Annotated in this window: 48 protein-coding genes, 1 tRNA gene and 1 pseudogene (1 of these 50 running past the window's edge); 27 read left to right on the top strand and 23 right to left on the bottom strand. The window is 62.8% G+C overall.

Annotation, left to right across the window (positions count from 1 at the left end):
* The 5 genes from ftsY to QZY03_RS04525 all read left to right on the top strand — a co-directional run.
* A protein-coding gene (ftsY, locus tag QZY03_RS04545; RefSeq protein ID WP_295578583.1) for a signal recognition particle-docking protein FtsY crosses the window boundary here: on the top strand, nucleotides 1–428 show its final stretch. The gene continues 541 nt to the left of window position 1, outside the view; 428 of the gene's 969 nt are visible here — the last part of the coding sequence; the start codon falls outside the window, past its left edge; it ends in the stop codon at nucleotides 426–428.
* Nucleotides 429–470: 42 nt separating this feature from the next.
* The gene (ftsE, locus tag QZY03_RS04540) at nucleotides 471–1,139 is read left to right on the top strand and encodes a cell division ATP-binding protein FtsE (RefSeq protein WP_295578582.1); all 669 of its coding nucleotides are present in this window, start codon (nucleotides 471–473) and stop codon (nucleotides 1,137–1,139) included.
* Between the two features lie 5 nt (nucleotides 1,140–1,144).
* Nucleotides 1,145–2,110: a permease-like cell division protein FtsX gene (ftsX, locus tag QZY03_RS04535; protein ID WP_295578581.1), complete on the top strand. Its 966-nt coding sequence runs from the start codon at nucleotides 1,145–1,147 to the stop codon at nucleotides 2,108–2,110.
* A 390-nt stretch (nucleotides 2,111–2,500) separates the two neighbouring features.
* The gene (gene rpoH, locus QZY03_RS04530; RefSeq protein ID WP_020506547.1) at nucleotides 2,501–3,340 is read left to right on the top strand and encodes an RNA polymerase sigma factor RpoH; all 840 of its coding nucleotides are present in this window, start codon (nucleotides 2,501–2,503) and stop codon (nucleotides 3,338–3,340) included.
* A gap of 979 nt (nucleotides 3,341–4,319) precedes the next feature.
* A complete protein-coding gene (locus QZY03_RS04525; protein WP_295578580.1) occupies nucleotides 4,320–4,655 on the top strand; it encodes an SET domain-containing protein-lysine N-methyltransferase in 336 nt (111 codons plus the stop codon).
* Here the strand turns inward: QZY03_RS04525 and QZY03_RS04520 are convergent.
* A complete protein-coding gene (locus tag QZY03_RS04520; protein ID WP_295578578.1) occupies nucleotides 4,650–4,913 on the bottom strand; it encodes a hypothetical protein in 264 nt (87 codons plus the stop codon). The two genes, QZY03_RS04525 and QZY03_RS04520, sit on opposite strands and share 6 nt — an antisense overlap.
* Before the next feature lie 148 nt (nucleotides 4,914–5,061).
* Here QZY03_RS04520 and QZY03_RS04515 point away from each other — a divergent pair, with 148 nt between their 5' ends.
* From QZY03_RS04515 to QZY03_RS04490, 6 genes and pseudogenes are all read left to right on the top strand, one after another.
* Nucleotides 5,062–5,418 carry a hypothetical protein gene (locus tag QZY03_RS04515; protein ID WP_295578577.1) on the top strand — a complete coding sequence of 119 codons (357 nt, stop codon included), beginning with the start codon at nucleotides 5,062–5,064 and terminating at the stop codon, nucleotides 5,416–5,418.
* Nucleotides 5,419–5,497: 79 nt separating this feature from the next.
* Nucleotides 5,498–5,572: transfer RNA gene (locus QZY03_RS04510), tRNA-Val, on the top strand.
* A 160-nt stretch (nucleotides 5,573–5,732) separates the two neighbouring features.
* On the top strand, nucleotides 5,733–6,020 hold the full coding sequence (locus QZY03_RS04505; RefSeq protein ID WP_295578576.1) for a putative quinol monooxygenase: 288 nt from the start codon (nucleotides 5,733–5,735) through the stop codon (nucleotides 6,018–6,020).
* A gap of 345 nt (nucleotides 6,021–6,365) precedes the next feature.
* A pseudogene (locus tag QZY03_RS31980) lies at nucleotides 6,366–6,692 on the top strand (DEAD/DEAH box helicase); the annotation flags it as partial.
* Nucleotides 6,693–6,843: 151 nt separating this feature from the next.
* The gene (locus QZY03_RS04495) at nucleotides 6,844–7,749 is read left to right on the top strand and encodes a hypothetical protein (protein WP_295578574.1); all 906 of its coding nucleotides are present in this window, start codon (nucleotides 6,844–6,846) and stop codon (nucleotides 7,747–7,749) included.
* Nucleotides 7,746–9,059 (top strand): DNA-processing protein DprA, encoded by a 1,314-nt coding sequence (locus tag QZY03_RS04490; protein WP_295578573.1) that lies wholly within the window; start codon nucleotides 7,746–7,748, stop codon nucleotides 9,057–9,059. Before QZY03_RS04495 ends, QZY03_RS04490 begins: the two co-directional genes overlap by 4 nt.
* A gap of 45 nt (nucleotides 9,060–9,104) precedes the next feature.
* On the opposite strand, the gene QZY03_RS04485 is transcribed toward QZY03_RS04490, so the two are convergent.
* Nucleotides 9,105–10,598, bottom strand: coding sequence for a type VI secretion system contractile sheath large subunit (locus QZY03_RS04485; protein WP_295578571.1), 1,494 nt, complete (start codon nucleotides 10,596–10,598; stop codon nucleotides 9,105–9,107).
* A gap of 221 nt (nucleotides 10,599–10,819) precedes the next feature.
* On the opposite strand from QZY03_RS04485, the gene QZY03_RS04480 reads away from it, so the two are divergent.
* Nucleotides 10,820–11,635, top strand: coding sequence for a transglutaminase family protein (locus QZY03_RS04480; protein ID WP_295578570.1), 816 nt, complete (start codon nucleotides 10,820–10,822; stop codon nucleotides 11,633–11,635).
* 50 nt (nucleotides 11,636–11,685) lie between these two features.
* Here QZY03_RS04480 and QZY03_RS04475 read toward each other — a convergent pair whose 3' ends face one another.
* Nucleotides 11,686–13,446 (bottom strand): SulP family inorganic anion transporter, encoded by a 1,761-nt coding sequence (locus QZY03_RS04475; protein WP_295578569.1) that lies wholly within the window; start codon nucleotides 13,444–13,446, stop codon nucleotides 11,686–11,688.
* Between the two features lie 246 nt (nucleotides 13,447–13,692).
* Between QZY03_RS04475 and QZY03_RS04470 the strand changes: the two genes are divergently transcribed.
* Together QZY03_RS04470 and paaI are read left to right on the top strand one after the other, a co-directional pair.
* Entirely contained in the window at nucleotides 13,693–14,253 is a 561-nt protein-coding gene (locus QZY03_RS04470) for a cytochrome b/b6 domain-containing protein (RefSeq protein WP_295578568.1), read from the top strand.
* A gap of 110 nt (nucleotides 14,254–14,363) precedes the next feature.
* On the top strand, nucleotides 14,364–14,729 hold the full coding sequence (gene paaI, locus QZY03_RS04465; protein ID WP_295578567.1) for a hydroxyphenylacetyl-CoA thioesterase PaaI: 366 nt from the start codon (nucleotides 14,364–14,366) through the stop codon (nucleotides 14,727–14,729).
* A 3-nt stretch (nucleotides 14,730–14,732) separates the two neighbouring features.
* Here paaI and QZY03_RS04460 read toward each other — a convergent pair whose 3' ends face one another.
* Nucleotides 14,733–15,092: an acyl-CoA thioesterase gene (locus tag QZY03_RS04460; protein WP_295578566.1), complete on the bottom strand. Its 360-nt coding sequence runs from the start codon at nucleotides 15,090–15,092 to the stop codon at nucleotides 14,733–14,735.
* A 376-nt stretch (nucleotides 15,093–15,468) separates the two neighbouring features.
* Here QZY03_RS04460 and QZY03_RS04455 point away from each other — a divergent pair, with 376 nt between their 5' ends.
* The 6 genes from QZY03_RS04455 (at nucleotide 15,469) to QZY03_RS04430 (ending at nucleotide 23,244) form a co-directional block, all read left to right on the top strand.
* Nucleotides 15,469–17,307: a sodium:solute symporter gene (locus QZY03_RS04455; RefSeq protein ID WP_295578565.1), complete on the top strand. Its 1,839-nt coding sequence runs from the start codon at nucleotides 15,469–15,471 to the stop codon at nucleotides 17,305–17,307.
* A gap of 322 nt (nucleotides 17,308–17,629) precedes the next feature.
* Nucleotides 17,630–19,522 (top strand): sodium:solute symporter, encoded by a 1,893-nt coding sequence (locus QZY03_RS04450; RefSeq protein ID WP_295578564.1) that lies wholly within the window; start codon nucleotides 17,630–17,632, stop codon nucleotides 19,520–19,522.
* Nucleotides 19,506–19,676 carry a symporter small accessory protein gene (locus tag QZY03_RS04445; RefSeq protein WP_295578563.1) on the top strand — a complete coding sequence of 57 codons (171 nt, stop codon included), beginning with the start codon at nucleotides 19,506–19,508 and terminating at the stop codon, nucleotides 19,674–19,676. Before QZY03_RS04450 ends, QZY03_RS04445 begins: the two co-directional genes overlap by 17 nt.
* Entirely contained in the window at nucleotides 19,666–21,114 is a 1,449-nt protein-coding gene (locus QZY03_RS04440; RefSeq protein WP_295578562.1) for a hypothetical protein, read from the top strand. Before QZY03_RS04445 ends, QZY03_RS04440 begins: the two co-directional genes overlap by 11 nt.
* 31 nt (nucleotides 21,115–21,145) lie before the next feature.
* A complete protein-coding gene (locus QZY03_RS04435) occupies nucleotides 21,146–22,537 on the top strand; it encodes an AAA family ATPase (protein ID WP_295578561.1) in 1,392 nt (463 codons plus the stop codon).
* Complete coding sequence (locus tag QZY03_RS04430) at nucleotides 22,534–23,244, top strand: retron system putative HNH endonuclease (RefSeq protein WP_295578560.1); 711 nt, start codon at nucleotides 22,534–22,536, stop codon at nucleotides 23,242–23,244. The genes QZY03_RS04435 and QZY03_RS04430 overlap by 4 nt, the downstream gene beginning before the upstream one ends.
* Nucleotides 23,245–23,289: 45 nt before the next feature.
* Here QZY03_RS04430 and QZY03_RS04425 read toward each other — a convergent pair whose 3' ends face one another.
* The 11 genes from QZY03_RS04425 to QZY03_RS04375 form a co-directional block, all read right to left on the bottom strand.
* On the bottom strand, nucleotides 23,290–26,370 hold the full coding sequence (locus QZY03_RS04425; RefSeq protein WP_295578559.1) for an EAL domain-containing protein: 3,081 nt from the start codon (nucleotides 26,368–26,370) through the stop codon (nucleotides 23,290–23,292).
* Nucleotides 26,367–27,629, bottom strand: a complete 1,263-nt coding sequence (locus tag QZY03_RS04420; protein ID WP_295578558.1) for an urea ABC transporter substrate-binding protein — start codon at nucleotides 27,627–27,629, stop codon at nucleotides 26,367–26,369. The genes QZY03_RS04425 and QZY03_RS04420 overlap by 4 nt, the downstream gene beginning before the upstream one ends.
* Nucleotides 27,630–27,933: 304 nt before the next feature.
* Complete coding sequence (locus QZY03_RS04415; RefSeq protein WP_295578556.1) at nucleotides 27,934–29,088, bottom strand: iron-containing alcohol dehydrogenase; 1,155 nt, start codon at nucleotides 29,086–29,088, stop codon at nucleotides 27,934–27,936.
* 328 nt (nucleotides 29,089–29,416) lie between these two features.
* A complete protein-coding gene (locus tag QZY03_RS04410; RefSeq protein ID WP_295578555.1) occupies nucleotides 29,417–30,037 on the bottom strand; it encodes a nucleotidyltransferase family protein in 621 nt (206 codons plus the stop codon).
* Nucleotides 30,038–30,088: 51 nt separating this feature from the next.
* Nucleotides 30,089–31,105 carry an XdhC family protein gene (locus tag QZY03_RS04405; RefSeq protein WP_295578554.1) on the bottom strand — a complete coding sequence of 339 codons (1,017 nt, stop codon included), beginning with the start codon at nucleotides 31,103–31,105 and terminating at the stop codon, nucleotides 30,089–30,091.
* 27 nt (nucleotides 31,106–31,132) lie between these two features.
* The gene (locus tag QZY03_RS04400; RefSeq protein WP_295578553.1) at nucleotides 31,133–33,349 is read right to left on the bottom strand and encodes a xanthine dehydrogenase family protein molybdopterin-binding subunit; all 2,217 of its coding nucleotides are present in this window, start codon (nucleotides 33,347–33,349) and stop codon (nucleotides 31,133–31,135) included.
* 14 nt (nucleotides 33,350–33,363) lie between these two features.
* Nucleotides 33,364–33,843, bottom strand: a complete 480-nt coding sequence (locus QZY03_RS04395; RefSeq protein WP_295578552.1) for a (2Fe-2S)-binding protein — start codon at nucleotides 33,841–33,843, stop codon at nucleotides 33,364–33,366.
* A 117-nt stretch (nucleotides 33,844–33,960) separates the two neighbouring features.
* Complete coding sequence (locus QZY03_RS04390) at nucleotides 33,961–36,015, bottom strand: FG-GAP-like repeat-containing protein (protein ID WP_295578551.1); 2,055 nt, start codon at nucleotides 36,013–36,015, stop codon at nucleotides 33,961–33,963.
* Between the two features lie 36 nt (nucleotides 36,016–36,051).
* Nucleotides 36,052–36,819, bottom strand: a complete 768-nt coding sequence (locus QZY03_RS04385) for a hypothetical protein (RefSeq protein WP_295578550.1) — start codon at nucleotides 36,817–36,819, stop codon at nucleotides 36,052–36,054.
* A 114-nt stretch (nucleotides 36,820–36,933) separates the two neighbouring features.
* Nucleotides 36,934–37,587, bottom strand: coding sequence for a CpsD/CapB family tyrosine-protein kinase (locus QZY03_RS04380; protein ID WP_295578549.1), 654 nt, complete (start codon nucleotides 37,585–37,587; stop codon nucleotides 36,934–36,936).
* Nucleotides 37,588–37,636: 49 nt separating this feature from the next.
* Nucleotides 37,637–38,485 carry a class I SAM-dependent methyltransferase gene (locus tag QZY03_RS04375; RefSeq protein WP_295578548.1) on the bottom strand — a complete coding sequence of 283 codons (849 nt, stop codon included), beginning with the start codon at nucleotides 38,483–38,485 and terminating at the stop codon, nucleotides 37,637–37,639.
* A gap of 270 nt (nucleotides 38,486–38,755) precedes the next feature.
* Between QZY03_RS04375 and QZY03_RS04370 the strand changes: the two genes are divergently transcribed.
* Nucleotides 38,756–39,814: an alginate lyase family protein gene (locus QZY03_RS04370; protein WP_295578547.1), complete on the top strand. Its 1,059-nt coding sequence runs from the start codon at nucleotides 38,756–38,758 to the stop codon at nucleotides 39,812–39,814.
* Here the strand turns inward: QZY03_RS04370 and QZY03_RS04365 are convergent.
* On the bottom strand, nucleotides 39,776–41,452 hold the full coding sequence (locus tag QZY03_RS04365) for a phosphoethanolamine transferase (protein ID WP_295578546.1): 1,677 nt from the start codon (nucleotides 41,450–41,452) through the stop codon (nucleotides 39,776–39,778). The two genes, QZY03_RS04370 and QZY03_RS04365, sit on opposite strands and share 39 nt — an antisense overlap.
* Before the next feature lie 354 nt (nucleotides 41,453–41,806).
* Between QZY03_RS04365 and QZY03_RS04360 the strand changes: the two genes are divergently transcribed.
* On the top strand, nucleotides 41,807–42,559 hold the full coding sequence (locus tag QZY03_RS04360) for a polysaccharide deacetylase family protein (protein ID WP_295578545.1): 753 nt from the start codon (nucleotides 41,807–41,809) through the stop codon (nucleotides 42,557–42,559).
* Between the two features lie 75 nt (nucleotides 42,560–42,634).
* Here QZY03_RS04360 and QZY03_RS04355 read toward each other — a convergent pair whose 3' ends face one another.
* Nucleotides 42,635–43,588, bottom strand: a complete 954-nt coding sequence (locus QZY03_RS04355; RefSeq protein WP_295578544.1) for a glycosyltransferase family 2 protein — start codon at nucleotides 43,586–43,588, stop codon at nucleotides 42,635–42,637.
* A 163-nt stretch (nucleotides 43,589–43,751) separates the two neighbouring features.
* On the opposite strand from QZY03_RS04355, the gene QZY03_RS04350 reads away from it, so the two are divergent.
* Genes QZY03_RS04350 through QZY03_RS04340 form a run of 3 tightly spaced genes read left to right on the top strand, consistent with a single transcriptional unit; the run spans nucleotide 43,752 to nucleotide 47,607 of the window.
* Complete coding sequence (locus QZY03_RS04350) at nucleotides 43,752–45,203, top strand: O-antigen ligase (protein ID WP_295578543.1); 1,452 nt, start codon at nucleotides 43,752–43,754, stop codon at nucleotides 45,201–45,203.
* Nucleotides 45,200–46,357 carry a glycosyltransferase gene (locus QZY03_RS04345; protein WP_295578542.1) on the top strand — a complete coding sequence of 386 codons (1,158 nt, stop codon included), beginning with the start codon at nucleotides 45,200–45,202 and terminating at the stop codon, nucleotides 46,355–46,357. The genes QZY03_RS04350 and QZY03_RS04345 overlap by 4 nt, the downstream gene beginning before the upstream one ends.
* 47 nt (nucleotides 46,358–46,404) lie before the next feature.
* The gene (locus QZY03_RS04340) at nucleotides 46,405–47,607 is read left to right on the top strand and encodes a glycosyltransferase (RefSeq protein ID WP_295578541.1); all 1,203 of its coding nucleotides are present in this window, start codon (nucleotides 46,405–46,407) and stop codon (nucleotides 47,605–47,607) included.
* Here the strand turns inward: QZY03_RS04340 and QZY03_RS04335 are convergent.
* The 6 genes from QZY03_RS04335 to QZY03_RS04310 form a co-directional block, all read right to left on the bottom strand.
* Nucleotides 47,546–49,048 (bottom strand): lipopolysaccharide biosynthesis protein, encoded by a 1,503-nt coding sequence (locus QZY03_RS04335; RefSeq protein WP_295578540.1) that lies wholly within the window; start codon nucleotides 49,046–49,048, stop codon nucleotides 47,546–47,548. The two genes, QZY03_RS04340 and QZY03_RS04335, sit on opposite strands and share 62 nt — an antisense overlap.
* Entirely contained in the window at nucleotides 49,041–50,540 is a 1,500-nt protein-coding gene (locus QZY03_RS04330) for a Wzz/FepE/Etk N-terminal domain-containing protein (RefSeq protein WP_295578538.1), read from the bottom strand. Before QZY03_RS04330 ends, QZY03_RS04335 begins: the two co-directional genes overlap by 8 nt.
* A 14-nt stretch (nucleotides 50,541–50,554) precedes the next feature.
* Nucleotides 50,555–51,643 (bottom strand): polysaccharide biosynthesis/export family protein, encoded by a 1,089-nt coding sequence (locus QZY03_RS04325; protein WP_295578537.1) that lies wholly within the window; start codon nucleotides 51,641–51,643, stop codon nucleotides 50,555–50,557.
* On the bottom strand, nucleotides 51,636–52,271 hold the full coding sequence (locus QZY03_RS04320) for a CpsD/CapB family tyrosine-protein kinase (RefSeq protein WP_295578536.1): 636 nt from the start codon (nucleotides 52,269–52,271) through the stop codon (nucleotides 51,636–51,638). The genes QZY03_RS04325 and QZY03_RS04320 overlap by 8 nt, the downstream gene beginning before the upstream one ends.
* Before the next feature lie 396 nt (nucleotides 52,272–52,667).
* Nucleotides 52,668–53,720: a sugar transferase gene (locus tag QZY03_RS04315; protein ID WP_295578535.1), complete on the bottom strand. Its 1,053-nt coding sequence runs from the start codon at nucleotides 53,718–53,720 to the stop codon at nucleotides 52,668–52,670.
* Between the two features lie 455 nt (nucleotides 53,721–54,175).
* Nucleotides 54,176–55,231: a cytochrome-c peroxidase gene (locus QZY03_RS04310; protein ID WP_295578534.1), complete on the bottom strand. Its 1,056-nt coding sequence runs from the start codon at nucleotides 55,229–55,231 to the stop codon at nucleotides 54,176–54,178.
* Nucleotides 55,232–55,382: 151 nt separating this feature from the next.
* Here QZY03_RS04310 and QZY03_RS04305 point away from each other — a divergent pair, with 151 nt between their 5' ends.
* Both QZY03_RS04305 and QZY03_RS04300 read left to right on the top strand, forming a co-directional pair.
* A complete protein-coding gene (locus QZY03_RS04305; RefSeq protein ID WP_295578532.1) occupies nucleotides 55,383–56,840 on the top strand; it encodes an ATP-binding protein in 1,458 nt (485 codons plus the stop codon).
* An 8-nt stretch (nucleotides 56,841–56,848) separates the two neighbouring features.
* Nucleotides 56,849–57,583: a response regulator gene (locus QZY03_RS04300; RefSeq protein ID WP_295578531.1), complete on the top strand. Its 735-nt coding sequence runs from the start codon at nucleotides 56,849–56,851 to the stop codon at nucleotides 57,581–57,583.
* Nucleotides 57,584–57,671 lie beyond the last annotated feature (88 nt).

Here is a 57,671-nt window from a genome sequence, read left to right as displayed (position 1 = left end):
CGCAGAAGGGCGGGGCGGACTCGGCCTCGGTGATTTTCGACGCCTTGCAGGCGGCCACGGCACGCGGGATCGATGTGCTGATCGCGGACACCGCCGGTCGGCTCCACACCAAGACCAATCTGATGGACGAGTTGTCCAAGATTGCGCGGGTGATGCGCAAGATCGATCCGGATGCGCCCCATGAGGTGATGTTGGTGGTCGATGCGACGACCGGTCAGAATGCCCTGACCCAGGCGATCCAGTTCCACCAGACAGTGGGTTTGACCGGCATCGCCCTGACCAAACTCGATGGGACCGCCAAGGGCGGCATCGTTTTCGCCATCGCCGAGCGGCTCAAGGTGCCGATTCGTTTTATCGGTGTGGGTGAGTCGATCGAGGATCTGCGGCCCTTCGATGCGGATGAGTTTCTGGATGCGTTGCTCAGTTGACGGAAATCGCCTGACGGGCGACGCGTTGGCAGGTCGCGCCCGATGATCCGCTTCGATCATGTCTGGAAGCGCTACCCGGAGCGGGGCGACGCCCTGAGCGATGTCAGTTTCGAGTTGCAGGCCGGCGAAATGGTGTTCCTGACCGGACACTCGGGGGCCGGCAAGAGCACGCTGCTGCGTCTGATCGGGCTCTTGGAGCGGCCCAGTCGGGGGCAGGTGATCGTCAACGGGCGCAACCTCGCGACCTTGGCACGCGGCCGGATTCCCTACCATCGTCGGCAGGTCGGCATGATCTTTCAGGATCATCGTCTGCTGCCTGATCGCAGTGTGTTCGAGAATGTCGCGCTGCCGCTGGTGGTGACCGGGCTCGGTCCTAAGGAAGTGGGCCGCCGCGTGCGTGCCGCGCTGGACCAGGTTGGCCTCCTGAAACGTGAGCGCGCCCTGCCGGTGGCCCTCTCCGGGGGGGAGCAGCAGCGGGTCGGCATTGCCCGTGCGGTGGTCGCCCGGCCCCCGCTGGTGTTGGCCGATGAGCCGACCGGCAACCTCGACCCCGACCTGTCGCGCGAGATCTTCGAACTGTTCGAGCGTTTCCATCAGGTGGGCGTCACGCTGATGATCGCCACCCACGATCTGGCGCTGATCCACGCGCTGCACCACCGGACCTTTACCCTGAGCGAAGGCCGGCTGGTCAATGACTCGGGGGATGACTAGCCGCCATGGCCCGCCGACCCCCGCGCCGCAGCCGCGCCCCCGACCTCCTGCAACTGCCCCAGGCGTGGCTGTCGCATCATGTCCAGAGTGCCGTCGCCACGCTCGGACGCCTGCTCGGTGCGCCCCTGGCCACGGTGATGACGGTGGCCGTGATCGGGATCGCCCTGGCCCTGCCGGCCGCGCTCTATGTGTTGACCGAGAACCTGCGCAATCTCGTCGGCAGTTGGGATCAGGCCGCCGCCATCTCGCTGTTTCTCCATCGGGATATCAGCGACGAGGAGGCGGCGGTGGTGGCTGGCCGGCTGCGGGAGTGGCCGGAGTTCCAGCGTGTCCAGTTGATCGGTGCCGAACAGGCGCTGGCGGAGTTTCGCGAACAGGCCGGTTTCGCCGAGGCGCTGGCTCAGTTGACGACCAACCCCTTGCCGGCGGTGCTGGCGCTTTTCCCGCAGCCGGCCTACGCGGTACCGGCGGAGATTCTCAATCTACAAGAGCGGTTGGGTCAGTTATCGGAGGTCGACTTCGTGCGGGTGGATACCCAGTGGCTGTTGCGCTTCCAGGCCATCCTGGATCTGTCTCAGACCCTGGTCCTGTTGCTTGCCGGTCTGCTGGCCTCGGGTGTGCTGCTGATCGTGGGCAACACCATCCGGCTGGAGATTCAGAACCGTAGCGGGGAGATCGAGATCATGGAGCTGGTCGGTGCCACGGCCTCCTTCATCCGGCGGCCGTTTCTTTACGCGGGGGCTTGGTACGGGCTGCTCGGCGGTCTGAGCGCCTGGTTCCTGGTCACACTCGCGGTGCTCGGGCTCCAGGGGCCGGTGGCGCGGCTCGCCAGTCTCTACCGCAGCGAGTTCCCGCTCGCCGGGCTTGGCCCGCTGGAACTCCTGACGATCCTGGGCGGCAGCATGCTGCTTGGGTTGGTGGGCAGTTGGATCGCGGTCAACCGGCATCTGCGCGGGGTCGAGCCTGGTTGACTTGAGCAACGGACACGGCTTGCCATGACCTGTTCAGAGTCCGCCCGAGGTGTCAGTGCGGCAACCAACTGAACAGATCCTGCCTGTTCATATCCAGACGGCCTGGCGAGGGATGACCAAAAATTAATGCCCTGGTAACGTCTTCGGTTAAGCAATATAAGAGTATGATAAATAAAATAATTATTTTTATATCGTCAGAGTGTATCGGAAAGATCGGAATATTCGATGTCTGATTGGTCCGGATTGCCCTTGTACAAACCCGTGACTTTGCCTAAAGTCTACTTAACCTCTGAAGCAGCGCGGACGACAAGCCCGACGATCTGGCGCTGGCTAATTACAGAGTAAACTGCTAGGATTTGTTTCAAGTCCAAATTTTAAGGTGATCAGCACATGGCTAAAGATTTCGCCCTCATGCCGACCGGCAACATTGATGCGTACATCAGCGCCTCCTACCAGATCCCGGTGCTGACTCCCGAAGAAGAGCGCGATCTGGCCGAGCGTCTGCGCGACCATGGCGATATGGATGCCGCGCGCCGGATGGTGATGTCGCACTTGCGCTTCGTGATCCGCATCGCCCGCGGCTATCTCGGCTACGGCTTGCCCCTCCCCGACCTGATCCAGGAGGGGACGGTTGGCCTGATGAAGGCGGTCCGGCGGTTCGAGCCCGACATGGGTGTGCGTCTGGTGTCCTTCGCCGTGCACTGGATCCGCGCCGAAATTCACGAATACATCCTGCGTAACTGGCGCATCGTCAAGGTGGCGACCACCAAGGCGCAACGGAAACTCTTCTTCAACCTGCGTAGCGCCAAGAAGCGTCTGGGCTGGTTCACCCGCGAAGAAGTGGAGTCCGTGGCCGCCGACCTGGGGGTCAAGCCGGCGACAGTGCTGGAAATGGAGTCCCGGTTGTCCAACCAGGATCTGGCATTCGACGGCTATGACGACGACGAGGACGATGCCCCGTCCGCACCTTCGACCTACCTGCCGGATATGCGCATGGAGCCGTCGAAGATGCTCGAGATCGAAGACACCGAGCGCGACGATAAGGAGCGCCTCTACGCCGCCATCCAGGGTCTGGATGAACGCAGCAAGGTGATTCTGCGCGAGCGCTGGCTGAACGAGAAAAAGCAGACGCTGCATGACCTGGCGCAGCAGTTCAATGTGTCCGCGGAGCGCATTCGCCAGATCGAAAAGAATGCGATGAAAAAGCTGCGTCTCCAACTGGAGCTGTAGTCGATGGACCGGCGATGTCGCGCCGGCACTTGTCCCAAGACCTGGCCCGCCCTGTGCGGGCTTTGGTGTATCTGGGCGGTGCCCAGGCGACGCTCTGGCGTTTCGTCAGGGAGGTTCAGGTGGCCCGGATTTCTTTCAAGGTCTTCTTGCGCTTGCTCGTCCCGGTCGTTGGCTTGACCGGATGCGCGGCGTTCGGGACCTATCCCGCCCGGGTGCCGCCGAGAACGGTTTGTGGTGCTGGGGATGCGGCAAACTGCTGGCCGGAATCGTCCACCGGTGCGGTTTATGATGACGCGCCCGGCTATCGGTGGTATTCGGGTTACCCTGTGTATGGCGGGTATGGCGGGTACGATGGATACGACGGGAATTACGGTCATCCGGGGCGAAGTCGTCCGCGCGACCAGGATCGGCGACCGGTCCCGCCGCCCGAGTCTTCGGTTGCCGTCTCGACGGCTCCGTCGGGCCGGCGTCCGACCCCGCTCGTCGGCTTTGGGCACGGTCGTGCGGGCAGTACGCCTTGGGACTCGGGCACTGAGGGTGCTCGCCGTTACCCGGATCGGGGCCGGTCGATGGGCCATCCGCGCGGGTCGGTGCCGCGAGGCCAGCGGTCAGCCGAAGCACCAACAGAGGGGCCTGGTCCGGTGCAAGACGGGCGCTCGGCGACGCGATCCACTGGCGACCCTCCACCGATGACGCGTGAGCGGGGTTGGTCACCGGCGAGGCCGGGGTTGCCGACGCGTGGGGGTGATGTTGAACGCGGTCGGGACACGCCATCCCGGCCGGGATCGCTCCCGCGCACCACCGGCCCGAACGCGTCGTCCAGACCTGCTCAGGGGATGCCGGCAAACCGATCGGCGCCGCCGTCGGGGGCATCGTCCGGTGGAGGTCAAATACCATCGTTGCCGTCCGCGCGCCCGGCAGGGGCACTGCCGCGCCAGCCGGATCCGGGCCAGTCCGCGCGGGGCGCGCGCGATGGGGCATGACCAGCACGCGACTGTCCGGGCGTCTCGTGGACCGGGTGAGCAAGGCACGCTCCGCGATTCACGGTTTCGGGTGTTTCGCCCGCGTCGGTTTCGACGCGGGTGATTTCATCGGCACCTACGAAGGATCCGAGGTCGAGGAGGACGGAACCTATGTACTGTGGATTTACGATGCCGCGGGCGGCGTACTCAGTGCGCGCCGTGGGAGCAATCTGCTGCGCTGGCTGAACCATAGCGATGACCCCAATGCGGAGTTTGACCGGTTCGATCTTTACGCGTCGCGCGCCATCGCGCCCGGCGAAGAGATTACCATCGACTACGCAGGGGTTTCATAAGGTTCTGTTTGTTGAGATTTTCCTAACGAAGCAGAAACAATCGTTGTCGTTGTCGTTGTCGTTGTCGTTGTCGTAATCGAAGAAGCGATTCATTTTTCGCACGAGCAGCCCGACGCCTGTCGGGTTTCGATTCGCGATGTCGCTTGGGCATACCAGGCCGCCAAGCGGTTGAAAAGCTATGATCGTGACGCGCGGGATCAACGAAGCGTTGCGGTTCTTGCAGCGCTCGGACAGCGAAAGGACGCTGTGCGAGACCATTTTCGCGGGTATCGTAAACTCGATTACGACAACGACAACGACAACGACTAAGACGCCCAAGGCGCTCCCACTGGGACTTGATTGGCTTTTTTTGAGAACGATTTCTTACCGCAGAATCAGATCCCCCGAATGCTGCCGGAGCCCAGCGATGCAAGACCGCCCCCAGATCACCACCGCCATTCCCAAACACCGATATGAAATCGGCGGCTATGCCGCCACCCTGCTGGGCGAGATTGTCGCGGGCGACGCCCGGACCTATCGCTATATTCTCGCCTTTGTGCGTCAGGGCCAGCGCGAGCCGGTGTTTTATGTCTGTGCCGAGCCGGCCGCACCGCCGGATCGGGCGGACGGTGCCTACCAGTTGCGTGTCGTTAGCGAGGCTCTCACTGAGGTGGTGGATCGCGACGATCGGTGGGGCGAGCTGGAGACCTTTGCCGATCAGGCCCTCAAACTCGGCGCCCAGGCGCTGGGGCTGCAGCGCGACCCGATCGTGAAGCGCCTGTAGCCGAGGCGGTGAAGGTCGAAAAAGTCGGCCGCTGATTTGACCGTCCAGCAGGTCGCGGCTACAATAATGGGTCTGATTCGGGCGCGTAGCTCAGCGGGAGAGCATCCCCTTCACACGGGGAGGGTCGCAGGTTCGATCCCTGCCGCGCCCACCAATTCCGCGTCTCAAGTAAACCAGCTTCGGCTGGTTTTTTCTTGAGCGGCTACACCGGGTCATGATGGATCGCTGCGACACGGACTGGCAAGGCGAGGTCGTCACCGAAGCCCGCGGCCCCGTTCTCCAGCCTTAAACCATCACCCTTCCGAGACGCCTGTATGACCGTTCACATTGTCGCCCGTTTCGTCGCCCGTCCGGAGTGCGTGGACGAACTGCGTACCCTCTTGCTGGGCATGCTGGCGCCGACCCGCCAGGAGTCCGGCTGTCTGCGTTATGAATTGCTTCAGAATGCAGCGGACCCGACCGACTTCACCTTTGTCGAGGAATGGACAGACGCTGCGGCGATCAACGCCCACCTTGAAACCCCGCACCTCAACGCCTTGGTGGCGCAGTCCCAACCCCTGCTGGCGGCCGCCTTGGACGTGCGGCGCTATGCCGTGTGCTGAGACTTTGCTCAGGTCTTCCACGAACTCCGGCTGGAATACCGCGACGCGTTTGCTTTCAGGCTTCAACGCCAACGCCAACCTGCTCCGCGAAGGCCAAGACGGACCGCGGCGGCAGGTTCTCAACGCGCCCTGGACAGCGCTACCAGCAGACGCTCGGCGTTCATGGGCTACCGCAGCAGGTGGGCGGTTTCCAACAGGCGGATACCCGCAGGGCGATCCGCCGGTACGCGGGCACTGAAGCGGCGGAACCGCCCGCGTCGTTCTGCCCGACGTGGGTCGCTCGGGTATGATCGTACGCCGTCGGTCGATCAGGTTTCGTGATTACAACGAGTATGGATCGCCACTATGGTGTACAACCCGCAGCGCGCTCTCGAACTGCTTCGCTTCGGTTCCGGTATCCCCAATGCCCAGTTTCGTGAGGGGCAGGAGGACGCGATTCGTGCGGTCGTCGCCGGGGCGGGGCGCCTGCTCGTAGTTCAGAAGACAGGCTGGGGCAAGAGTTTCGTCTACTTCATCGCTGTCAAGCTGTTGCGTGAAGCTGGGCAGGGCCCGGCCTTGCTCATTTCGCCGCTGTTGTCGCTCATGCGGAACCAGATTGCCGCCGCAGCGCGCATGGGTGTGCGGGCCGAAACCATCAACTCGGACAATGAGGATGACAGGCCGCAGATCGTCGCCCGCCTCCTCGCTGACGCGTTCGATATCCTGCTCATCCACCCAAAGCAACTGGCGAGCCCACGTTTTATCCGCGAGGTGTTGGCACACATAGCCTCACGGGTTGGAGCAGCATCCAAGCGGCCTGTCGGTCCCGGAACTGGAGGCATTGGTGAACCTGAGTCGCGGACGCATCCAGAAGACCATGGACTTACTGTCCCTGGAGTCCCCCGCGCCCATCGTAAAGCACGGTTCCAAATGGCAATTGATCGCTGCACGACTGGGGCAAGGGTTCTGGGAACGTGCGAAACGCCTGACTGCGTTACGTCGGGCCGAGCAGCAGCAGATGCAGGACTACGTCAGCCTGGAGTCCGGCCACATGGCGTTTCTGATCCGTGCCCTGGACGGCGAGCCCGGTCTGGTCCAAGCCCCAAGGCTGCCGCCGCTGCCCACGACGGCATCGGCCGGCCTTGTGCGCGAGGCAGTCGCCTTCCTGCGCCGCACCAGCCTCCGCTTTGAGCCGCGCAAGAAGTGGCCTGCGGGCGGCCTGCCGCAATTCCTGGTCCGAGGCGACATCGATTCCAACCGCCGCGCTCAGGAGGGCCGCTCCCTGTGCGCCTGGGGCGACGCCGGCTGGGGTGATCTGGTGCGTCAGGGAAAGTACCAGGACCGCCACTTCTCCGATGACCTGGTCACCGCTTGTGTCGGGTTGCTTCAGACTTGGCATCCGCAACCCGCCCCCGCCTGGGTCACCTGCATTCCATCGCTGCGACACCCCGATCTGGTGCCGGACCTCGCCCGGCGGCTTGCAAAGGCGCTCGGACTCCCGTTTCATGCGGTCCTTGAGAAAACCGCCGAGCGGCCGGCACAGAAGACCATGGCCAACAGCGCTCAGCAGGCACTCAACCTTGACGGCTCGCTCGCGATCCGAGAGACCCTCCCCGGCGGCCCGGTCCTGCTCGTCGATGACATGGTGGACTCTCGCTGGACCGTCACGGTGGCGGCCTGGCTGCTGCGCCGACACGGCAGCGGCCCGGTGTGGCCGCTGGCCTTGGCGCTAACCGGACACGACGAATGAACGATGCACTCTCACCCAACACCCAAGCCATCCTGCTCCTGACCGCGCCGCTCATCATCGGGCGGGGCAAGACCGCCGCCGATCTCCTGACCCCAGGCCAGTACAAACGGGTCGCCCAGTCCCTGCGCGAGCAAGAGCGCCAGCCGTCGGACCTGCTCGGGCCGAACGCCGCGACCCTCTGCGCAGCCCTGGGCGAGGCGTGTGCCCCTCAGATCGATTGCGAGCGACTGCGTACTTTGCTCGATCGCGGCTTTCAGTTGAGTCAGGCGCTCGAACGCTGGCACGCCCGCGCCATCTGGGTTGTCAGTCGTGCCGATGCCGCCTATCCCCGACGACTCAAGTCGCGGCTCAGGGACGACGCGCCGGCGATTCTCTATGGCTGCGGGAACTCGCTGCGGCTCGAAACCGGCGGGCTCGCCGTCGTCGGCTCGCGCCATGTGGATCAGGCCCTGATCGAGTACACCGAAGGCGTCGGCCGACTCGCCGCCAAGGCCCGCCGGACGCTGGTCTCCGGCGCCGCTCGCGGCATCGACCAAGCCGCCATGCGCGGGGCACTTCAGGCGGAAGGACAGGCCATCGGCGTTCTCGCGGACAGTCTGGAGAGCACCGCCCTCAATCGCGAGCATCGCAACCTCCTGCTGGAGGAGCGATTGGTGCTGATCTCACCCTATGATCCCTCGGCCGGCTTCAACGTCGGCAACGCCATGCAGCGTAACAAGCTCATCTACGCCCTGGCCGACGCCGCCTTGGTCGTCAGTTCGGATTACAAGAAGGGCGGCACCTGGGCTGGGGCCAGTGAGCAATTGCAGAAGTATCGACTGGTTCCCGTCTATGTCCGCGCCACCGGGGAGATGAGCCAAGGGCTCCAAGCTTTGCTACAGGCAGGGGCCTTGCCCTGGCCTGAGCCCAAGCTGGCCGAGGACCTGATCGAAGTGCTAAGCGCCGACGCCGAATGGGTGCGACCGTCGCGGGATCCAGGCGTCGTGGCACCCGGCGCACCGAATCTCCCGCTTCAGGCGACAAACACCAGCACTGAATTGGGGGCAGTCAGTCCGAGCGATGGAGTAAAGGTATCGGGAACCCGTCTGACCCCCGCAGAGGAACTGTTTGCAACCGTGCGGTCACTGATCGAACGGATGCCTGAGCCAAAGACCGAGGCCGAGATCGCTGATGAGTTGAACGTACCGGCGGCACAGGCAAAGAAATGGCTGGCGCGGTTGATGGAGGAGGGGGTGGTGGAGAAGATGGTGCGGCCGGTGCGGTATCGAGCGGCGGCGGACCGGCCGGTGCAAGGCAGTTTGTTTCGCTAGAACGGTTTCGTCCTGATGGTGACTGTCGCGTCCCTGCGGTCGCGATCAAGGTCGAGCGATGCCCACCCAGGCCCCACGCAGCGGCTGCGCCGGGTCGGCGATCGACTGCCAGCGCAGGAGGCGCACGGCGTTGCGGTTGCGATAGCTCAGCAGTGGGATGAGTCCCTGCCCGAGTAAGGCCGTGCCGGCCGATTCGCCCATCGCGACTTCGGCGCAGGGTTGCTGATGGGGCTCGCCGTCTTCGCGGTAAATGTGGCTGGGCAGGTCGCCGATGTCCAGGCCGGCGTCCAGATCCATGTCCCAGCCGGATTCGGTAAAGGCTTGCGCCGCCAGGAGCGCGAGTCCGAATGCCGGGTTACCCCACAGGTAGCCCGCGTGCTCGCGTACCGGCAGTTCCTCGAAGGCGAAGGCGGTGATCGGGTCACTGTGCGTGCCGTAGGGCTGGCGCAACAGGATGCGCGGCAGCGCGAGGCCGATCCACGGCGCCATCGGACTCTGGCGCAGGGCTTGCCAGAAGGCCGCGGTGTCGGTATCGAGCGGCTGCCAGGTCCGCGAATCGATCATTTGGTCGACCGCCGTTGCGCCGAGCAAGGACGGCGTTGCCGCGGCGAGCAGAGGTGCGCCAGCCCGTCCGGCCAGTGCGCCGAGCGCGGCGAGCAGTTGCAATTCGTCGAGGTCGGCGCCAAAACTTAGATCGGCGGCCAGTAGTGACCAGCGCTTGCCGTCAGGTGCTTCGGTCTGAGGCCCGCACAGGTGGCCATGCAGCGCTGACCGCGACAGATCGGCCGCATGGGTCTGGAGGTCGTACGCCAGTTCGTCGCGCGCGGCGTCGAGTAGGAACAGATGCAGCGACTCGCCGAGTTCCAGGTCGCGCACCAGCCGTTCGACGCCGCGCCACCGGGCTTCGAGCGACTGGAAGGCCGGGTCGTGCAGGACGCGGCGCATCAGTTCGCCGAGGGCCGCGTCGACCATGGCGAGCAGTGCCTGTTGTTCGTCGGCAATGTCGGGAACGCTCTGTTGTCCCACCAGCTCGCGCAGCCAACCGCTGAGATCGACCGTCCCCGCGGTGGTGGTCGCGGCGGTCGGTTGGCGTCCGAGCAGACGTTCGAGGTCGGCGCCGGTGTCCTCGCGTGCGGTCTCGGTGGTGGCCGCCGCGGCGCTCTTGGGCGCGGCACCGAGTGCCGCCGCGGCGCGGCGAAACTGCGTGGGGTCCAGGATCTCCGCGCGCAGTTGACGCAGTGCACCAAAGGGGGCGAACCGCGCGAACAGGCGGTCGGGATGGAAGTCGTCGAGCGAATGCAACTCGATGGTCAGGGGCTCGCCTCCAAGTGTGAGCGCGATCCGGGGCGCGAGCCGGGCAAAAACCTGTTCGAGGGTGTCGATGTCGACGCCGATGGGCCGGCGCTGCGCGAGCGGTACCTCGGCCTTGCCGCTGAATCCGCCAAGGATCAAAATCCGAAACGGATCAGTGTCGTCGCGCGGATGCGTGCCCCGCGGCACGGCAAAGCTCAAGTCAAACCGCAAGCCTGATTTGTTCATTGCACTCTCCTGCTCGAGTCGGGGTGATGCCTGGAGGAATGATGACACAGCCGGCCGCCGGAGATCCGCTTCACGGTCGCAACGCGATGTCACCAGCACGGCGGGGGTGTTACTCTGGGTTTGACTACTGTGCCCCGCGGGGCCTTAACGGTGATCACGCGCGTGAATCCGGTTCGCCGGACCAACTGTGGCACCAATCACCTGTCTGATAGAGGCTCATCATGCACATCCGGGTCGGTTATGAATTGATCTATGACTGCCCGCAGCCGACACCGATGCTGTTGTCGCTGCACATCCATTTCACGCGCGCCTCCGATCTTGTGGTGCCCGATCATCTGATCACCCGTCCGTCCGTCCCGATCACCGCCTATCGCGATAGCTTCGGCAACTGGTGCAGCCGCATCGTCGCGCCCAAGGGCGAGCTGCGGCTGTCGACCGATGCGGTGGTGAACGATCGGGGTGAGCGTGATCCGGTCGTTCCCTCAGCCCACCAGCACCTGGTGCCGGAACTGCCCGAAGAAACCCTGCTGTTCCTCCTGGGCAGCCGGTATTGCGAAACCGATCTGCTGTCCGAGGCGGCCTGGGCGCTGTTCCACACGGCACCCCTGGGTTGGGGGCGCGTTCAGGCGATTTGCGACTTTGTTCATCAGCACATCACCTTCGGTTACGCGCACGCGCGGGCCACCCGAACGGCCTGGGAAGCCTTTAACGAGCGGGTCGGCGTCTGCCGCGACTTTACGCATCTGGCGGTCGCCTTCTGCCGCTGCATGAATATCCCGGCCCGCTACTGCACCGGCTATCTGAGCGACATCGGGCAGCCGCCGCCCTATAGCCCGATGGATTTCGCCGCCTGGTTCGAAGTCTACCTGGGCGGCCAGTGGCATACCTTCGACGCCCGCAACAACTCACCACGGATCGGCCGGGTGTTGATCGCGCGCGGACGCGATGCGGCGGATGTCGCACTCACCAACACCTTCGGCCCCAATACGCTGAAGAGCTTCCAGGTGTGGACCCACGAGGTCAGCGGCGCGTTGTGAGCAGCCGGCAGTCACAGCCAGCGCGAGTTCGAGGCGGCTGGCTGCTTGGCTCAGCGACTGCACTCGCTGAAGATGTGCGCCTCGCAGGTGGCGCACACCGATTTGTCCAGTTTCTGGTAGATTCCGCGGATGGCTGCTTCCTTGGACTGGAAGACGTTGCGATCGTCGCGGTCCTCCATACAACCGCACTGACCCAGCATGTCCCACACGCGCTGTTTGACCTTGATCAGATACATGTCGCCTCCGTTCGCGCGGCGCTGCTGGGCTTCATCCGTCAGGGCTTCCGCGCCCTGGAGGTCGACGAAATTGATCCCGCTGGCGATCAGGGCAAGGTGCTTCTGTTCGGGATGCTCGGCGCGCAGACGATCGAAGGCGTCCTGGACATGGGGAACCGAGCCGAAGAACAGCGATCCATCAAGCCGCAGGAAGCGCAGTTGGGGGCATTGCGTGAGCTCGGGATCGCTGGAGAAGGCGCGCCCCGGCGAACGCGGGTCCGGTGTACGGGTCACGATGCGCGGGCGCGAGGTGCGCTCCAGATAGAGGACCAGCGACAGCAGCACTCCGGCAAAGATGGCGAAGGTGAGTTCCAGGAAGAGCGCGGCGGCGAAGGTGACCAGAAAGACTGAGGTTTCGCGCATCGACGAATGCAGGATGTGACGGATCTCCTTGAAGTCGATCAGCCCCCAGGCGACCAGGAAGAGCACGCCGGCCATGGCCGCTTTGGGCAGGTAGCTCGCCAGCGGCGCGACCAGGAGCACAATGGCCATCAGGAACACACCGCCCAGGATCGCCGCCAACGGGGTCCGGGCGCCGGCCTCGTAATTGACGCCGCTGCGGTTGAAGGAGCCGGTCGCCACATAGCCGGAGAAGAAAGAGCCGGCGATGTTCGACAGACCCTGGCCGATGAACTCCTGATTGCCGTCGATGCGGTAACCGCCGCGAGCGGCCAGGGAGCGGCCGATCGAGACCGCCTCGGTGAGTGCAAAGAGGGTGACCGCCAGCGCCGTGGGTGCCAGGTCGCGGATATTCTCCAGCGTCAGGGTGGGCGCCGAGAGCGGCGGCAGCGTACTCGGCAGCGCGCCTACGGTGGCGATGGCGTCCCCGAAGAAGTCACCGAACCACCGGTTCATGGCGGTCGCGAGCAGGCTCCCCACCAGCATGGCCACGATCATGTAGGGGATGCGCGGGACCCAGCGTTTGACCGCGATGCCGGTTAGCAGGGTCACCGCGGCGACCAGGGTCTCCGCCGGGCTGATCTCAATCACATGGCGGCCGAACTCGATGAGGATCTCATGGAGGTGTCCGGCACTGTTCATGTCGACGCCAAAAAAGTATTTGAGCTGCTTCGCCGCAATCAGCACGGCGGCGGCGGCGGTAAAACCGACCACGACCGAGTGTGAGATGAAATTGACCAGGGCGCCCATCCGCGCCAAGCCGAGGGAGAGCTCGATGACCCCGACCATGAAGGTGAGTGTCAGGGCCAACATCACGTAGTCAGCCGAACCCGGTGTCGCGAATCCGGACAGGGCGGAGAACAGGACCACCGAGGCGGCGGTGGTTGGCCCCGAGACCAGGTGCCGCGACGAGCCGAAGAGCGCGGCGATGATGGCCGGGATCATGCCGGCGTAGAGTCCGTACTGGGGCGGCATGCCGGCGATGACGGCGAAGGCGACGCCTTGCGGCAGCACGACGATGGCGCCGGTCAGAGCGGCAATGAGGTCGGCCTTGGCATCGCGGCGGGTCAGGCCCGGCGCCCATTTCATGAAGGGCGTCAGCCAGCTCAGGGCGGGGTTGAGTACGAACCGGGTCATGTCGTGAGTCCTGCGAAGGCGGTCGGCTGCACGGGCGGGCGGGGTGGCGCCGGGCGGGTATGGCAGCGTCGAACAGTAGTAGAAAACGCTAATGTTCTCAAGTGTGGCGTATGGGAGGCCGGCGGCCGTCATGATGCGCGCCATGGTTCGTGGGCATCATGGGTCGATCGGGCAACGGTCCGGCATCTTACCGATAACTATGCGATCATTGTGGACTTCACCACCCATCGAAGATCGGATGAATCCATGAACCAAACCACCGCCCCATTACGCTACAACACCCTTTCACAACTTTTCCACTGGTCTGTCGTGCTGATGCTGGTTGGACTCGTCGTGACCGACAGTCTGCGCGACGGTGCGCCTAAGGAGTCGGCCTTGCGCACCGAGTGGCTCCATTTACACGAGTCGATTGGTATCTTGCTGTTCCTGGTCGTGATCGCGCGCATTCTCTGGAGCCGCCTCAGTCCCCAGCCGGCGCCGTTACCCGCCCCCCAATGGAGCCTGATCGCGGCCAAGCTGACCCACCTGTTGCTCAACCTCGCCACCCTGTTGATCCCGGTCTTCGGATACTTGCGGGTGGTTTCCAAGGAAGGCCGCTTTGCCGATTTCTTCGGTACCCAACTGCCATCACTGGTCGCTCCCTCCGCGCAGCTGAATGAGGCCATGCACATCTTCCACGGCGAGCCCATGGAGTTCTTCCTGTACTCGCTGGTCGGGCTGCACGTTGCCGCTGCACTGTGGCATCAGTACGCCCGCCGCGACGGCACCCTGGAGCGCATGCTGCCCTGGGGGCGGCCGGCGGCTTAGGCTCGGGCAGTAAGAATTCAAAAGTTGCTTGCCAACGTCCACATCGGGAACCCCACTGTCGGGTCTCCGGTGTGGGCACGGCTGTCCACTCGTCTATGAGGAGATCGACGATGCACTTAGACCCCTTTATGACCGCCCTCGGATTCGAGGGCGAGATCACTGGCCCCGGTCAGGCGCGGATGCGGGTTCAGCTCAAGCCCGAGCATCTGAACAACTGGGGCTCAGCCCACGGCGGCTTGCTGTTCACCTTGGCCGACTCGGCCTTCGCCCTGGCCTCCAACTCACACGGACCGCTGGCCGTGTCCTTGAGCGCCCACATGGAGTATTTCAAGGCGACCGCGGTCGGCGACACCATCGAGGCGGTCGCCCGCGAAGTCAGCCTGACCCGCCGGACCGGGGTCTATCAGGTGGAGGTGCATCGCGGCGTTGAACTGATCGCGCTCTTCACCGGAACTGTCCACCGCAAAAAAGCCTGAGCTTCACCGCCGCGGCAGCAAGGTCTTCTTACCCATGGCGTCGAGGCAGACGAAGCGGATGTGGGTCTGGAAGATGGCCTCCTCGGTGCCGGTCTCCAGGTCATCGGCGTAGACCTGCACCTCGTATTCCACCGAGGTATTGCCCGCGTGACGCTTGCGCACGTCGAAGCGCAGCACCGCGCCCTGATGCACCCCGCGGCGGAACTCAACCTTGTCCATGCTCACCGTGACGAAACTGCACCCTGGATAGTCGCGGCTGGCCGCGATCCAGGAGATCTCGTCCACCCACATGAGCGTAAAGCCCCCGAACAGATACCCGAAGTGATTGAGATGCTCGGGCCGCACGACCTTGTAACTTTCCACGTTGCTATCCTCGGTGTTCGGTAGCGAAAACGCTGGGGTTCTATCCTCAAATAGAGCGGTTAGCGCTCAGCCGCCAGCCTCGTAGGGCCAGTATGTTACCGCGAAAGCGCGCCGCGACCGCGCGGAAGCGGCCTTCGGCGCACAGGCTTCGATCAAGATTCCGGCCACTTGGGCTCGCCGGGTGCGTAGTCAGGCCATCCTGGCCTGACACCGTCAGGGCTGGAAGCCCTGACTACGCACGCTGCTGGCCGGGATTACGATCAAGGCCGGCGCAAAATTCAAGTCACGATAGCCAACCAGGTGTATTCTGCCGCGCGCGCCCCGCCGTGCCAATGTCGGGGGGCAACACGCATGGCAAAGGCTAAGGGGGACGATCGTGGTCGGACATTCTGCGGTTGATTGGGTGGATATCGTCGTCGTGATCGGCTATCTGTTGATCACCGGCTATTTGGGTTGGCTCGGGTACCGGCGCACCCGGACGGCGGCGGACTATCTGGTTGGCGGGCGCTCGGTCCATCCGGTCATCATGGCGGTGTCCTATGGGGCGACCTTCATCTCCACCGCGGCCATCGTGGGTTTCGGCGGGGTCGCCGGACTCTTCGGCATGAGCCTGATGTGGCTCACCTTCGTCAACATCGCCATCGGCATCCTGCTGGCCTTTACCGTGCTGGGGGAGCCGACCCGGCGCCTGGGCCATCGGTTGGGCGTGCATACCTTCCCGGAGTTGCTCGGTGCGCGCTATCAGAGCAAGGGCGTCCAGGTGTTCGCCGGGTTGGTGATCGTCCTCTTTATGCCGCTCTATTCGGCGGCCGTGATGACCGGCGGTGCGGTCTTTGCCGCCACCCAGTTCGGGGTGGATTTCGAGGTGGCGCTGCTGGTGTTCGCACTGATCACCGCGGCCTATGTGATCCCCGGCGGGCTCAAGGCGGTGATGTATACCGATACCTTTCAGGGTCTGATCATGATCCTCGCCATGGCCTACTTGCTGTGGTTTACCTACACGAGCCTGGGCGGGGTCGAGCCGGCGCACCGTTACCTGACCGACATGGCCGATCTGGTGCCCGCGCCGCTGCAGGCCATGGGTCACCAGGGCTGGACCGCCATGCCCAAGTTCGGGTGGGGGGCGCCCGGCTACGACCTGTGGTGGACCGTGGTCACGGCGATCATTCTGGGGGTCGGTATCGGCGTGCTGGCCCAGCCTCAGTTGGTGGTGCGTTTCATGACTGTGCGCAGTCGCCGCGAACTGGATCGGGCGGTGCCGATCGGCGCCATTTTCATCCTGCTGATGGTGGGGACGCCCTACCTGGTCGGCAGCCTGTCCAACGCCTGGTTCGCCCAGCATGGGCCGCTGCTCAAGGGTCAGGTGGTCAAGGTAATCGACGCCGAGCGCAGTCATGCGCTGGTGGGCCTGATGAAAGAAACGGCGCCCGGCCGTTGGGGGCCGGTCATCAACCCCAAGACCAATCAGCCGGCGACGGCGCCCATGGTCGTTGCCGCGCATGAACCCGCCCAGGACGTTCACGGCGCGACCCTGGATCTGGTCAGCGGGCGCGCGCCATCGGTGGTCTATGCCAAGGGCGATGCCGACCAGATCATCCCGACCTTCATCAGCACGGCGCTGCCGCGCTGGTTCGGACTGGTGTTCTTCCTGGCCCTGCTGGCGGCGGCCATGAGCACCATGTCGAGCCAGTTTCATACCATCGGAACCGCCGCCGGGCGCGATCTGTATGAGCGACTCACCGGCCGGCACGGCAGGGAACCCAGCGTGCTGGTGATGCGCATCGCGATCATGCTGGGCCTGCTGGCGGCCGTGAGCATCAGCTATAACGTGCGCGAGGAGTACGTGATCGCCCGGTTTACCGCGATCTTCTTCGGCCTGTGCGCCGCGAGCTTCCTGCCGGCCTATCTTGGCGGCCTCTTCTGGCGGCGCGCGACCCGTGCCGGGGCCCTGGCCTCAATGACGGTCGGGATGTTGGTCTCGCTGTGCTGGCTGCTGCTGGTCAAGGCCAAGGAGGCGAGCGCCATCGGGTTGGTGCAACTGGTCACCGGCGGCAAGACCAGCATCCTGGCGGACTCTCCCAACTGGCCGTCGGTGGACCCGATCATCATCGCGTTGCCGCTGTCGATCCTGACCCTGGTGTTGGTCAGCGCTTTGACCAAGGCATCCGATCCGCAGCATTTGCGTCGGTGTTTCCCTCAGGAGCAAGGCCGGTAGTCCGGATCCAGCAGGTTCCGGGTGTGATCAAAACTGATGTGGTGATCGAGATTCCGAGTACGCTGTCCTGGTCGTTGTCGTTGTCGTTGTCGCGATCGGATTGTTCGATTACGACAACGACGCCCGCCCGTGAGAAGGTCCGGTGGCTGCAGGGTACGCATCGCGGACCGGGCTCCGGAGCAGGTTCCAGGCACTTTGTCTGTTCGCCGCGTCATCAATCTGCAATCTAACTGCGCTGGATCTAGAAAAATAGGGGTGAACCTGGGGTATTCTTGCGCCGCCCCGTTGGGGCAGTCATCACGATAAGCAAACGGGGGCATCCATGACGGGGCATTCTGCGGTGGGTTGGGTCGATATTGTCGTCATCCTGGGGTATCTGCTGACCACGGTCTATCTGGGTTGGCTCGGCTACCGGCGGACGCGGACCGGGGCGGACTATCTGGTGGGCGGGCGCTCAGTCCACCCGGTCATCATGGCGGTGTCCTATGGGGCCACCTTCATCTCCACCGCGGCCATCGTGGGTTTCGGCGGAGTCGCCGGCCTGTTCGGCATGAGCCTGCTGTGGTTGACCTTCCTGAACATCGGCGTGGGCATCCTGCTCGCATTCACTGTGCTCGGCGAGCCGACCCGGCGTCTGGGTCACCACCTTGGTGCTCACACCTTCCCGGAGCTGCTGGGCGCACGCTACCAGAGTAAAGCGATTCAGATTTTCGCCGGGCTGCTGATCTTCCTCTTCATGCCGCTTTACTCGGCGGCGGTGATGACCGGCGGCGCCGTCTTTGCAGCCACCCAGTTCGGAGTGGATTTCGAGGTGGCCCTGCTGGTGTTCGCCCTGATCACCGCGGCCTATGTGATTCCCGGCGGGCTCAAGGCGGTGATGTACACCGACACCTTCCAAGGGTTGATTATGATCCTGGCTATGGCATATCTGCTGTTCTTCGCCTACACGAGCCTGGGCGGAGTCAGCGCGGCGCACCAGTACCTGACCGGGATGGCCGATCTGGTGCCGGCGCCTCTCCAGGCCATGGGTCACCAGGGCTGGACCGCCATGCCCAAGTTCGGCTGGGGAGCGACCGGCTATGACCTGTGGTGGACCGTGATCACGGCCATTATCCTGGGGGTCGGCATCGGCGTCGTGGCCCAACCCCAGTTGGTGGTGCGTTTCATGACGGTGCGCAGCCGCCGCGAACTGGACCGGGCCGTGCCGATCGGGGCGGTCTTCATCCTCTTCATGACCGGTACCCCCTTCGCCGTGGGCAGCCTTTCCAATGCGTGGTTCGCCCAGCACGGGCCCCTGCTCAAGGGGCAGGTGGTCAAGGAGATCGACGCGGAACGCAACCACGCCCTGGTTGGGCTGATGAAGGAAACATCACCCGGGCGCTGGGAGCCGGTCATTAACCCCAAGACCAATCAGCCGGCGACTGCGCCCATGGTCGTTTCCGCGCATCAGCCTGCTCAGGACGCCCAGGGCGCCCCTCTGGACCTGGTCAGCGGGCGCGCGCCGTCGGTGGTCTACGCCAAGGGTGACGCCGACCAGATCATTCCGACCTTCATCAACACGGCCCTGCCGCGCTGGTTCGGACTGGTGTTCTTCCTGGCCCTGCTGGCGGCGGCCATGAGCACGATGTCGAGTCAGTTCCACACCATCGGCACCGCCGCCGGGCGTGATCTCTATGAACGCATCACCGGCCAGCACGGCACTGAGCCGAGCGTATTGGCCATGCGCATCGCGATCGTCATCGGCCTGTTGGTGTCCGTGAGCATCAGCTACAACGTGCGCGAGGATTACGTGATCGCCCGCTTTACCGCGATCTTCTTCGGTCTCTGTGCCGCGACCTTCCTGCCGGCCTATATCGGCGGTCTCTTCTGGCGGCGGGCAACCCGTGCCGGTGCCCTGGCGTCCATGACGGTTGGGATGCTGGTCTCGCTGTTCTGGCTCCTGCTGGTCAAGGCCAAGGAGGCGAGCGCCATCGGGCTGGTACAACTGGTCACCGGCGGTAAGACCAGCCTCCTGGCGGACTATCCCAATTGGCCGTCGGTGGACCCGATCATCATCGCGTTGCCGCTGGCGATTCTGACCCTGATCCTGGTCAGCGCTATTACCAAGGCATCCGATCCGCAGCATCTGCGTCGGTGTTTCCCCCAGTACGCGGCTCCCCAAGCCACAACCCGTAAGTCTGAACCGACCGGAGACACCCATGCTCGGTATCGCTGATCCCCTGGTCCTGGCTGCCTTCCTGGGCTGCATCGCGGTTGCCGCGGTGAGCGTCCTCTACGGCATCCTGCGGCGTAACGCCGCTGTCGATGAAGTGACGGCGGAGGACCGTGCCTGGGCCATTGAAGAACAAAAGGTGGAAGATGAACTCTAATACAACCCGAGCCGCCGCCGCGGCCATCGCATTGGGTGCATTCGGCGTCGTTGCGACCGCGCCGGCTACCGCCGACCAAACCTGGGGTGCATTCAGTGCGGGGGCCGATATGCGCCTGCGCGAAGAGTACATCGAGAATATCGGGCTCAACGACCAGCGCCTGACGCCCACGGGGAATGTCACGGGTCAACAAAACCCCACCGCTAACCGAGTCTTTCAGCGCTACCGTTTTCGCGGCTGGGGTCAATATGCCCCCAGCGAGCATTTCGCCCTGGCCGCCCGGTTGATGTGGGAAGGCCGTCATTACACGCTGCCCCCGGAGAGCGCCTTTGCGCCCGGATATGGATTCGAGAAGTGGTACAGCGGTGGTATCCTGTTCGATTCGCTGACCTTGGACTTCAAGAAGATCTTCGACAGTGGATTCTCACTCAAGGCCGGGCGTCAGGACCTTATCCTCGGCAACGGCTGGCTGGTGTTGGACGGTACGCCGATCGACGGATCGCGCACCATTTACATGGATGCCGCGCGGGCGACCTACGCGGCGGACGCGATCAAGACCACCTTCGACCTGATCTACATCAATAATTACCCCAACACGGACCGCTTCCCCACGCCATTGAACGGCACCATCGAAGACCAGACCGAACAGTATGAGGAAGGCGGGATTCTCTACGCCCGCAACAAGTCATTGATCAAGGATACCGACCTGGATGGCTATTTCATCTACAAGGGCAATGACCCGAACTACACCTTGAACAACATGCGGGTGAACAACGGCTACCCTTTCCCCTCGCCGTCGGACGACGGTCAGGTGTATGCCGTGGGTGCCCGCATCGACTCCAAGCTCACGCCGAACTGGAACCTGAGGGCCGAGGCGGCGGGTGAGTGGGGCGCGAACCGCGTCACCCTGGGCGCCCCGCGTCAGAATATCTCAGCGTTCGGTTTCAACGGGCGTCTCACCTATGCCTTCAATGATCCATTGGCCAACCGCGTGCATGCGGATTTGGAATACCTCACGGGTGACGATCCGGACAGCAAGACCAATGAGTCATTCGATCCGCTCTGGGGCCGCTGGCCCCAGTGGAGCGAGTTGATGATCTATCAATGGCCGCTGGACAGCCGGGTCGGCCAGGCAACCAACTTGGTCCGCCTGAACGTCGGCTGGCTGGCCAAGGTCCATCCGACCACCGAAGTGCTGCTCGACTACCACGCCCTGTGGGCCGACCAGCAAAGTGTGCGCACCGCGAGCCAATACTACAACATCAGCCACGACGGCAGCTTCCGTGGCCATTTGTTCACCGGCTGGGTCAAGACCAAGTTCAACAAGTATCTCTCCGGCCATCTGGTCGCGGAGTATCTGGCCCCTGGGGACTTTTACGCCCGTAACCGTCGGGATGAGTCCTATTTCCTGCGTGCGGAAGTGGTGGTGGCTTTTTGATGCACAAGCGATCGGATCAAGAGCAGCCCCTATGAAGCTGGCCCGGATAAGGTTACAGAATTTCCGGTGTTTCGATGACCTCACGGTTACACTGGATGAACAACTGACCGTGCTTGTGGCGCCCAACGGTCAGGGCAAGACTGCTGTTCTCGATGCGATTCGCATCGCCTTGTGGCCCTATGTGAGTGCTTTCGATGTTGTAACCGGCACGATGACGGGTTCCGGCATTGACATCAATGATGTAATGACCTCTCCGACGGGGGATGCACCTCGTCGGAGTATGGAGCCAAGGCTACCTTCAGTGATATCCGCTAGCGCCATCATTGATGGCAGCGAAGTTGCTTGGTCCCGTTCCCGCGAGAAAGTCAGTGCAGGCTCGAAGACGACAATTAGAGACGCTAGGCCCTTGATCGAGATAGGGTCCGCCTATCAGTCTAGAATCAGACTGAATGACGAAAGCGACAGTGAGGATAGCAAGGAGTTGAGACTTCCAATTCTTGCGTATTACGGCACTGGTCGACTTTGGAAGCGGCGCAAACTGACGCTCAACCGCGAGTCTAAGAGCTCTATTTTCTCCCGCACCTACGCTTATCTAGGGTGTCTGGACTCCGCGTCCGATTATGGTCCGTTCTTGGACTGGTTCTTCTCGAATTATGCCGCCGACTTCGAGCAAAAGACGAAGACCCTGGAGCGCCTGAATTTTCAGGGTTTGTTTGAAGCCAGCACTCCATACAGCGAGATCCTCACGGCTGTTTCCGGCTCGGTTGATAGTATCATGGCAAGATCTGGTTGGACGGGGTTGCGGTACAGCCCAACGAATCAGACACTGGTCATGTCGCATCCGGAGCTGGGCGAGCTGAAGGTCGATCAGCTCAGCGACGGCCAGCGTAACCTGATCGCTATGGCCGGCGATATCGCTTATCGCTGCGTTCGCCTGAACCCCCATCTGGTTGCCGATGCGCCGCTTAAGACTGAAGGCATTGTGCTGATCGACGAGATCGATATGCATCTCCATCCGCAATGGCAGCAAGTGGTTGTTGGCAACTTCCAGGAGGCGTTTCCGAAAATTCAGTTTATTGTCACCACCCACAGCCCACAGGTCCTGACATCGATCCATAAAGAGCGCATTCGCACCTTGGGGAAAAACAGGAAGGGAGACTATGTTGCAAGCATTCCACTTGCAGCCTCGTATGGTGAAATCAGCAGTGACGTACTGGAAAGCATCATGATGGTCGATCCCCAGCCGCCGATCAAGGAGCGACCGGACCTCCAGCGCCTGGTGGAACTGGTGGATCAAGGTCAATACGCAACAGTCGAGGCGCACAGGTTGCTTCATCGCTTGCAGGATCAACTGCGCCGGGATCATCCACAGCTCCAACGCATCGAGCGGAGTATCAAGCGTCAAGAGGCACTCAAGCGATGAAGCCGATTAAGAAGCTGGGTCAGGGAACCTACGATCTTAATAAGGCAAACGAAAAACCGCCAGTAACACCACATGACGCCGAGACCCGCTGGTCGAGCTTCGGACACAAACCCAAGCTCAAAAACTGGCTCTTGTCCGAACAGTATATGCTATGTGCCTATTCCGAGATTCGTTCCGATCGAGAGGGAATGGATTATCACATCGAGCATGTAAGGCCCAAGTGCCAATTTCCTGCCGACACATTTTTATACGCCAATCTTGTTGTCAGCGCCTTGTCTAATGTTGACCTTCAGGCATTGCGTACTGAAGAGGTCTTTGGTGGGCACGCCAAAGGTAGCGATTACGACGGCCAGTTGTTCTTGTCCTGTCTGGACCCTGATTGCTCACGATTTTTCGCCTATTTCTCGGATGGACGGGTTGAGCCGGCTAACGGGCTCGATCCGGCTGACCAAGACAAAGCGCGATACACTCGTGATCTGCTGAATTTGAATAGCCCTTTTCTCGTCAATCGCCGCAGACGCTGGTGGGATGAACTCGACCGCTTGTTGCAGCAGCACCTGGACGACGATCAAAGTGTCTATCATCTGGCGGCGGTGGACCTGTTGCCGACCAATGGACGCCTGAGTCAATTCTTTTCCATGACCCGCCAGTTCTTCGGTCCTGTCGCCGAACAAGTTCTCAAAGACGGAGCGCCCGAATTGCTGTGAAAAACACTCTGGTCCGGGAGACCATCCATCGGATTTTTCGCGCGCTTACCGATCTGCGGTCCAGCACTCGGTCCAGGCTTCGGCCGACGCTGGCCTGCCGTAGAGATACCCCTGCAAGAGGTCACAGCCATGCGCCTTCAGGAACCGGCTCTGACCTTCCGTCTCGATGCCCTCGGCGACCACGATCAGACCCAGACTATGGGCCAGGGCGAGGGTGGCGGCGCTGATCGCGGCGTCGTTCTCGTCGCTTTCGATGTCGCGGACGAACTCACGGTCGAGTTTCAGCACCTGGATCGGCAGGCGCTTCAGATAGGCCAGCGACGAGTAACCGGTGCCGAAATCGTCGATCGCCAGCGTCACGCCGAGGTTGCGCAGGGCGTGCAGCGTCTTGCCGGCGCTGACCGGATCGCTCATTGCCACCGATTCGGTGATCTCAAGTTCCAGTTCATTGTCCCGCAGGCCATAGCGTTGCAGCACGGCAGCGACCTTGGTGACCAGAGCGGGGTCGCTCAACTGCTGGGCCGACAGATTCACCGCGACCCGTTTAGGGCCGATATCGGCCGCTTTCCACTGCGCGAAACGGCGGCAGGCTTCGTCCAGTACCCAGTCCCCGATGGTTTGGATCAATCCGGTTTCTTCAGCGATGGGGATGAATGTGGCTGGCCCGACCAGGCCGCACCGCGGATGCCGCCAGCGGATCAGCGCCTCCATGGCGCAGGGTCGGGCGCATCGGTCGGACTGGGCCGCGATCTGCGGCTGATAGTGCAGTTCGAATTGTTTCTCCTCGATGGCGATCCGCAATTCGCGCTCCAGCAACAGGCGCTCACCGGCCGCCGCGTTGAGTGCCGCGGTGAAGTATTGCAGGTTGTTACGCCCCTGTTCCTTGGCGTGATACATCGCGGTGTCGGCGTTTTTCATCAGGATACCGGCGTCTATGCCGTCGTCCGGATAGATGCTGATCCCGATGCTCGGACTGGTGTAAAGCCGGTCGCCGTTGATGTGATAGGGCGCGTTGAGATCGTGAAGGATCCTGGCGGCCAGCGGTGAGGCGCCTTCCGGGCTCTCCAGGCCGGTCAGCACGACGACGAACTCGTCACCGCCCTGGCGGGCGACGATGTCACTCTCCCGCACACAGAGTTTCAGGCGGCGGGCCACCTCGACCAGCAGCAGATCGCCGATCTGGTGGCCCAGCGTGTCGTTGATCACTTTGAAGCGGTCGAGGTCGATGAACAAGACCGCCAGCACGCTGCCTTCACGGTGGGCCGAGAGCAGCGCCTGCGACAGGCGGATTTCCAGGTTGTAGCGATTGAACAGACCCGTGAGGCTGTCGTGATGCGCGAGGTGCTCGATCCGTGCCTCGGCGGCCTTGCGCTCGCTGATGTCGGTGAAACTGGCGATATAGTGGGTGACGGCGCCGTGCTCGTCGCGGATGGCCGAGATGGCCGCCCATTTTGGATAGATTTCATCGTGACGGTCGCGATCCCAGAGTTCACCCTGCCAATAGCCGCTCTCGGCGAGTGCGGTCCACATGTTCCGGTAGGTGTCGGGCGGGGTGCGGCCGGACGAGAGCAGACTGGGATTTTTTCCGGCGACATCTTCCAGGCGATAGCCGGTCTGCCGGGAGAAGGCCGGATTGATGGCAATGATGCGGTTGTCGTGGTCGGTGACCAGAATGGCCTCGCCGCTATGCTCGAAAATGTTGGCATAGAGTTGTAAGGCGTCCTCGGCGCGGCGCAGTTCGGAGATGTCCTGTACGGTGCCGCGCGAGACCCGTGGGGTGCCGTCCGGAGCATAGAGGGTCTCGCCGTGCTCATGGACATGCTTGATCCGACCATCGGCAAACAGCAGGCGATGGGAGATCGCATAAGGTTTCCGGCTGGTGAGCGAGGCTTGGTACGCCTGGTCGACGCGTTCCCGGTCATCCGGATGGACGGCATCGAGAAAGCTCTGGTAATTGGCGCCGAAGCGGGTCGGGTCCAGTTCGAAGATACGGAAGACTTCGTCTGACCAATCCAGTCGGCGGGTCTTGAGGTTGAGCCGCCAACTGCCGAGCCGCGCGATGCGTTGCGCATCGTGCAACTGCTCAAGCGACCGGCCGAGTGCGGTCTCGGTGCGCATGAAGCGACGCCCGAGACTATGGGCGGCGCCGGCCGACAGCAGCACGAAGAACGCGAATGCCAGCACGGTCGTCCGTTGGGTGGCGTGCAAGGGCGAAAGCACTTCGTCGGTGTCGATTTTGACCACCATCCCCCAGCCCAGGGCCGGCAAATAGTGCCAACTGGCGGCGACCTCGCGACCGGCATAGTCGTGCACCAACCCCCGACCTTGATTTCCGGTCAGTGCCCGGCGCATCGGTTCGGCGGCCTGCGCGAGCGGGATCACGTTGGTGAACGGCGCACCTGGCATCCGCGCCAGCGGGATGGTGTAGCGGACACCGTGCCCATCTTGCACCGCCAGGACCGTCTCGCCGGTGCGGCCGAGACCCGTGCGATCCGCCACCACCGGCATCAGGGTGGCCAGATTGACCTGGAGCGCCAAGGCGCCAATCGGTCGGCCATGGTCCAGCAGCGGTGCGACGATGAAGGCGGCAATCGCATTCTTGGACGGCGCGTAGGGTGCGAATCGGCTCAGATCGATGTGCAGAAAGGTCATGGCCTGGCGGAAGCCGGCGGCCAGCCCGCTCTCGCGATAAGGACCATCCAGCAGGTTGGTACCCAGGTCGGCTTCGGCGCGCAGCGAGAAGACGACGTTGCCCTGGTCGTCGATCAGCAACACATCATGGTATTCGCCTTGTTCGCGCAGTGTCGCGAATGGCACGCGGTAGCGCGCCGCCGTGTCACGGGTCGCGGTGAGGCCGCCGCGGCGAAAGTCCGCGGCGAGCGCCGGCAAGGCCGCGCGCACCCGATCCTGGCCGGCGAATGAGCGCGCATCGGCCAGGCGTTCGCTGATGTAACTGTTGATCTGATCGGATTTTTTGTCGGCAATCGACGCGATGTTCTGCAAGGCCACCGCGGTGAGCGATTGCTCGAAGATATACAGGTAAAACCAGGCTAAACCAGCCAGCGGGAGCAGGGCGACGATCAGAAAGCCAAGGGCAAGACGAAGCCGCAGGCTGAGCGGTTTCACCACACCCCCCCGACGTCCTTGGGATGGGGCAGATCCGCAGCAGCCAGGAGTGTCTGAACCAGTTCCAGCCATTCGTCACGGCTGCGGTAGGGTGGGAAGGGCACCGGGCGGACGGGTGCCTCGGAGATCTCGGTGACATCGAACTGCCCGTCGTCCCGGGCCTTTCCCACATAAACCCGCCGCCAGAGGTGACGGGTGGCGGCGTCGACCGCGACGATTCCGGACGGGCCATCCACACTCATGCGTCCGATGGAGCGATTGATCTGTGCCGGATCGGGCGTGCCGGCCGCGCGGACCGCGGCGGCCCAGAGTCTGACGGCATCATAACTGGTCACGACCGGATCGCTGATGACGCGTTCGGGTCCGAAGCGCTGCCTGAAATCGGCAACGAAGCGCCGGTTGGCCGCGTGCGGCAGGCTCTGGAAATAGCCCCAGACCGCGTAATGCGCGGCGTGGACATGCGCGGTCCGTATCGATTGGAGTTCCGGCTCGGCCATGCTGAACGAAACCACCGGCACCGCGTTGACCTCCGCGGTTGCCAAGGCAGCGAAAAAATGCCGGTTGGCAGCCCCGTTCAGGGTGTTGAGCACCGCGTCCGGCGCCTGATGGCGGATGTCCGCGGCGATGTCGGCAAACGCGGTGGCATCCAACGGCAGATAGCGTTCGGCGACGATGTCGCCATCCGCGGCAATGACCAGATCGCGAATCAGTTGGTTGGCGGTCCGCGGGAAGACGTAATCGGAACCCACCAGATAAATCCGGTGCCCGAAGTGGTCCAGCGCCCAGCGGGCGCCCGGGATGATCTGCTGGTTGGGCGCCGAACCCATGTAAACAATGTTGGGCGACTGTTCCAGACCCTCGTACTGCAGCGGGTAAAACAGCAGGTGATGGTGTTTCTCAACCACTGGCTTGACAGCCTGGCGGCAGGCCGAGGTCCAGCAGGCGAATAGGGCGCTCACACCGTCGTTCAGGATCAGCCGCTCGACTTGGTTCGCCGCCACCGTCCAATCCGACTGGCTGTCGGCAACGATCAATTCCACGCGCCGCCCCAGCAGTCCGCCGTCCCGGTTGATCTCATCCACGGCGAGCCGCACCGCATCGACCAGTCCGCGTTCGCTCTCGGCCATGACGCCAGACAAGGCATGGACCGCCCCGATGCGGATCGGTTCCAGCGTCGTCGGGCGCAGGTTGAACAAGCCAACCGACAGGACGACAAAGGTCGCCAGTAATAGTGCCAGGCGGACGGGGGAGGAGGTCATGAGGACACCGCCAATCTTGGATCAAAATCCGTTGTGTCGCCGATCGCGTCTCTGCGAATCCGTACCTCGCGCGGTCGACGGCACCACGCTGGTGGCGGTGTTGCCACATGAAGGCAAAGGCGCCCGATGATTGAGCGCCCTGGCACTATGCCCGCGTGGACACGCAATCGTCAGATTAACAATAATACCCTTTTATTCCCGCGTGTAGTCGGCGTTCAAAATTTGCGGGTTTGATCCCAAAGCCTCCCCGGTGTTGGGAACTCAGCCACTCTGTCCGTTCATGCAATGCGTTTTGTTTACGGTCCTAGCAGGCCAACTCCAGGACCTGTCGTGATTGCTCCAGATCGACGTTCTGCCGCTCACCGAGCGCCGTCATACCGTGGCGTTCAAGCGCCCGCAGCAGCGGCGGGATCGCCTCCCCACCGATGCCGTAACCGCGCAGCCGTGTCGGGACCCGCAGTGATTCAAAGAAGTCACGGGTCCGGCTGATCGCGGCATCGATGCGCTCGTCCGCATCCCCGTCTTGGAGGTTCCAGATGCGTGCAGCATACTGCAGGAGCTTCTCGCGCTTGTCGCGGCGCCTGACCTGCAACATGGCCGGCAAGACGATGGCCAGTGTTTGCGCATGGTCGAGGCCGTGCAGCGCGGTGATTTCGTGACCGAGCATGTGGGTGGCCCAGTCCTGCGGGACGCCGGCGCCGATCAGTCCATTCAGGGCCAAGGTCGCGGTCCACATGAGATTGGCGCGTACCGCGTCATTGTCGGACTCTGCCAAGGCCTTGGGCCCGTCCTCGATGAGCGTGAGCAGCAAGCCTTCGGCGAACCGATCCTGCACCTTGGCGTCGACCGGATAGGTTAAGTACTGCTCGGTGATGTGGACGAAGGCATCGATGACACCGTTGGCGACCTGACGCGGCGGGAGCGTGTAGGTCTTGGTCGGATCCAGCACCGAGAACCGCGGGAAGACCAGCGGATTTCCGAAACCCAGTTTGTCCTGGGTGGCGGCGCGGGTGATGACCGAGAAGCTGTTCATCTCCGAGCCGGTTGCCGGCAGTGTCAGCACGGTGCCGAAGGGAACGGCGGCGGTGATGGGCACCTGCTTGGCGAGCATGTCCCAAGGCTCCCCGTCGAAGGGAATCGCCGCGGCGATGAACTTGGTCCCGTCGATCACCGAGCCCCCGCCGACGGCGAGCAGGAAGTTGACCTGTTCCCGGCGGGCGAGCGCGACGGCCTGCATCAGGGTTTCATAGGTGGGGTTGGGCTCGATGCCGCCGAATTCCAGGAGGGTGAAGTCGGTGAGCGCCACCCTGACCTCGGCCAAGGTGCCGGATTTCACGACACTACCCCCGCCGTAGGTGATGAGCACCCGCGCACCTGTGGGAATCTCCTGATTCATCGCGGCGATTTGCCCGGTGCCGAAGAGGATGCGCGTGGGGTTGTGGAACGTGAAATTCTGCATTGAAGCTCCGTGAAGATGAAAAAGCAGATGAAAGAATTGTGCTCCAGTGGAAGGGCTGCGCGAAGCGCGCACCCGCCGGAAGTTCCAGATCCATAAAGAGCGGGGCCGTGGTTTCGCGTGTCACCGCAACGGGCATGCCGTGGCTTGCACCATGACCGGCTCCCGTGGGAGCGGCCTCCGGCCGCGACACGGTGCCGGGGTGAAACGCCGATGGCCAGGATCGCGCAAGGCCTCATCGCGGCCGGAGGCCGCTCTCACGGGGCCGGTGCGTGACTTTCGCGGTCATGCTGAGCCGCGGAGGCTGGCGACTGGAAGCGAACTGTTCTGTTCAGTATACCTGCTTCCTTTGAGAACTCAGTTCCGCCAGATCGTCCGGGGTATCAATGTCAGTCAGCACCGCATCGGTGTCGAAGGCGACCGTGATCAGGTCGCCGCGCAGCGCGTCGAGCAGCGTTCGCCCGCCGGTGTCGCCGACGACCCGTTGCAGCGCCGCGAAGTGACAGCGCGGCCACAGCACCGGATGACCGCGACGGCCGCCGTGGGTCGGGACGATGATCGCGGGGTGAGCGGGGTTGAAGGCGGCGATGATCCGGTCGATGTGTGCGGATCTGACCCGCGGCATGTCCGCGAGCAGGATGACGACCGCCGCGGTGTCCGGCGGCAGCGCGGTCAGACCACAGTGCAAGGAGGTCGACAGACCGTTCGCATACTCGGTGTTGCGCACGATCGACACCGGTTCGCCGACCAGCGCGGCCTCAATCGCCGCGGCCGCGCCGCCGGTCACCACCAGCACCTGGGCGCAGCGCGCGCCCAGGGCCGCCGCCACGGCATGTCGCACCATCGGCACCCCATCGATCAGGCGCAGCAGCTTGTGCTGTCCACCCATCCGCGTGGAAGCCCCGGCGGCGAGGACCAGTGCCGCGATCCGGTGCCCCTGATCGAGGTTCATTGGTGTCGCCGATGTCGCCCCGTTGATCTGTGCTCAGCCTGGAAAGAGCGATCAGCGTCGACCGCTGTTGCCCGGATAACGGGTTTGGATGATCTCAGCCAGAATGGCCACCGCAATCTCGGCCGGTGCGCGGCCGCCCAAGTCGAGTCCGACCGGCCCGTGGATGCGCGATGTCTGTGTCGCCAGTCCGGCCCTGCGCAGGCGTTCCAGCCGCTGGTCCTGGGTGCGGCGGCTGCCGAGTGCGCCAATATAGAAAGCGGGGCTGGCGAGCGCCGCCGTGAGTGCGGGGTCATCCAGTCGCGGATCGTGCGCCAGGACGACGACCGCCGTGCGTGGGTCTGGCGCCAGGCGCAGCAGGGCGGCCTCCGGCGCGTCGGTGATGAGCGCGATCCCAGGGAAGCGTGCCGGGTCGGCAAAGGCCGGGCGCGGGTCGATCACGATCACCGCGAAGCCAGCGAGTCGGGCCATGGGTGCGAGTATCTGGGCGATGTGCACGGCGCCGATGAGGAGCAGGCGCGGCATGGGTGCAGCGACCTGCACGAGCAGCGCCGGGTCGGTTTCCAGCAGGCCGCTGCGTTCCGCCGCGATGTGCGCATGAACCCGGTCGAGCAGCGGCGGAGTCAGCGGCAGGTCGCCATCCAGGGTGTCATCGTCGACCATCACCATGGCGCCGTCGGCCAGGCGTGTGACCAGTGCCGCGGGACGCCGCGCCCGGTGCGCGGTGAGCAGGTGTTCGAACGCGCCGGTCGGGTCGATCCGCACGATGAAGACCTGAACGCGTCCGCCGCAGGCGAGCCCGGCCGTCGCGGCGTCCGGGTCGCCGATGACGAAGTCACGCAGGCGCGGTTGACCGTCGGCGATCGACGCCAGTGCCTGCGCGATGACCGCGCTCTCGATACAGCCGCCGGAGATCGAGCCGCGAAAGGTGCCGTCATCCGCCACTGCCAGTTGGCTGCCGATAGGGCGTAATGAGGACCCGCCGCGCACCAGGGTCGCCAGGGCGACGCGTTTCCCTTGAGCGTGCCAGGTGGCGATATTCTCAAAGAGATCATCGGGTTCGGCGGTCATGGCGGGCGTCGGTCCGCGGAGCGAACCCTACGGGGACAAGCGCAGCGGCAGGCTGCGCAGTCGCTGTCCGGTGACCGCGAAGAGTGCATTGGCTACCGCCGGGGCGATGACGGGTGTCGCTGGTTCGCCGACCCCGGTGGGCGGCTGCGCCGAGGGGACGATGTGCACCTCGACCTCCGGCATCCGGTCGATGCGCAGGATCTGATAGTCGTGGAAGTTCGACTGGATCACGGATCCCTGCTCGATGCGGATTTCGCCGAGCAGGGCCGCGGAGAGCCCGAAGCCCATGCCGCCTTCCATTTGGGCGCGGATCACGTCCGGGTTGACGGCGAGGCCGCAGTCCACCGCGATCACCACCCGGTCCACTCGGAATTGGCCGCCCTTGCGCACCGTGACCTCGGCCACCTGCGCGACCGTGGTCCCGAAGGATTCATGGACCGCCACCCCGCGTCCGCGGCCCTTGGGCAGGGACTGGCCCCAGCCGGCCTTCTCCGCCGCAAGTTTCAGCACGCCCAGGTGACGTGGGTGGTTCTTCAGCAGGCGCAGGCGATAGGCGACCGGGTCCTGGCCGGCCGCCACGGCCAGTTCGTCGATCATGCACTCCCCGGCAAAGGCGGTATGGGTGGACCCGACTGAGCGCCACCACTGGACCGGGACCGGCAGCTGCGGCGAGTGCAGGTCCAGCCGGAAGTGTGGAACGGCGTAGGGGAGGTTGGCGGCGCCCTCCACGGAGGTCTGGTCCACCCCGTCCGTGATCAGCATGGGCTCGAAAGCCGACCCGGCGATGATGGACTGACCCACGATGCGCTGGTCCCAGGCGACCGGTCGGCCCTTGCTGTCGATCCCCGCGCGGATGCGATGCAGATACAGCGGCCGGTACCAGCCGGCCCGCATGTCGTCTTCGCGGGTCCACTGGAGTTTAACCGGCAGCCGGGCGCGCAGGGCCAGGTAACAGTGCGCCGCTTCGATCAGATAGTCCGACGCCGGGTTGGCGCGCCGACCGAATGATCCGCCGGCGAACAACATGCGGATCTCGATCTGCTCGGGAGCGAGTTCGAAGACCTTGGCCAGGGCCGCCTGATCGCCGGTCTGGAACTGTTCGCCGTTCCAGACCCGGATGCCGTGATCCGTGGGCTCGATGACGCAGTTCATCGGCTCCATGGCGGCATGGGCCAGATAGGGAACGCTGTACTCGGCCTCGATGACCTGGGCGGCACCGGCGAGCGCGGCGTCCACGTCTCCGTCCTGGCGGGCGATGGCGCCGGGCGACTTGGCCAGTTCCCGATAGCGTGCCAGGATCTCGGCGGTGCCCTCGGTCATGGCGTCGGTTTCGTCCCAATCCACCCGCAGGGTGTCTTGGGCGCGTCGGGCTGTCCAGAAGTCACGGGCGATGATCGCCACCCCGCTCGGGATTTCGGCGATCCGCTCGACGCCCGGAATGGCGCGGGCCTCGGTGTCATGGATGCGCTTGACCCGGGCACCGAAGCGGGGTGGGTGTACCACCAGCGCGGTCAGCAGACCGGGCAGGCGCACATCCTGGGTGAACAGGGCGCTGCCGTCCGTTTTGGACGGCCCGTCCGTGCGGTGCAGCCCCGGTTGGCCAATGAGTTTGAACTGAGCCGGGTCCTTGAGCCGGACTTCCGTGGGAACCGTCAGTCTGGCCGCCGCCTCAGCCAGTTCGCCGAAGCGCGCACTGTGGCCGGCATGATGGCTGATCACACCGTCCTTGACCTGGACCTCGGCGGCCGGGACCTGCCAGCGTTGCGCCGCCGCGGCGACCAGCATCTGGCGGGCGGCGGCGCCGGCCTTGCGCAGTTGCTCGAACGAATTGGCGAGGGCGGTACTGCCGCCGGTCCCCTGGGCGCTGCCCCAGAGGAGATTGTTGTAGCGCGTCGCGTCGGCCGGGGCGCCCTCCGCCCGGATCTGGTCCCAGGCCGCATCCAGTTCCTCGGCCACCAGGGTAGGCAGTCCGGTAAAGGTGCCCTGGCCCATCTCCAGGTGCTTGACGATGACGGTCACGGTGTCATCCGTGCCGATGCGCACGAAGGCGTTGGGTGCGAAGGTCGCCGCCGCGGCCGGAGCCGTCCCGGCATGGCCGGTGTCGGCCGCGGGGACCGGGCCGATGCGCAGTCCCAGCAGCAGTCCGGCGCCGGCCGCGATCCCGGCTTCTAAGAAGGTGCGGCGCCCCGCGTTCTCGATGGTGTCGGGGGCGATGGTTGCCATCTGGTGGTTGGTGGTTTTCATCGTCGCTTCTCCCATTACACCAAGGCGTCGGCGGCGCGCCGGATGGCGTCGCGGATGCGGGCATAGGTGGCGCAGCGGCAGAGGTTGCCGGACATGGCAGCGTCGATCTGCGCGTTGGTCGGGTCAGGGTTTTCGGCGAGCAGGGCGGTGGCGGCAAGGATCTGGCCGGATTGACAGAATCCGCACTGCACCACGTCCAACTCCAGCCAGGCGGTGCGCACCGCCTGACCAACCTTGCCGAGAGCGCCGACGCCAAGCCCCTTGACCAGTCCTTCGATCGTCACGACCTCCCCGCCGGCAGCGACCGACACGGGGGTGGAGCAGGAGCGCACCGGCGCCCCGTTAAGAAATACGGTACAGGCTCCGCACTGGGCCATGCCGCACCCGTACTTGGTTCCAGTCAAACCGACATGCTCGCGGATCGCCCACAACAGTGGCATCGCCGGGTCCAGGTCCAGTTGGTGCTCGGTACCATTGATTCGCAGTGTCAGCATGGGGCCTCCGGGTCAGGTATCCGCGGCGTTGGGGGGCTACGCGAGAATAACCCTAGCACAGCCGGCGGGTGTCAGTCAGGCGGTGTCGTCGCTGGGGGCGAGCGTGTGTCGCCAGCCCTATTTCCGAATGAAGTAGGCGGTCGCCGTCTTGTTTCCCGACAGGGTCACGGTACAGGGGCCCGTCCCGGTGCAGGCGCCGCTCCAGCGCGAAAACAGGTACCCGGTCGTGGGTGTGGGGGTCAGTGCGACCGCGGTGCCGCTGAGATAAACCTCCTTACAGTCGCTGCCGCAGGCGATCCCTGCCGGCGCACTTGTCACCGTACCGCTGCCGCTGCGTTTAACAGTCAAGGTGTATTTGGGCATCGCCGTAAAGGTCGCTCTGGCGCTCTTAGCAGCGCTCATCGCGATCACACAGGCTCCCGTCCCGGTGCAGGCATTGCTCCAGCCGGAAAACCGATATGCGCCGGCCGGGACAGGCAGTAAGGTGACAACGGTGCCGCTGACATAAGCTTCCGTGCAATCACTCCCGCAGTTAATTCCACGCGGTGTACTGGTCACGTCACCGCTTCCGCTGCGGGTGACGGTCAGTGTATGTTTGGGGCGCAACGTAAAGGCGGCCGTGCATGTTGTGTCCGTGCCGAGCGCGAAAGACGTGCCACAACTGCTCGGAGTCCAGCCGTTAAAGGTTGAATCGTCCCCGGCAGTTGCGGTCGGGGTCACGGTGGTGCCGACCGGATAACGACCGCCGCCGGCAACAACCCCGCTGCCGGTGCCGTTCTTCAGCACGCTGAGTAGATAGGTGACAGGCGGTTCGGGCGGGGCGTCGTGCTCTTGTTTGACGGCCGGCCAAAATCCGCCATTTTCAGCCTGATAGGCGGCAGTGCCTAACCGTAAACTGTCGAGATTGAGAAATTGCGTCTGCGCATCGTCGAACAGATCGACATAGCCGCCGCCGCCGGCGCCCAGGCCAACGAGAATCTCTCCGCGCTGATCACCGTCGATGTCTCCGATCGCAGGGCGGGTCTCACCATTGGCGATGTTGTAATCGGGCCAGTGCACACCCGCCGATGCCATGTGGACAACCGCGGACTGAACATAATCAAAAACCTCGATCGTGCCGCCACCGGCGGGTCCAAGACCGATGACGATTTCCTGGTTGCCATCGCCACTGAGATCACCAAGGGCAGGCCGTGTTTCTCCCACTTGATTAGCGTATTCGGCCCATGACAGGTTCCCCTGAACCTCGTCGAGCCACGGATCGACTCCTGCGGTCAGGCGCGCCGCATCGAAGCCGTTCTTGACCAGAAAGGTTCCGAAGCCGCCGCCGCCCAGACCAATCACCAGTTCATCCCGTCCGTCACCATCGATATCACCCAGGGCAGGCCAGGTTTCACCATTCGCCTGGCCGTATTCCGGCCAGTTGATGTCGGCCCAGCCGATTGGCGCGAGCGCGCGATCCGTCAAACGAAAGATCGCCATTTTCCCGTCTCCACCTTGCCCGAGCCCGATGATGATCTCATCTTTCCCATCGCCATCGATATCACCGATAGCGGGACGCGTTTCGCCGCTCGCGGCATTGTAGTCCGACCAGTCGACCTGACCCCAGAGCAAGTGAGAGAAATCGTCATCGAGAATCTGGAAACGGCCGCCCGGTATGCCGGTTTGGTTGACCGGAGCAAAACCGATGACGATCTCATCTCTCCCGTCGCCATCGATGTCGCCGGTGGCGACGCGCGCCTCGCCACTAAGTTCATTGTAGGCTGACCAGCCGGAGCGGACGTTCTGCTCGAATATCCGACTCAGGTTGACGACTTCCAGTTGACCGCTGTGCTCGGGGCTGGCGCCCATCCCGAAGACGTATCGAAAATATCCGGATGTGATTTCGTTGGAAGAATCGGAAGCCGCGCCGGATCTGCTATTTGCCCTAACGGCAAAGTAATAAACCGTAGCGGGATCGAGGTCGGTGAAGGTGAACGTCGTTTGATTGCCGACGCTCACCGAGTAATCGTAGATACGGGATTCGGCGCCGCGATAAATGGTGTAACCGGTGATGCGAGCATCATTAACCGGCTCCCAAGTCAACACATACTGATCCGATACGGCTGGTGCGGCCATGACGGCAAGAACGCATGACAGGCCCGCGTACAGGTAAGATCCGATACCGCTTTTCATCAGAGAACCCTTCATGGTTAGGCGTCGACCATCGCGTCAGTCAGTTGACCCGCAATCCGGCAAATCCGGCAGCGTTCGTAGCAGCGGTCCGGCATCAGGTATCGCACCGAGGACCGGGAGCGCGAGATAGCGTGCGATGTGCCGCTCCGATTTAAATGAGGGATCGTTAAGCTCAAAAAGACCGATCAGGATCAACACGCTCAAGGAAGAGATCAGCAGCACGGCGATGGTCGGGCGCAGACGGTTCGCGGCCCACGGCGAATGCTCCGTAATCACCTGAATAGTGCCGGCGGGCAGCAATGGCCGCGCCGTCGGGGCGAGTCGGGACTGCGTGCGCATGACGCCATCAGCGACCCGTTTCAGGAGTCGCTCCGTGTAGAACTCGACCAGTACGCGCCCGAGGGTCGCATCGTTGCCCCGGTAGCTCACACGCAAACTGGAATCACCAATTGCCGACAAAGAGAGGCTGGAATGCACGAGCCGACGAAGCGCGTGCTCATCCGCCAACGCGTCCGAAGTCGGCTGCAGCCGCAGTTCCTTTTGTAATTGCGTCATTGCGAAGCCGTCCAGAAACAGCAGGTCCGGATCCGCCAGTAACACGTCCATGGTCAGGGTGTCGACCGGGCTGGTTGATGCGGCTACCGGAAGGTTTGCCGTGTAGGGCTGGACTTCCCGCGAAAGAGTGTAGGTCACATCGCGCAGTGCCGCGCCAATCAGGTACAAAGACAATGCCAGCAGAACCAACAAGGCCCAGCGCTGGTGAGTGCGCAGGGCAATGCCAAAACGTTTCAGGTAAAAGTCCATGGTGATGTCCTGAGTGCTGTTGCGGGACGCGGCGAACGCACGCCCTGGGTTGTGCCGGACGATGAATCTCAGCGCTCTGGTGAGCGCTGGTCGCGCGGCGGCGGCTGGTCTCAGTCATCGCTTCCGCGTAATTTTCCACTGATTATTGACCACCCCCAGGATATTCGCTCCAGCGGTTTCCATAATCTTTTGCGCCTTCCTCACCTGCTGCTTGGGTGTTGCCGCTGATAACACCACCATCACGACACCCGCCGTGATACCCGAAAGTACCACGGGGTCGATCATCAGCCGGTTCGTTGGAAAAATAGCAGCGCTGTCGATGATCACCAGATCATAAGAGTCGTTGGCCTGCTTGATTAGCCGGGCGATGGCCGGTACGATCTGGTCAGTTGATGGCGCTTGTTCCACGTAATCCGCCGGGGCGGTCAAGATGTCTAACGAATCTTGCCCGCAGTGACACACGAGGTGGTCGAGGTCAGTGTCAAGAATCGTTTTTGAAAGATGCTGGTGATCAAGATCGAAAAACCGATGAAGCGCCGGCCTGTACCAATTCAGGTCGAGTGCGGCCACGCGATACTTACCGCTTTTTGCAGCAGTGGTCGCGAGTATCGAAGCGAATACGCTCTTGCCCTCTCCGGGCGCCGCGCTGGTGATGAGAAGCGTGGCCGGAATCTGGTGGTGCAGAGCAAATTCGATAGCGCATAATATGCGTTTCGCTTCCGCGATCTGCTCAAGCACATGGCGTTGTTTCTGTTCAATATGTGTCATAGATTATCATCAGCCGATGTGCCGTCTTTCCGCCCACCAATTGCCACTTTCATGCCGCGCGCATGCTGATAAACATGCGGGTAGGGGCCAGCAAGCGTGCCTCGTAGCGTTGTTCTTTATCCAAGGTGAAAAACTGCCGAAGCAATGCTGCCAAATCGTTGCCGCCGAACTCCGTCATGTGGGGCGGAACGCCTTCAGGATTGGCCTCGCCCAAACGGGATTCAATATAGTCTTTGGTCTCATGAGCCAGGTATTTCAATGTGCCCTTCAAGCCATTCGCTTCATGAATACTTTGCAGTAGGTGGAAACGGCCGCCGGGAACCAAAACCCGGCGCACCTCGCTGAAGAAAGCCGGCTTATCTTTGAAGTGATCCAAGGCCGCGAGAACCGTCACGTCGGTAAAACTTGCCGTCTTGAAGGGAAGATATTCGGCCAGTCCGGCGATAAAGGGGAAATCGTCCGTATCCGGCAGAACGATGGGATCAAGCCCAACATACTCGACGCGGTGCTGGTCGAAACAGTAGCGGAACTTGCCTGGCCCGCAGCCGACATCCAGCAATCGACCCGCCTGGATACCGGTGAAGGTGCTGAAATGATGTTGTTGGATACTGGCCCGCCCCAGTTTGCTGGTGATCTGGATCTTCTCGCGCTCCCGCCGCTCGCGCCGCTTTTGGAAGCCATTCAGGTGTTCCTGCCAGAGTTTCCATTCATCCCCAATCATCGTCGACTGATCAATCAGGATGGGGACGCCGGAGTGGATCGGAAAGCGGTGCGTCGCGGTGCAGCGCAGGCTGCCCTCCATAATGGTTCCGGCCTGCTCGCGGGAGGCTTCCAGGCTCAGCGGTGCCCCGCCACAGGTCGGGCAACCGAGGTAATCCAGTATCGACTGTGTAAACATCGCGATTCCTCGATAAGTCCGATGTATCACACCAGGCAAGGCGCTATCCTTGGAACCTGGCCGAAAAGAAAAAGGCGAGACTGAAAAGCTTAGCCGCGCGACGCCTGCGCGCGACCCGTTGCCGGTCGGCAGCGATGGCGCGGGTTGATCGGAACAACACGGCGAATAATATTATAGTATCATTATGCAGGAGTGTTTCAGAAAAGAGCGCGTGACGGTTCCCAGCCCGAGGACTCTGTAATGCTTCATGTTCCGGCATCTCTTGTTTTTGTGATTCTGATCACACTGCTGTTTGCGGCGACCGGTTCGCAAGCAGTCCCGCCCGATATGCAGGCCTTGGCGAATGGCATCTGGATCGACCGCCAGCGTTTAAGAGCGCTTCCGACTCAAGGGCCGGCCTGGGATAAGCTGAGAGCCGACGCCGATCAGCCGATCGGGTCGCCCGATCTCTCGAATCAGGAAGATCCAACGAACGTGTTGATCCTGGCGAAAGCGTTGGTTTATGCCCGTACGGGTGAACCGGCGTATCGTGATGCGGTGATTGCGGGTTGTCTGGCGGCGATCGGCACGGAAGCCGGCGGTGAAAGTCTTGCCCTCGGGCGGGAGTTGATGGCCTACGTGCTGGCCGCCGATTTGGTTGGCTTGCCGCCGGAGCAGGATGCGGTGTTTCGGGTCTGGCTCGATACGGTGCTGGACGAGAAGATGCTTGAGGGTCGGACGTTGCGCCAGACGCATGAACAGCGACCGAACAACTGGGGAACGATGGCCGGTGCGAGCCGACTGGCGGTGGCGGCCTACTTGGGCGATGCGGCCGAGTTTGCGCAGGCGGCCATCGTGTTTAAAGGTTTCCTAGGTGATCGCACGAGCCACGCGGCGTTCAGATACGGTGATCTCGCCTGGCAGGCGGACCCTGCGAATCCGGTCGGCATCAACCCCCGCGGTGCCACGCGCGAGGGTCACAGTATCGACGGGGTGATCCCGGACGACCAGCGCCGCGGCGGCGGTTTTACGTGGCCGCCGCCGAAAGAGAACTACGTCTACGAGTCGCTTCAGGGCGCGCTGGCGCAAGCGGTTATCTTGCAGCGTGCCGGTTACCCGGTGCTTGACTGGGAGGACAAAGCGTTGCTGCGTGCTTATCAGTGGCTGCATGAGCAGGCGGGTTATCCCGCCGAAGGCGATGATACCTGGCAGCCGCACTTGGTCAACGCGGTCTATCAGACCGCGTTCCCGGTCGTCACGCCAAGCCGGACCGGCAAAAACGTCGGTTATACGGACTGGTCTCACGCCTCACTACCGGCCCCCCAGGGTTTGCGGATCAACCAACCTTGAGGACGCGGGCGTGGTGGCTGGTCGGTCTTGCCGCAGCACATTGTCAGCGCTCAGCACCGATCCTTTGATCGATAGAAAGCGGCGGGGCGCGGGTGCGAATGTGGAACTGGCGACACTGAGCGCGGGTGCTTCGCCACTGAAGGTGATCTGCCCGAGTTCGGCGACGGAATAGAACAGATTGTCGGCACTCACCGGTGCGTCGCGGTGAGCTGTCACCTGTTGCCAGATATGGGGGTATTGTGTTCGGTACGATTCCGTGGCCCAAAAGACCAGCGGCACCCGCAGTTCCCAAGCGGTGTCATGGGCATGTGCGGTCAGGCGGCGCGCGTCGTCGAACAGGTTTTCGCCGTGATCCGGCATGAAAATCAGGACGCCGGGGCGCTGGGCGGACTTCAGCAGCGCGATGATCTCTGCAAGGATATGGTCGGTGAAGCGGGTCGCGTTGTCGTAGGCATTGATCATGTTCGTCTCAATACCTGGCTCGCCGATGGCATAATCGGTCATACCGCGCAGCGACGGCTGCCAGTGATCAAAGGTCTCCGGATAGCGATAGTTGTAGTCCCAATGGTTGCCCATGGTGTGTAGGATCACGAAGCGATACGTTGGACCCGGGCGACTCAGTGTTTGCGCCAGCGGCGCGAGCAGCACCTCGTCGAACGGTGTTTTTTCGAGCTCCGAGCCGTTGAAGAACGCGACCTCATCGGCTTCGGCGGCGTGGGCGGTGATGGTCGTGTTGTTGATGCCGAGTTTGAATTGATTGGACAGCCACCAGGTGCGGTAGCCAGCCTCGGAAAACAGGCCGAGCAGAGTCTTTTCTTCAAGATGACGATCGGGATCGACGGCGGTCGCGCGTGAGATCATCAGCGGCACGGATGTGCGCGTGAGACTGGCCGCGGCGGTGGCGTCGGAATAGGCGACGAGTCCGGCTTCGCGCGCCAGGCGCGGTGCCGTTTCGCGGGCGTACCCGCCAAGCGACCAGGACGATTGGCGCAGCGATTCGCCGATGACCAGGACGACATTTAATCCCGATCCATCGGCCGGCGCTTTGAGACGGGCGTCGAAACGAAACCCGGCAATCCGCTCGCTGATGTCCCGGAGGCGGCGTTGCTCCTCATAAACACGCCAGATGCGCAAGATCAGGCCGACCGGATAGGTCCGTTCGATATTGATGCCGGTCTGGATCAGCGTCTCGTCGAGATTCCAATCCGTTTTGATCAGATTTTTTGCGAAAATAACACCAAGTGTCAGGCTGCCGATGACGATCAGGGATCGCCGCAGTCGGAATGACAGCACGCAGTCGCGTCGGCGCAGGGTACGAACGCCCAAGAAGCAGAGTACCATCAGGGCAATGATTGTCAGGAACGCCGGGACCAGCAGTGGGCCAATGTACTGCAGTGCCTCGTGCAGATCACCCGTGAGGGCGCTGGCCACGATGTTAACCGTTGAGGGGGACTGGTAGACCTGGATGAAGTAGATCTCGAGCGGCAGTATGGCAAATAGCGGCAGACACAGCAGGAACATGACCCATGGCCGCCGAAACAGGCCGAGCAATAGCAGGGCGAGGCCTGCGGAGAGCAGGAAAAATGACAAGCCGGGAAGCGAGAAGATGGACTTCTGGCCATCGCCGAAGGCCAGCAACAGGTTCGGGCTCGACAACGCCAGAAACAGCAGTACGCCCCAGAGGCGCGCCTGGCGATCGCATTTGGTCCGAAGTCGGGGTGTGGTGTGCATCTGGCCGCGGGTTGCTCCGGCGCTCGTGGTTGGCTCTTGCCGGAGGATAAGGTCCGGCGGGTGCTTGATTATAGCCTTCGGACGTGATAACCGGACGTAGGGGCGGGTTTCAAACCCGCCCCTACACGAAAGTCTGTCTGGATATCAGGTGCGAACGCTATAAGTCGGTGGATGTGCCGCGGTTCCAATCGGCGCACCGTCGTGCTGGGGTCGTGGGCAGCCGCGCACGTGTCGCCTGGTCGGAAGGGTGTCGGCGCAACCGTGACCGGCCTGTGCCATGGCGGCAGGCCGTTTCGGAGTTTTAAACCAACGCTGGGTAATTCTATGGGAGACCCTGGTCGTGTTGCCAGAGACCTTGTTCGCAGCGCCTTGTTCACCGCCTATTGGCGTGTTGCCGGGCAGTTGTTGGGACAAGGGCGGGTGTTGCTGGGACGCAACGCCTCGGCGACCGTGGCGATCACTCTGGACGATGGCCCGACTCCCGAGGGCTCACTGCGGGTCGCTGAACGGTTGGCGTCGGCCGATGCCAAGGCGACTTTTTTTTGCATCGGTGAACAGGCGCGCCGCTACCCGGAGATTCTTCGGCGACTGCGGGGCGACGGCCATGTCATTGGCAGTCACACGTACCATCATCGCAAACTGGTCGAGTTGACGACCACTGCTGCCATGGCTGAGATCGACTCGGGTCGACAGGCCATTGAAGATATTCTGGGCGAGCCCTGTCCGTTGTTCCGTCCGCCCCATGGTCGCCTTCCGCTGCGCCTTCTTCCGGCGTTGCGAGACCGTGACGAAGTCTGCGTTCTCTGGAGTTATTCACTGCGGGACTTTGGGAATCCGGCGTTGCATCAGTTGAAACAGCGTTTGCTTGCCCGCGGTGTCCGACCGGGCGACATCTTGTTGCTTCACGATTCCTCGTCGAGCGCAGCGGTGCTGATCGACTCGATCGTGTCGCTGGCGCGCGTGAAACAGCTCCAGGCGACCGCCATCACTGCCGGAAATCGCGAGTCGCTTTAGGCGATTGCTGTCAAATCGCCTGATTCATCGTCCGGGCCGTCAGTCAGGATGTGCCGGGCCGTGGTCAGGCCAGACTCAGGGAGGGACGGCGACGGCTCGCTGCGGCAGGCGTCCCCGAGCGATATCGAGGATCGCGGAGACCACGCCGCGAACGCGGTCCCAGTCGGCACCTTGCCGTGAAGCGGCCAGGATCAGCAGACGGATGATCAGGTAGCCGCCGCAGGCGTACCAAAACAACAGCCAGTCCCACGACGCGCCGTGGACGAGATCACGAAAAAACAAGTACTTGCCGAGAATGAACCGGCGTCCGGTGGCAAAGGGCGCGTGGCGCATCTTCGGCGATTCAAAATGATAGAGTCTGGACTTTGGGGTCAGCACCAGGCGCCAGCGTCTGCCGACCCGGTAAGAGAAATCCAGGTCCTCGCCGATGGCAACCTCGTGATAACCGGGGGTAAAGCGCAACGTGCTGAAAACCTCGCGGCGGTAGGCGCAGACCCCGCCCGGCAGGAAGTCGACCCGGTAGTCGGTGTCGGGCAAACGGCCGGTGTAGCCGTAATTGACACTGAATCCGGAGCGTAGAACCCTGCCTTCGGTTGTGCCGGAGTTCAGGAACAGCCGATCCAGGATGCGTCGTAGGCGACGGCTCGTGTCCACGGGCTTGTGATTGACGATAACCCCGCCGACCCCGCCGATCCGGCCGGCGGCGTCTTGCTCAAATATACATATAGTGTGCTCAAGATAATCCGGAAAGAGTTCGACATCATCATCGAAAAAGAAGAGCAGGTCACCGGTGGCGATGGCGATGGCCAGATTGCGTGATTCGGTCAAGCCGGGAAGCGCTTTGCGCTCCAGTCGGCAGGCGATGCCGGCCTGCTGTAATTGACTGTGCAACGGCAGTTCGGGCAGGTTGCCGTCGTCAACGACGATCAACTCGTCCGGTCGGCGCGTTTGTGTCAAGATCGAGCGTAGCGCGGTAGTGAGTTCGGCGGGGCGATGAAAGGTTGGTATGACGACGGTGGTGCTGAGCATGGTATGGTTGACTGCTTGCGGCCTCGGGGTTGGATCATCGCTGCGGCCATGACCGCGATCATGGGGCCATGGGTCGCGGTGCCGTACGCCCACTCGCGGCTCAACGATAGTTCGCACCCGGACACTGGATTGGCGACTGCGCGCGTGGATCCCCGGTGGTCGGATGTCTCTTTTGATCGGAGAAGTCCGGATGATAGCCTCAAGACCCGTCGGTTTGCTATGGTGGGCGTTGGTCGGGTTGGTCGTCCTGGCCAGCGCACTCCCGCTGCTGACCGCCTATCCTTTGCTGGCGCTGATTCCGGGTTTGGGAGTGGTTTTCCTGTTGGTCATCGGCCGTCGTCCGGAGTTCGGTCTTTACGCTATTGTCTTCCTGATTCCTTTCGGCAACTTTCGCGATTTGGGCGGTCCGCTGGAGAACATCCGAATCCATTGGCTGCTCGCACTCGTGTTGCTGCTGATCGTGGCCGCTCGACTGTTGTCCGATTCCACCTTTGTGGCGCGTTTTCGCTCCAATCTCTGGCCGTGGTTCTTGTTGTTCCTTGCGGCGAGTTTGTTGTCTACTTTCTTTTCCGATTACCAAGGCAGCGCGGCAGCGGAGGTTGTTCTGACCTTGGTCGCCATCGTTTTTTTTGGACTCACCATCGCGCTCACCGATCAAATCGGCGTCACGCGACACCTGCCGATTGTCATCGCAACGTCCGTCTCACTTGGTTCACTACTGGCGGTAATCGGGTCCGTCTTTCATATTGGTTTGTTTTCGGAAGGTGATACGTTCAGCCGCAGTACCGGTGGTACCGCCGACCCGAATGCGCTTGCGATGCAAATCATTTTCGGTCTGCCCTTCGTGGTCTTTTTTATGACCCACACCCGGCGTCATCTGGTACGGCTTCTGGCATTGGTCATGTTATTCATCAATGTCGGGGCGATGGTGGGGACGTTTTCGCGCAGCGGCGCACTGGTCGTCACGCTGGTCCTGCTGACATTATTTTTTATCAATGCTCGAAAAATACGGCCACGGCAACTGGGTCTGCTGTTCGCCGGGGCGGTTGCCGTGCTGCTGCTCGCGTCGCTGATGCTCCCGCAGTCTTTCTGGCAGCGTCAGGAGACGCTGGTCTCTTCGGGGACGGACCGGTCGCTCAACCGGCGCGGATCTTATTTGATCGTCGCCCGTGACGCGCTCATCGCGCGTCCGCTTCTCGGTTACGGGCCTGGTACTTTTCGTGATCTCTACGAGGTCAGTGATTGGGCTCAGCGTTATGATCGGAAAGGTTCGACGAATCGACGTTTCGCTCACAATACTTACATTGAGGTGTTGGTCGGAACCGGGCTGCTGGGTTTCTTTTTTTTCGCCGGACTCCTGATCACGGCCATGCGCAATCTGCTGCGTACGCGCCGGCTATTTCTCGTTCAGGGTGACGGTTACCATGCCGATGAGGTACTGCATCACCTGGTCGCGTTTGGTTTCTTATTGCTTTACATGGCCATGTTCAGCGACGTGTTCCAGAAGTTCATGTTGCTGTCGATTGGTCTGTCGGCGGTTTGGCTGCGTACCGCGCTGGCGGCCGCCGCGGAGACGACCGTCGATTCGTACGGCGCGGCGGTCTCACCGCGATGACCGCCGCGACGCCCCTGCTATTCGGTTTGTTCTTATTGACGCTGCTGCTGGCTCTGGCTAGCGTGCTGGGCCTGCCGTTGCTGTTGCGCCTGTTGCCGCCGCGGAAATCAAGCGTGAACCGACCCCTTGGCGAGCGCCCGCGGGGGTTGTCGTTGATTGTTCCGGTGCATGGATCGGCGCAGCTCCTGACGGCGAAATTCGCATCGCTGCGCGGGTTGGAGTGGCCCGATGGACCGGTGGAGCTGATTCTGTCGCTCGATGGCGCGGTGACGGATCTGCCGTTGTTGCGGCCCGCCGATGCTCCTTATGCAGTGCGCGTGGTCGAAAACCCGCGTCAGGGAAAATATGCGGCCTTGAACGCGGCCGTGGCGATTGCCCGCGGCGACCTTTTGATTTTCTCCGATCTCGATGCGCGGTTGTCGCCAGGGGCGGTTGAGACCATCGCCGCAGCCTTTGTCGATCAAAGCATTGGTGCCGCTTGCGGGCGCGTGCTGGTCGATCGTGCGGATGCCTTGATGCAGGGTCGTTACTGGGAGCACGAGGCGGAGCTCAAGACGCGCGAGGAAGCAGTGTTCGGCTCCATCACCGCCAGTAACGGTACGCTGCTGGCACTGCGTCGCCGACTGTTCGAGCCCATCCCCGCTGGGGTTGTCGACGACCTCTACATCGGCTTGACCGCGGTGATTGCCGGTTATCGGTTTGCTTTCGTGCCCGCCGCGGTTGCGCTGATTGGGCCGCCGGCGGAGACTTTGTCCATGGTGATACGGCGGCAGCGCCGCATTGTTTGCCGTGGACTGACGGCATTGCGGCTGCGCGCTGCCGCGCTTTCTTTGCGTTGCCACGGTCGCTACGCCTTGGCGCTGATGGTACACAAGGTGTTGCGTAGGCTGTTTCCGCTGGCCATCGCGCTTGCTTATCTGCAGCTCGCGCTGCTGAGTGTGGCCGCGCCGTCCGGTCCTTGGTTGATCATGCTGGGAACTGCGACGCTGGCGGTGGTGGGCGCGGTGCTGATGACACTGGCGGTGGGGTTCGACCGTTGCACCCGCGGATTGCCGCGGTGGGTCGGGCTGATCCCCTGGGTCCTTTGTGTCAATGTCGGGATCGTTCTGGGCTGGAAAGATTTTCTGTCCGGGCGCCGGGTAACGCAATGGTGAGAGTCGGCTATATCATGTCGCGGTTTCCGCTGTTGTCGGAAACGTTCGTGCTCGACGAAGTCCTGGAATTCAAACGTCGGGGTTGCCAGGTCACGCTGTTTCCGCTGATCCGTGAAGGGTCGGGTGCACAGCATCCTGAAACCTTGCAGGTGCAGCATGATCTGGTCTACTCGCCGTTCATATCGCGAGCCATCCTGGCGGCCAATTGGCGGATGCTGCGCGCGGCGCCATTGCGGTATGTCCGAACGCTGGTATCGACTTTCGTGCGGGTCGCGCCCAGTCTCAATTTCACGCTGGGCGCCGCGGGCATCTGGTTGAAATCGGTCTATCTGGCGGAAGAGGCGCGGCGGCGTGGCATCGGGCATCTCCATGCGCACTTTTGTACCCATCCAACCCTGGCGGCCTGGATCATTCAGCGACTCGTCGGGATACCCTACAGCTTTACCGCTCATGGCAGCGATCTGCATGTTGACCAGACCATGCTGGCCGAAAAGGTTCGACGGGCGCGGTTCGCGGTGATGATCTCGCGCTATAACCTGGAGTTTGCTGTCGCGCGTATCGGCGAAGCCTTGCGCCCGAAGCTGCTGCTCATCCATTGCGGCATCGATAACACAGCATTTGTCCCGGTGCCGGTGCCGCAGGGTGACCCGCTGCGCATTTTGTGTATCGCTTTATTGCGACCAGTCAAGGGCCATGCGTCATTGTTGCGTGCCTGTCGTCTGTTGACCGAGCGCGGCCTTGCGTGGCATCTGAGCCTGATCGGCGACGGCGCCTTGCGCGGCGAGCTGGAGTCGCTTTGTGATCGTCTTGAGATCAGCGCGCAAGTGGCGTTTCTCGGTCAGCAACCGCGCCCGGTTGTACACGCTCATCTGGGCGCCTGCCAAGTCGTCGCGCTGACCAGTGTCATGGACCGGCAGGGACGGCGGGAAGGTATCCCGGTATCACTGATGGAGGCCTTGGCCATGGCGCGGCCAGTGGTGGCAAGCCGCTTGTCCGGTATCCCCGAACTGATCGAACATGGTCGAACCGGCTTGCTGGCGGAGCCCGGAAACCCGGTCGATATCGCCGATCAGCTGCAGTGGATCAGCCAACATCCGGACGCGGCTCGCGGGCTTGCCCGGCAGGGACGGCAGCGCGTGCGCGAAGCGTTCGATGTGCGAACTAACGCGGCCTGTTTGATCGACGCGATCACCGCCGACGCCTCATCCCGCGCTCCAGTATCGAGCGGATCGACTGGAGCGGACCGCTGAGCAGTGCGATCGGCAGGGGACTCAGCAGGCTCAGAGAGCGCTGTGCCAACCAGTGCAGCAGCAGGAAGACGCCGAGAAACGCGAGAATATGCAGGCCGGTACCGAGCAGACCGGCATCCCGGTACAGATGAGGCAAGAGCCAGATCAACAGACAAGTCAGACCGCTCAATGGCCAGATCCAAATCAGCTGACGGCGCTCGTTGGCCGCGCTTTCCTCAAGCTCCCGGCGCAGCAGCCGCCACAGAGTGAGAAACAACAGCAAGAAGGCGAGCCCACTCGCCGCGGCGACGCCCGCCAACCCCCAACCGAGTTGCAGCATGGCCCAGGCGATCAGGACGTTGGTCAGAACGATCAGCGGCATCACCGCGGCGGCTTGGCTTTGCCGGCCGAAAGCGACGATGGCACTGCGCAAGATCAGGGACAGGGCCAGAAAGTAGACACCGCAGGCGAGTACCTGGGTGGGCACCGCCGCCGGCTGGTAGTCGGGCAGCAGCCAGTCAATGACGAAGGGCGCCGCCAGCGCGACCGGGCCGATCATCAGCGGCATCAGGAAGGCAGCATTCAGGGCGGGCTGCAGCAGATGCCGGCGCAGTAATGTCGGACGCTCGATGTCGGCAAGATCGGCCATCAGTCGGGGCTCCAGGACCTCGCGAGCGGTGCCGGGAATGTTGCGCAGAAAACTGACGATCATCAGTGCGACGCCGTAGTAACCGAGCGCGGTCGTGTCCAGCATGGCCGAGACGACAAAGCGGTCGGTGGTGATGACCAGTATCATTGCCAACTCCATGCTCATGATTGGCCAGCCGCGTCGAATCAAGCCGGCGGTCAGCCTGAGGATCCGCCGCGACCACTTGAGTTCGATGTCGACACGGCGGGCCAGATAGAGCGTGATCGTCAATTCGCTCAGCACCAATGAAATGAAGAGTCCGTAAAGACCCAGTATCGGCAGTAGCAACAGTGTTGTCAGCACGAGGACCGCCGATTCGACATAGGTGGCATGGGCGATGACATCAAAGCGCTGGCTTGCTTTGAGCGCAGCGAAAAATGAATGATGTAATCCCTGTAATACGACCACGGTCGCCATCGCCACCAGGCCGAAGCGCATCGTGTCGTTCCAATTGCCGGTCAACGCGATGGCGGCAAGCGTCGATGCGAGCAGCAAGTCGATCAGTAAGGCCCCAAGGATGCCGCCGCAGACCAGTTCACGGGCCTGTACCAGATCCCCGCGGGCCATGTGCCAGGGATAAAAAATTCGTAACGCCGTCCGGGTGCCGAGGTCGGCGAAGACCGCATATTGCGGGATTAACTTGAGCAGGGTCCAGATGCCGAACAACTCCGGCGATAACAGTCGGGGACGCAGGAAACCGATCGCGGCGCCGACCAGTTGGCTGATGAGTTTGCTCGACAGATAACGCGCGAGTGTGCCGGTGAGGCTATCCACTGCCGTGCTGCCTGGTGACGGGCGGCACGGGCGCGGATGCTGATGCCAGACCGCTGCCCGCTGCCCAGTCGAGGCGCGACTCCTGACCCGGTTCGGTGTCGCGCCAGGCCGCCGGGGCGTTGCTGGCTTCGGTGATCAAGGGGACGGAAAATAACAGCGGCAGACCGGAATATTGCTCCAGATCACGCGGGTTCTTGAAGCTGTGATCGAAGAATTCACGCACGAAACCGAGACTGAAGCCCGTCACCAGACCAGCGAGCAGGCCGACGACCAGGAGCATCGGACGGTTCGGGAACACGGGGAGCCCGGTCGAGTAAGCGCGATTGAGAATGCTGACATAAAAGCGCGACATCGCGGAATCGACCCTGGTGTTGATCTCGGCCTCTTGGCGGCGCTTGAAGAAGGTCGCAAAGGACTGATGCAGCAGCTCGGCCTTACGGTTTAATTGATCAGCTTCGATGCGTTTCAGGTTCAATTCGAGGGTGCGGGCCGCGATCACGCTGATGTGCGTCGTTAAGACGCTTTGTTGCTCGGTGTTCGCGGCGAGGTTTGAGGCGAGGCGATTGCGATAATCCTCAACCTCCTGTCGGAGTTGCTTGAGGCTGGTGAGGATTTGTTTGTCGATGACGGTCACGGCCTGCGCGTTGTCCTCATAATGGCGAGCCGTCTTACCGCGCTCGATCTGAAGATCAACGAGGCGCCCGGCCATCTCGGTGATGGTCTCGTTGTCCAGGAATGAAAAGTGCCTGACGTCCTTTTCAGCCAGCACCTTGTCGAGATACTTGAGATCCTCGCGTAGCGTTGCGGCATCGGCCTCGAGCGTATTCAAACGTTCGCCGAGATGCTGCTTCATAAGCAAATTGTGTTCGATCTCCTTGCTCGGGTCGGGCGTCCCGGCCCCGGCCGCCAGTGTGGTCAGTTGCTGTTCGGTGTCGTCGATCTGCTGCCTGAAGCGGTCGAGTTGGGTGGTAAAAAACTCAATACTGCCCTCGGGGTAGATGATCTGGGAACGTCGCAGGATATACTCGTCGAGGATCGCGTCGAGGATGGCCACAGCTTGATCGGCGTTGTCGCGCTGCAGCGCGATCGTGATGACTCGCGAATCCGGAACCAGATCGGTCTTCAGGTCTTTCTGAATCCGTAGCCAGTCCAAGTGGTCGGCGAAGGTGCGCTGTTCGTCGACCAATCGGCTGACCGCGCCCTGAATGACGGCGGGCGAGCGCAGCAGTTCGAGTTCGGAGCGCAGATCCTCTTCACCGACCTTGAAGGCGCGCACGTCCTCGTTTTCGACCGCATCGGGACTGCGTTGGATTTCGGCGGAGCGCACCAGCACGCTGCCTTGTGCTGAATAGATCGGGGTAGCGAAGAACGCGACCGCGGCGGCCGTCAGGAAAATGATGACGGTGGTGGCGAGGATCAGCGATTGCCGCGCGAAATAGATCAGCAGCAGCTCCCGCAGATAGTTTTCGAATTGCTGACTGCTGTGTTGCAAAAACTTATACCCCGTTACGGGTTGTCGTCGAGGGAGATGCTATCGATGTTGATATTCCAGCCGCGGAACATCAGTGCATCGCGCAACTCGGTGCCGACTTGGGCTGCTTCGTTGAGGAAGGTACGCGGCACAAACACGATGTCATCCGGCATCAGGTAGAACAGCGACCCCCGTCCACCGAGGTCAGCGGAGCGGGTCAGATCAAGCCGGGTGGCGACGATTTCGCGCTCATGGTGACGCCGTGCCACGATGACGGAGCGTAACTCGGCTCCGTCGCTGAAGCTGCCTGCCAGCGCGAGTGCTTGAGCGACCGAGATCGGTTTGGCGATGGTGAAGCCGCCCGGCTCCTTGACCGCTCCGAGCACATAGACCAGCGAGCCGGAGTGCTTCTCGAGAAAGAGATCGACATGCAGTCCGGAGATCATGACCTCGTATTTTTCGTTCAGTTCTTCATTGACGTCGGTGATGCTGCGCCCGGCGACCTGGACCTCGCCAAGCATGGGGAAGACGACGAAGCCGTCGGGATGCACCGTCACCAGCCGGCTCAGACCGCGTGAGGCCGTGTGCAGATCGCGCTTGAGCTCTTTGATCGATGACTGGAACTCGGGGACCTGAACGAAGATCTCCGGGGCGCGCAAGATCCCGGCATAGGCCGCTTTGAGATCTGCCTCGAGTTGCTTGGGTGTCTTGCCGACGACATAGGTCTCGCCGACATAGGGTAAGGTAATCATCCCGTTGGGGCGTACCAACTGTTCTGTATTCAGCTCTGGCGTATAGACGAAGTTGACTGCGACCGTATGGTCGGCAGCGATTTGAAAGCTTTCCTTTTCGATCCAGGTACGAATCTGGAACAGGACGTCGAGAACGTCGCCCGGCGAGATGCGATACTTTGACATCAGATCGAAGTTATTGGACGTCTCGAATGAGAAAGAGCGGCGCCCGACGCTGACCTCTTCGTCGACCGCGATGTCGCGCCGGGTGCCGCAGGCGATGGCGCTCAGCACCAGGACCAACACGGTGAGGATGCGCAACCAGCGTCCGGTTCTGACGCGGACCCGGTTCCGCGGCCAGGCGAGCCGCTCGGAATCGTGCCGCTCAGACATAAAGTCCTTTGGGAATGTAATACCGGCGCTTGTTCATGACGGCGCCGAGCAGATTGGCGTTGCCGTCGCGCAGCCTGTCCTGATAGTTCCTGACGACTTCCCAGCGGGTGCGCTCGCATTCGATGACCAGCACCACACCATCGAACAGGCTGGCGCTTGCGGTCAGGTCGAATTCGCCGAAGCTGCTCGGGCCATCAAGGACGATCAGGTCGTAGCCGGCACTTTCCGTGCCGCTCAGCCATGGCAGTTTGCTGCGCAGACGTCCTGGGTCGTAGCGGCTGGCCCGGCCCGGTCCAGGGCTGCCGAAGGGCATCAGGTCGAGACCCTTTACCGTGGTGGCGCGAATAATGACATCCTCCGCGACACGACCATCGAGAAAATCCGCGAACCCGGGAACGGGATCGCAGCTGAGCAAGTCGGCCAACCGCGGGTTGGCCGGATTGCCGTCGATCAGTAAGACCCGCAGCTCGGATTCCAGTACCGCCGCTCTGGCGATCTGCAGGGCAACGGTCGTCTTGCCTTCGCCCGCGTTGCAGCTGGTGACGATCAGGTTGGTCAGGGTCTGTTTTTGACGCAGTCGAATCAGGCTCGCGGCGACGGCGGCGAGCGGTGCCGAGTCCGCGATCATGAGCGGTGACAGTGACGGGTTCATCAACGCGTCCTAGGATTTCCTAAATCTGTGCGTCGGGCAAGGCGGGTACCGCAATACCCATACTAACCTTTTGTTTGTATGAATTTCTCGCGCCGGGGGCCCCAGGCAATGCGGGGTTCTGAACATCACGACCGGCGTGGGGGGGCGGCGCCACATGCAGCCCGCCTACCAGAGAGCGTATCCGGGCGGGGTTCGGCGTGCAACATGCGAGTCGCTTATCTCGCCCGGGCTGCCGGCTCCCGCCCCGCGGACAGCGGGTCGGGGATCACTCGCCAGCGGATTTCAAACGCCTGATGACCGGTCGCGTTCGCCGCGTGCCCGCACGCGGGTGGGCGCCCGTGCCGATCCGGATGCGCAGTCAGTGATTCGTGTTCATGAGATTCCGCACTTCAGAAAATATTTCTGAAACTTGAATTCATTCAATGGCGTACAGGGCTCCACCTTGAGCACATAACGCCAGCTATCGGCGGCGGCTGCTGGAGTGCGCTTGCTGCGCACTTCGCCTTCGCAGTGTACGATCCGACGTTTTGCCGGCTGCCCTGGCCGATTGCGCGCATAACGTTCCAGACGCAGATGGACGCGGGTCAGGGGCCGGTCGGCATCGCATTGGATGAGGATCGTGTCGCGGTTGAGATTGAGGAGACGGCACGGTATCTCCGGTGCATGTGGCGGTGCGTCGAAGGGCCGCAGGTAGCCGCGCCCATCACGCGACTGGACGCGGTGGAGTGCGCGGCGCTCGTCACCGTGGGGGCGGCCGATCAGGTCGAGGGCACGCCGCCCGCTGATGCGTATCGCCTTGATAGCAAGCAACCAAATCGTGTAAAAAAAGAAGCCGACGTCTTGACTGTTCCGGCAACCGCGGACCTGGTAGAAATGGTCGATCAGTGAGCGTGCACGTTTCGGGCTGCCGTGCGGAGTGAATAGCTGTGCAAAACCGATCAACCCCGGCTTGATCTCAAATCGTGAATCGTAACCCGGAATCTGTCGGCACAGGCGATCGTAGACCTCCGGCCGCTCCGGCCGTGGACCAACGATATTCATGTCTCCTCTGATAACATTGAAGATCTGCGGTAATTCATCGAGTTTGGTGTCGCGGAGAAAGGCGCCGATCGGCGTTTCCAGGTGGTGCCCTTCGTTGAGCAGTGCGGCGCCGATGATCTCTTGGGCACCTGGCCTCAGGGTGCGGAATTTATATATTGAGAATAGTTTTTTGTGCAATCCGAGTCGGGTGCCGGTGTAAAGCACTGGTCCTGAACTGGTGAGCTTGATCAGGATCGGAATCAGAATCAGGAACGGCAGTGCCAACAAGAGCAGGGTCAGGCTGGCGGCAATGTTGAGTACCCCGTGTGCGTTTTCGCCGCTTGGCGACCGGTGCGCGATGACCGACTGCTGGAGAAGGGGGGGTTGAGGTAGGGAGTAATGCATGTGAAACACCCGGGCGCTGAGATCCTGCGATACGATCTTGTTGTGTTAAGTATTCTTAAGTTTTCTTGGGGAATTAGCGTGAACTGGTAAGCGCTTTTGCAATGCGCGAACTTGGGTGTGTGGTGGTCGCGGCGCGGATCAGCAGCGCTCAGTCAACCGAAAAGCACGCGATGTGTCGTATGCGATGGTCAATTCGGCCGCTGGCGTGCTCGGGGCGCTATAGCCTTCGGACGTGATAACCGGACGCAGGGGCGGGTTTCAAACCCGCCCCTACACGAAGGTCTGTCTGGATATCAGGTGCGAACGCTATAACACCCGGGAGTCGGGTGACGCGGCGGTCGGGTGGTACCCGGATCAAGCGCGGAATGGGTTGCGGGTACCAAGCCCGGCAGGGCGGATTTTCCGGCGGAGTGCTCGGCGGGAACCAACAGGATCGGTGGTTCCCGCCTCCAATGTCAGAGCTTGGGCTTGGGTGTGTCCGTGGTCTCCACCGGCAGGATCGGGTAGAGCACCTGCGGCTGCTCACCGGTCAGGGCGGTAAGAAATTGCGCGATCAGCGTGGCCTGGTGTTCTTCCATCTCGGTGCCGAGTTGGGCGTTGGACATGACCGCAACCGCCTGTTCCAGGTCCCAGACCTGACCGGAGTGGAAGTAAGGGGCGGTCAGAGCGATGTTACGTAACGGGGCGGCGCGGAAGACATACTCATCCGAGGCGGTCTTGGTCACCGCAAAGCGACCCTTATCCCCGCGGGGCAGGATGTCGGCCCCCGGTTTCTTGATCAGACCAAAGGGGAAGTAGTCCTGTCCGCCGAAGTTCACACTGCTGTGACAGGCGGTGCAGCCCTTGGTGATGAAGAGGTCCAGCCCTTGCTTCTGCTCCTCGGTCATGGCCTGGTCATTACCCTCGAACCAGGCGTCGAAAGGCGCGGCCGGGGTGACCAGGGTGGCCTCGAAGGCCTCGATGGCGCGGGCCATGTTGTCGAAGGTGACCGGGTCCGCCTCACCGGGGAAGGCCCGGCTGAAGCGTTCCACATACTGCGGCATGCTTTGCAGGGTGACGACCACGGCGTCCGGCTTGTTGGCCATCTCCACGCCGGCTTGCACCGGTCCCTTGGCCTGCTCCTTGAGGTCCGCGGCGCGGCCGTCCCAAAACTGCGCCTTGTTGTAGACCGCGTTCAACACCGTTGGAGCGTTGCGCGGGCCTTTTTGCCAGCCGTGGCCGACCGAGGTGGGCAGATTGTCATCGCCGCCGGTGCCCAGGTTGTGGCAGGTGTTGCAACTGATCAGGCCGCTGGCGGAAATCCGCGGGTCGAAGAACAGCATGGCCCCAAGGTCGATCTTCTCGCGCGTCAGCGGATTGTCCGTCACCTTGCCGGCGCCGTAGGGCAGGGCGGCCAGCCCGGCGGACTTGGCCTGGGCACGCAGGGCAGCGTCATCGGCCAGGGCCACACCGGTGGCGAGGGTGCCGACCAGCGCGGTTGAGCAAGCAACGGCGATCAGGGTGAGTTTCATGGAGACTCCTGGTGTTAGGTACATCGGAACACGTGATGCCTACAACGGCTCGCTAAGGTTAACGACGCGGCAATGACGAGGCTATGACTTTGGTCAGAACTTCTGGCTGATTCTTTTTTCTTGCACCCCGGCAGGGCATGCTGAGTCCAACATGACCCTATCCATCCGCGCCAAGCTGTTCCTGACTCTGCTGCTGGCCTGCCTGCTGGTGGTGGTCGGCACCCATGCCTTCGTGCGCTGGTCCATCGAGCAGGGGCTGATCGAGTTGGCGGATGCGCGCGAGTCGGAGCGGATCAGCACCATTGCTGAGCGGCTCATCGCGGTCTATGCCGAAAGCGGCTCCTGGGGGCCGTTACGCGCGGACAAATCCCGGTGGATCGCGGCCTTACTGGGTCGGGATCCGAAGGATCGGTTGGCGCGCGGTGACCCGCGGCGCGGTCACTTGCCGCCCTGGGTGCGCCGTGTTCTGAACGATGCCGGCGCCTGGCCGCCGACCTGGGCGCTGGCGCGCGGTCTTGAGCGGCCCGCCCCGCTGGAGTTGCGGCTGATGTTGCTGGATGGAGCCGGGGCCGTCGTCTATGGCCAGTCATCCCTGTTACCGGGAACGCGGCGCTATCCGTTGGAGTTGGACGGCCAGTCCATCGGTTCGCTGGCAGCCCTGCCCGGTCCGCCGCTGGCCGAGTTGCCGGATCTCGAGTTTCAGTCCCGCCAAGGCAGCCGGCTGTGGATCATCGCCTTGGCGATGCTATTGATTTCGGCCGTGCTGGCTTATCCGTTGGCGCAGCGGGTGGTGCGGCCGGTACGGCGTATTCAGGAGGCGACCCGCCGCCTCGCTGCCGGGGATTTCAGTGCCCGGGTGAGTGTGCATGGTGGGGATGAGATCGCCCGTCTGGGGCGCGACCTCAACGTCCTGGCCGCTACCCTGGAAGGCAACGAACAGGCGCGCCGCCGCTGGGTGGCCGACATCGCCCATGAACTGCGCACCCCCATCGCCCTGCTGCTGGCCGAACTGGAGGCGCTGCAGGATGGAGTGCGGCCCCTCGACCGGGCCGCGGTGGACGCCCTGCACGCCGACGTGCTGCGCTTGAACCGGTTGGTTGGGGACCTGCACGAGTTGTCGGTGACCGACCTGGGTGCACTGAGCTACCGACTGACCGAGACCGATCTGCGCGAGGTCTTGCAGACGGATCTGGACGCCTTCCGTGCGCGCTTCCAGGCGGCCGGACTCTCCCTGGAACTGCTGGACTGGGCGCCGGCGCCGCTGCTGTTGAGCGCCGATCCGGACCGGCTATCGCAAGCGTTCCGCAATCTGCTCGGCAACAGTCTGCAGTACACCGACCCCGGCGGCGGGCTCGCCGTCACCCTGGACCGCAGCGGCGAGCGGGTGACGCTGGACTTTCAGGACACGGCGCCCGGCTGTCCGCCCGAGTCACTGCCGCGGCTGTGCGACCGGCTCTATCGGGTGGAGGACTCGCGCAGCCGCCATACCGGCGGGGCTGGCTTGGGCCTGGCGATCGTCAAGAATGTCATCGAGGCCCATGGCGGGACCATCAATGCCGCCGCTGCCCCCGCTGGTGGTCTGTGGATTCACATCGAGTTACCCACCTGAGGTCCGTCATGCATCAACCGCAGCGTATCCTGATCGTCGAAGACGAACAGCGCCTGGCCGCCCTGGTGGCCGACTATCTCAAGGCTGCCGGCTATCAGGTCGATCAGCTCCACACCGGTGAGACCGTGCTGGACTGGGTGCGCACGCATCGCCCGGACCTGATCTTGCTGGACCTGATGTTGCCGGGCAAGGACGGGCTGACCCTGTGTCGGGAGATCCGCGCCGAGCCCGGTGAGCCGGGTCGGCTACCCGTCATCATGACCACCGCCCGGGTCGAGGAGATCGATCGGCTGATCGGGCTGGAGCTTGGCGCCGATGACTATGTGTGCAAGCCCTACAGCCCGCGTGAACTGGTGGCGCGGGTCAAGGCCGTGTTGCGGCGCAGTGCCGGGCCGCCGGTGTTCGACGCGCTTGGTGCCGGGACGGCGGACGGCGTGGTCGCTGTCGATCCGTTCACCCTGGACCCGGACGCGCTGCGGGTGCAGGCGCAGGGCCGGGCGATCGAACTCACCGCGGTGGAGTTCGCCCTGTTGGCGACCCTGTACGCGGCTCCCGGACGCATCTTTTCGCGCGAGCGGCTGATGGACCGCATCTACACCGACCGCCGGATCGTCGCGGACCGCACCATCGACAGCCACATCAAGAAACTGCGCCGCCGGCTGGAGGATCTGCTGCCCGGCCGGGAACTGGTGCACTCGGTCTATGGGGTCGGGTACCGGTATGAGGATCGGGGGGAGGAATGAGTAGGGAGTAAAGCGCTCAAATGATGAAATCCGGGCGCCGGAGTGGTTGATTACTCGGCCTTGATCATTAATCCGGCCAGACCCAAGC

This window comes from uncultured Lamprocystis sp., assembly GCF_903933125.1.
In the GTDB taxonomy this organism is placed as follows: Bacteria; Pseudomonadota; Gammaproteobacteria; order Chromatiales; family Chromatiaceae; genus Thiodictyon.
The sequence above is the reverse complement of the archived record's forward strand: the minus strand, read 5'-3'. Positions and strand labels throughout refer to the sequence as shown.

Bases quoted from the DNA above. Each gene is read 5' to 3' on its own strand.
- QZY03_RS04520 (WP_295578578.1), bottom strand. From the start codon at position 4,913: ATGGTCTCGCACAGCGTCCTTTCGCTGTCCGAGCGCTGCAAGAACCGC.
- QZY03_RS04445 (WP_295578563.1), top strand. From the start codon at position 19,506: ATGCTCGGTATCGCTGATCCCCTGGTCCTGGCTGCCTTCCTGGGCTGC.
- QZY03_RS04475 (WP_295578569.1), bottom strand. From the start codon at position 13,446: ATGACCCGGTTCGTACTCAACCCCGCCCTGAGCTGGCTGACGCCCTTC.
- QZY03_RS04505 (WP_295578576.1), top strand. From the start codon at position 5,733: ATGACCGTTCACATTGTCGCCCGTTTCGTCGCCCGTCCGGAGTGCGTG.
- QZY03_RS04355 (WP_295578544.1), bottom strand. From the start codon at position 43,588: ATGCTCAGCACCACCGTCGTCATACCAACCTTTCATCGCCCCGCCGAA.
- QZY03_RS04345 (WP_295578542.1), top strand. From the start codon at position 45,200: ATGACCGCCGCGACGCCCCTGCTATTCGGTTTGTTCTTATTGACGCTG.
- QZY03_RS04350 (WP_295578543.1), top strand. From the start codon at position 43,752: ATGTCTCTTTTGATCGGAGAAGTCCGGATGATAGCCTCAAGACCCGTC.
- QZY03_RS04380 (WP_295578549.1), bottom strand. From the start codon at position 37,587: ATGACACATATTGAACAGAAACAACGCCATGTGCTTGAGCAGATCGCG.
- QZY03_RS04400 (WP_295578553.1), bottom strand. From the start codon at position 33,349: ATGAAAACCACCAACCACCAGATGGCAACCATCGCCCCCGACACCATC.
- QZY03_RS04300 (WP_295578531.1), top strand. From the start codon at position 56,849: ATGCATCAACCGCAGCGTATCCTGATCGTCGAAGACGAACAGCGCCTG.
- QZY03_RS04315 (WP_295578535.1), bottom strand. From the start codon at position 53,720: ATGCATTACTCCCTACCTCAACCCCCCCTTCTCCAGCAGTCGGTCATC.
- QZY03_RS04385 (WP_295578550.1), bottom strand. From the start codon at position 36,819: ATGGACTTTTACCTGAAACGTTTTGGCATTGCCCTGCGCACTCACCAG.
- QZY03_RS04525 (WP_295578580.1), top strand. From the start codon at position 4,320: ATGACCAGCACGCGACTGTCCGGGCGTCTCGTGGACCGGGTGAGCAAG.
- QZY03_RS04485 (WP_295578571.1), bottom strand. From the start codon at position 10,598: ATGAACAAATCAGGCTTGCGGTTTGACTTGAGCTTTGCCGTGCCGCGG.
- QZY03_RS04470 (WP_295578568.1), top strand. From the start codon at position 13,693: ATGAACCAAACCACCGCCCCATTACGCTACAACACCCTTTCACAACTT.
- QZY03_RS04490 (WP_295578573.1), top strand. From the start codon at position 7,746: ATGAACGATGCACTCTCACCCAACACCCAAGCCATCCTGCTCCTGACC.
- QZY03_RS04430 (WP_295578560.1), top strand. From the start codon at position 22,534: ATGAAGCCGATTAAGAAGCTGGGTCAGGGAACCTACGATCTTAATAAG.
- QZY03_RS04320 (WP_295578536.1), bottom strand. From the start codon at position 52,271: ATGATCGCGGACTCGGCACCGCTCGCCGCCGTCGCCGCGAGCCTGATT.
- QZY03_RS04310 (WP_295578534.1), bottom strand. From the start codon at position 55,231: ATGAAACTCACCCTGATCGCCGTTGCTTGCTCAACCGCGCTGGTCGGC.
- QZY03_RS04440 (WP_295578562.1), top strand. From the start codon at position 19,666: ATGAACTCTAATACAACCCGAGCCGCCGCCGCGGCCATCGCATTGGGT.
- QZY03_RS04395 (WP_295578552.1), bottom strand. From the start codon at position 33,843: ATGCTGACACTGCGAATCAATGGTACCGAGCACCAACTGGACCTGGAC.
- QZY03_RS04325 (WP_295578537.1), bottom strand. From the start codon at position 51,643: ATGTCTGAGCGGCACGATTCCGAGCGGCTCGCCTGGCCGCGGAACCGG.
- ftsE (WP_295578582.1), top strand. From the start codon at position 471: ATGATCCGCTTCGATCATGTCTGGAAGCGCTACCCGGAGCGGGGCGAC.
- QZY03_RS04480 (WP_295578570.1), top strand. From the start codon at position 10,820: ATGCACATCCGGGTCGGTTATGAATTGATCTATGACTGCCCGCAGCCG.
- QZY03_RS04375 (WP_295578548.1), bottom strand. From the start codon at position 38,485: ATGTTTACACAGTCGATACTGGATTACCTCGGTTGCCCGACCTGTGGC.
- QZY03_RS04420 (WP_295578558.1), bottom strand. From the start codon at position 27,629: ATGACCTCCTCCCCCGTCCGCCTGGCACTATTACTGGCGACCTTTGTC.
- rpoH (WP_020506547.1), top strand. From the start codon at position 2,501: ATGGCTAAAGATTTCGCCCTCATGCCGACCGGCAACATTGATGCGTAC.
- QZY03_RS04415 (WP_295578556.1), bottom strand. From the start codon at position 29,088: ATGCAGAATTTCACGTTCCACAACCCCACGCGCATCCTCTTCGGCACC.
- QZY03_RS04450 (WP_295578564.1), top strand. From the start codon at position 17,630: ATGACGGGGCATTCTGCGGTGGGTTGGGTCGATATTGTCGTCATCCTG.
- ftsX (WP_295578581.1), top strand. From the start codon at position 1,145: ATGGCCCGCCGACCCCCGCGCCGCAGCCGCGCCCCCGACCTCCTGCAA.
- QZY03_RS04305 (WP_295578532.1), top strand. From the start codon at position 55,383: ATGACCCTATCCATCCGCGCCAAGCTGTTCCTGACTCTGCTGCTGGCC.
- QZY03_RS04390 (WP_295578551.1), bottom strand. From the start codon at position 36,015: ATGAAAAGCGGTATCGGATCTTACCTGTACGCGGGCCTGTCATGCGTT.
- QZY03_RS04515 (WP_295578577.1), top strand. From the start codon at position 5,062: ATGCAAGACCGCCCCCAGATCACCACCGCCATTCCCAAACACCGATAT.
- paaI (WP_295578567.1), top strand. From the start codon at position 14,364: ATGCACTTAGACCCCTTTATGACCGCCCTCGGATTCGAGGGCGAGATC.
- QZY03_RS04435 (WP_295578561.1), top strand. From the start codon at position 21,146: ATGAAGCTGGCCCGGATAAGGTTACAGAATTTCCGGTGTTTCGATGAC.
- QZY03_RS04410 (WP_295578555.1), bottom strand. From the start codon at position 30,037: ATGAACCTCGATCAGGGGCACCGGATCGCGGCACTGGTCCTCGCCGCC.
- QZY03_RS04405 (WP_295578554.1), bottom strand. From the start codon at position 31,105: ATGACCGCCGAACCCGATGATCTCTTTGAGAATATCGCCACCTGGCAC.